Annotated in this window: 53 protein-coding genes (1 of these 53 running past the window's edge); 32 read left to right on the forward strand and 21 right to left on the reverse strand. The window is 64.5% G+C overall.

All coding sequences use genetic code 11. From position 1 onward, the window contains the following. Positions 1-123: 123 nt before the first annotated feature. The 3 genes from NCR35_RS08505 to NCR35_RS08515 all read right to left on the reverse strand — a co-directional run bounded on the left by NCR35_RS08505 (position 124) and on the right by NCR35_RS08515 (position 2007). Positions 124-714 carry a BPSL1445 family SYLF domain-containing lipoprotein gene (locus NCR35_RS08505; RefSeq protein WP_250534062.1) on the reverse strand — a complete coding sequence of 197 codons (591 nt, stop codon included), beginning with the start codon at positions 712-714 and terminating at the stop codon, positions 124-126. Between the two features lie 296 nt (positions 715-1010). Continuing rightward, entirely contained in the window at positions 1011-1481 is a 471-nt protein-coding gene (locus tag NCR35_RS08510; protein WP_250534024.1) for a hypothetical protein, read from the reverse strand. 220 nt (positions 1482-1701) lie between these two features. Further along, positions 1702-2007, reverse strand: a complete 306-nt coding sequence (locus NCR35_RS08515) for a PsiF family protein (protein WP_250534025.1) — start codon at positions 2005-2007, stop codon at positions 1702-1704. 227 nt (positions 2008-2234) lie between these two features. Between NCR35_RS08515 and NCR35_RS08520 the strand changes: the two genes are divergently transcribed. The 11 genes from NCR35_RS08520 (at position 2235) to NCR35_RS08570 (ending at position 16827) form a co-directional block, all read left to right on the forward strand. Then, the gene (locus NCR35_RS08520; protein WP_244848647.1) at positions 2235-2516 is read left to right on the forward strand and encodes a hypothetical protein; all 282 of its coding nucleotides are present in this window, start codon (positions 2235-2237) and stop codon (positions 2514-2516) included. A 196-nt stretch (positions 2517-2712) separates the two neighbouring features. Continuing rightward, positions 2713-3675 carry a sugar ABC transporter substrate-binding protein gene (locus tag NCR35_RS08525; protein WP_250534026.1) on the forward strand — a complete coding sequence of 321 codons (963 nt, stop codon included), beginning with the start codon at positions 2713-2715 and terminating at the stop codon, positions 3673-3675. Positions 3676-3846: 171 nt separating this feature from the next. Further along, complete coding sequence (locus tag NCR35_RS08530) at positions 3847-5454, forward strand: sugar ABC transporter ATP-binding protein (RefSeq protein WP_502801661.1); 1608 nt, start codon at positions 3847-3849, stop codon at positions 5452-5454. Then, positions 5455-6462, forward strand: coding sequence for an ABC transporter permease (locus tag NCR35_RS08535; RefSeq protein ID WP_175940316.1), 1008 nt, complete (start codon positions 5455-5457; stop codon positions 6460-6462). A gap of 231 nt (positions 6463-6693) precedes the next feature. Next, on the forward strand, positions 6694-7743 hold the full coding sequence (locus tag NCR35_RS08540) for a LacI family DNA-binding transcriptional regulator (RefSeq protein ID WP_250534027.1): 1050 nt from the start codon (positions 6694-6696) through the stop codon (positions 7741-7743). 34 nt (positions 7744-7777) lie between these two features. Then, a complete protein-coding gene (rbsK, locus tag NCR35_RS08545; RefSeq protein ID WP_250534028.1) occupies positions 7778-8722 on the forward strand; it encodes a ribokinase in 945 nt (314 codons plus the stop codon). 188 nt (positions 8723-8910) lie between these two features. Then, a complete protein-coding gene (locus NCR35_RS08550; protein WP_250534029.1) occupies positions 8911-10602 on the forward strand; it encodes a methyl-accepting chemotaxis protein in 1692 nt (563 codons plus the stop codon). Positions 10603-10732: 130 nt separating this feature from the next. Continuing rightward, positions 10733-11494, forward strand: a complete 762-nt coding sequence (locus NCR35_RS08555; protein WP_244848653.1) for a 2-keto-4-pentenoate hydratase — start codon at positions 10733-10735, stop codon at positions 11492-11494. A 325-nt stretch (positions 11495-11819) separates the two neighbouring features. Then, positions 11820-13742 (forward strand): PrkA family serine protein kinase, encoded by a 1923-nt coding sequence (locus NCR35_RS08560; protein WP_159836168.1) that lies wholly within the window; start codon positions 11820-11822, stop codon positions 13740-13742. A 170-nt stretch (positions 13743-13912) separates the two neighbouring features. Next, the gene (locus NCR35_RS08565) at positions 13913-15178 is read left to right on the forward strand and encodes a YeaH/YhbH family protein (RefSeq protein ID WP_175940321.1); all 1266 of its coding nucleotides are present in this window, start codon (positions 13913-13915) and stop codon (positions 15176-15178) included. After that, on the forward strand, positions 15175-16827 hold the full coding sequence (locus NCR35_RS08570) for a SpoVR family protein (RefSeq protein ID WP_244848654.1): 1653 nt from the start codon (positions 15175-15177) through the stop codon (positions 16825-16827). Before NCR35_RS08565 ends, NCR35_RS08570 begins: the two co-directional genes overlap by 4 nt. 53 nt (positions 16828-16880) lie before the next feature. Here NCR35_RS08570 and NCR35_RS08575 read toward each other — a convergent pair whose 3' ends face one another. Beyond that, on the reverse strand, positions 16881-17936 hold the full coding sequence (locus NCR35_RS08575) for an AI-2E family transporter (RefSeq protein WP_250534030.1): 1056 nt from the start codon (positions 17934-17936) through the stop codon (positions 16881-16883). 225 nt (positions 17937-18161) lie between these two features. Between NCR35_RS08575 and rarD the strand changes: the two genes are divergently transcribed. Further along, the gene (rarD, locus tag NCR35_RS08580; protein ID WP_244848656.1) at positions 18162-19040 is read left to right on the forward strand and encodes an EamA family transporter RarD; all 879 of its coding nucleotides are present in this window, start codon (positions 18162-18164) and stop codon (positions 19038-19040) included. Between the two features lie 15 nt (positions 19041-19055). Here rarD and NCR35_RS08585 read toward each other — a convergent pair whose 3' ends face one another. Together NCR35_RS08585 and NCR35_RS08590 are read right to left on the reverse strand one after the other, a co-directional pair. Continuing rightward, the gene (locus tag NCR35_RS08585) at positions 19056-20051 is read right to left on the reverse strand and encodes an aldo/keto reductase (RefSeq protein ID WP_250534031.1); all 996 of its coding nucleotides are present in this window, start codon (positions 20049-20051) and stop codon (positions 19056-19058) included. Positions 20052-20119: 68 nt separating this feature from the next. Further along, positions 20120-21505, reverse strand: a complete 1386-nt coding sequence (locus NCR35_RS08590; protein ID WP_250534032.1) for a DHA2 family efflux MFS transporter permease subunit — start codon at positions 21503-21505, stop codon at positions 20120-20122. A 130-nt stretch (positions 21506-21635) separates the two neighbouring features. Here NCR35_RS08590 and NCR35_RS08595 point away from each other — a divergent pair, with 130 nt between their 5' ends. Together NCR35_RS08595 and NCR35_RS08600 are read left to right on the forward strand one after the other, a co-directional pair. Continuing rightward, on the forward strand, positions 21636-22496 hold the full coding sequence (locus NCR35_RS08595; protein WP_250534033.1) for a LysR family transcriptional regulator: 861 nt from the start codon (positions 21636-21638) through the stop codon (positions 22494-22496). A 207-nt stretch (positions 22497-22703) separates the two neighbouring features. After that, on the forward strand, positions 22704-24290 hold the full coding sequence (locus tag NCR35_RS08600) for a tannase/feruloyl esterase family alpha/beta hydrolase (protein ID WP_502801663.1): 1587 nt from the start codon (positions 22704-22706) through the stop codon (positions 24288-24290). Positions 24291-24302: 12 nt separating this feature from the next. Here NCR35_RS08600 and NCR35_RS08605 read toward each other — a convergent pair whose 3' ends face one another. Then, entirely contained in the window at positions 24303-24680 is a 378-nt protein-coding gene (locus tag NCR35_RS08605) for a DUF2917 domain-containing protein (protein WP_250534034.1), read from the reverse strand. A 272-nt stretch (positions 24681-24952) separates the two neighbouring features. Then, positions 24953-26869 (reverse strand): hypothetical protein, encoded by a 1917-nt coding sequence (locus NCR35_RS08610; protein WP_250534035.1) that lies wholly within the window; start codon positions 26867-26869, stop codon positions 24953-24955. 12 nt (positions 26870-26881) lie between these two features. Between NCR35_RS08610 and NCR35_RS08615 the strand changes: the two genes are divergently transcribed. The 4 genes from NCR35_RS08615 to NCR35_RS08630 all read left to right on the forward strand — a co-directional run bounded on the left by NCR35_RS08615 (position 26882) and on the right by NCR35_RS08630 (position 29398). Continuing rightward, positions 26882-27061, forward strand: a complete 180-nt coding sequence (locus tag NCR35_RS08615; RefSeq protein ID WP_250534036.1) for a hypothetical protein — start codon at positions 26882-26884, stop codon at positions 27059-27061. 230 nt (positions 27062-27291) lie between these two features. Then, the gene (locus NCR35_RS08620) at positions 27292-27645 is read left to right on the forward strand and encodes a YciI family protein (protein WP_250534037.1); all 354 of its coding nucleotides are present in this window, start codon (positions 27292-27294) and stop codon (positions 27643-27645) included. 68 nt (positions 27646-27713) lie between these two features. Further along, positions 27714-28112 (forward strand): VOC family protein, encoded by a 399-nt coding sequence (locus NCR35_RS08625; RefSeq protein WP_250534065.1) that lies wholly within the window; start codon positions 27714-27716, stop codon positions 28110-28112. Then, positions 28109-29398: an RNA polymerase sigma factor gene (locus NCR35_RS08630; RefSeq protein ID WP_250534038.1), complete on the forward strand. Its 1290-nt coding sequence runs from the start codon at positions 28109-28111 to the stop codon at positions 29396-29398. The genes NCR35_RS08625 and NCR35_RS08630 overlap by 4 nt, the downstream gene beginning before the upstream one ends. Positions 29399-29499: 101 nt before the next feature. Here the strand turns inward: NCR35_RS08630 and NCR35_RS08635 are convergent, their stop codons facing one another. Continuing rightward, positions 29500-29655 carry a hypothetical protein gene (locus tag NCR35_RS08635; RefSeq protein WP_250534039.1) on the reverse strand — a complete coding sequence of 52 codons (156 nt, stop codon included), beginning with the start codon at positions 29653-29655 and terminating at the stop codon, positions 29500-29502. 106 nt (positions 29656-29761) lie between these two features. Here NCR35_RS08635 and NCR35_RS08640 point away from each other — a divergent pair, with 106 nt between their 5' ends. The 3 genes from NCR35_RS08640 (at position 29762) to NCR35_RS08650 (ending at position 32050) form a co-directional block, all read left to right on the forward strand. Continuing rightward, entirely contained in the window at positions 29762-29935 is a 174-nt protein-coding gene (locus NCR35_RS08640; protein ID WP_250534040.1) for a hypothetical protein, read from the forward strand. Between the two features lie 232 nt (positions 29936-30167). Next, positions 30168-30458, forward strand: coding sequence for a hypothetical protein (locus NCR35_RS08645; protein WP_250534041.1), 291 nt, complete (start codon positions 30168-30170; stop codon positions 30456-30458). A gap of 212 nt (positions 30459-30670) precedes the next feature. Continuing rightward, a complete protein-coding gene (locus tag NCR35_RS08650; RefSeq protein ID WP_250534042.1) occupies positions 30671-32050 on the forward strand; it encodes a glycosyltransferase family 9 protein in 1380 nt (459 codons plus the stop codon). 6 nt (positions 32051-32056) lie between these two features. On the opposite strand, the gene NCR35_RS08655 is transcribed toward NCR35_RS08650, so the two are convergent. From NCR35_RS08655 to NCR35_RS08665, 3 genes are all read right to left on the reverse strand, one after another. Further along, positions 32057-34426 (reverse strand): GNVR domain-containing protein, encoded by a 2370-nt coding sequence (locus NCR35_RS08655; protein ID WP_250534043.1) that lies wholly within the window; start codon positions 34424-34426, stop codon positions 32057-32059. Positions 34427-34522: 96 nt separating this feature from the next. Further along, positions 34523-35833, reverse strand: coding sequence for a cellulase family glycosylhydrolase (locus tag NCR35_RS08660; RefSeq protein WP_502801662.1), 1311 nt, complete (start codon positions 35831-35833; stop codon positions 34523-34525). A gap of 1 nt (position 35834) precedes the next feature. Next, positions 35835-37172, reverse strand: coding sequence for an O-antigen ligase family protein (locus tag NCR35_RS08665; protein WP_250534044.1), 1338 nt, complete (start codon positions 37170-37172; stop codon positions 35835-35837). 665 nt (positions 37173-37837) lie between these two features. Here NCR35_RS08665 and NCR35_RS08670 point away from each other — a divergent pair. Continuing rightward, positions 37838-38614, forward strand: a complete 777-nt coding sequence (locus NCR35_RS08670) for a hypothetical protein (protein ID WP_250534045.1) — start codon at positions 37838-37840, stop codon at positions 38612-38614. Positions 38615-38619: 5 nt separating this feature from the next. On the opposite strand, the gene NCR35_RS08675 is transcribed toward NCR35_RS08670, so the two are convergent. Further along, on the reverse strand, positions 38620-41217 hold the full coding sequence (locus NCR35_RS08675; protein WP_250534046.1) for a tetratricopeptide repeat protein: 2598 nt from the start codon (positions 41215-41217) through the stop codon (positions 38620-38622). Between NCR35_RS08675 and NCR35_RS08680 the strand changes: the two genes are divergently transcribed. Both NCR35_RS08680 and NCR35_RS08685 read left to right on the forward strand, forming a co-directional pair. Then, positions 41216-41422, forward strand: a complete 207-nt coding sequence (locus NCR35_RS08680; RefSeq protein WP_250534047.1) for a hypothetical protein — start codon at positions 41216-41218, stop codon at positions 41420-41422. The genes NCR35_RS08675 and NCR35_RS08680 overlap by 2 nt on opposite strands. A 31-nt stretch (positions 41423-41453) precedes the next feature. Next, positions 41454-42155, forward strand: coding sequence for a carbonic anhydrase (locus NCR35_RS08685; protein ID WP_250534048.1), 702 nt, complete (start codon positions 41454-41456; stop codon positions 42153-42155). 70 nt (positions 42156-42225) lie between these two features. On the opposite strand, the gene NCR35_RS08690 is transcribed toward NCR35_RS08685, so the two are convergent. Beyond that, positions 42226-42771, reverse strand: a complete 546-nt coding sequence (locus NCR35_RS08690; protein WP_250534049.1) for a DUF4142 domain-containing protein — start codon at positions 42769-42771, stop codon at positions 42226-42228. Between the two features lie 151 nt (positions 42772-42922). Between NCR35_RS08690 and NCR35_RS08695 the strand changes: the two genes are divergently transcribed. Beyond that, positions 42923-43147 (forward strand): FmdB family zinc ribbon protein, encoded by a 225-nt coding sequence (locus NCR35_RS08695; RefSeq protein ID WP_244848700.1) that lies wholly within the window; start codon positions 42923-42925, stop codon positions 43145-43147. Positions 43148-43368: 221 nt separating this feature from the next. Beyond that, entirely contained in the window at positions 43369-43638 is a 270-nt protein-coding gene (locus NCR35_RS08700) for a DUF1488 family protein (RefSeq protein WP_175940343.1), read from the forward strand. 541 nt (positions 43639-44179) lie between these two features. On the opposite strand, the gene NCR35_RS08705 is transcribed toward NCR35_RS08700, so the two are convergent. Further along, the gene (locus NCR35_RS08705) at positions 44180-44665 is read right to left on the reverse strand and encodes an ElaB/YgaM/YqjD family protein (RefSeq protein WP_250534050.1); all 486 of its coding nucleotides are present in this window, start codon (positions 44663-44665) and stop codon (positions 44180-44182) included. A 328-nt stretch (positions 44666-44993) separates the two neighbouring features. Between NCR35_RS08705 and NCR35_RS08710 the strand changes: the two genes are divergently transcribed. After that, positions 44994-45935 (forward strand): DMT family transporter, encoded by a 942-nt coding sequence (locus NCR35_RS08710; RefSeq protein WP_250534051.1) that lies wholly within the window; start codon positions 44994-44996, stop codon positions 45933-45935. Positions 45936-45956: 21 nt separating this feature from the next. On the opposite strand, the gene NCR35_RS08715 is transcribed toward NCR35_RS08710, so the two are convergent. The 3 genes from NCR35_RS08715 to NCR35_RS08725 form a co-directional block, all read right to left on the reverse strand. Next, positions 45957-46490: a cupin domain-containing protein gene (locus tag NCR35_RS08715; protein ID WP_250534052.1), complete on the reverse strand. Its 534-nt coding sequence runs from the start codon at positions 46488-46490 to the stop codon at positions 45957-45959. 174 nt (positions 46491-46664) lie between these two features. Beyond that, positions 46665-46907, reverse strand: coding sequence for a hypothetical protein (locus NCR35_RS08720; protein WP_250534053.1), 243 nt, complete (start codon positions 46905-46907; stop codon positions 46665-46667). 26 nt (positions 46908-46933) lie between these two features. Further along, positions 46934-47311: a PXPV repeat protein gene (locus NCR35_RS08725; RefSeq protein WP_250534054.1), complete on the reverse strand. Its 378-nt coding sequence runs from the start codon at positions 47309-47311 to the stop codon at positions 46934-46936. A 217-nt stretch (positions 47312-47528) separates the two neighbouring features. Between NCR35_RS08725 and NCR35_RS08730 the strand changes: the two genes are divergently transcribed. Continuing rightward, positions 47529-48446 (forward strand): LysR family transcriptional regulator, encoded by a 918-nt coding sequence (locus NCR35_RS08730; RefSeq protein WP_250534055.1) that lies wholly within the window; start codon positions 47529-47531, stop codon positions 48444-48446. Between the two features lie 1584 nt (positions 48447-50030). Here NCR35_RS08730 and tehA read toward each other — a convergent pair. After that, a complete protein-coding gene (gene tehA, locus NCR35_RS08735; protein WP_250534056.1) occupies positions 50031-51029 on the reverse strand; it encodes a dicarboxylate transporter/tellurite-resistance protein TehA in 999 nt (332 codons plus the stop codon). Positions 51030-51222: 193 nt separating this feature from the next. On the opposite strand from tehA, the gene NCR35_RS08740 reads away from it, so the two are divergent. Next, positions 51223-51543 (forward strand): hypothetical protein, encoded by a 321-nt coding sequence (locus NCR35_RS08740; protein ID WP_250534057.1) that lies wholly within the window; start codon positions 51223-51225, stop codon positions 51541-51543. Positions 51544-51792: 249 nt separating this feature from the next. Here the strand turns inward: NCR35_RS08740 and NCR35_RS08745 are convergent, their stop codons facing one another. Beyond that, a complete protein-coding gene (locus NCR35_RS08745; protein WP_250534058.1) occupies positions 51793-53271 on the reverse strand; it encodes an NCS1 family nucleobase:cation symporter-1 in 1479 nt (492 codons plus the stop codon). A gap of 199 nt (positions 53272-53470) precedes the next feature. Between NCR35_RS08745 and NCR35_RS08750 the strand changes: the two genes are divergently transcribed. The 3 genes from NCR35_RS08750 to NCR35_RS08760 all read left to right on the forward strand — a co-directional run bounded on the left by NCR35_RS08750 (position 53471) and on the right by NCR35_RS08760 (position 55661). Beyond that, complete coding sequence (locus NCR35_RS08750) at positions 53471-53674, forward strand: hypothetical protein (protein WP_175940354.1); 204 nt, start codon at positions 53471-53473, stop codon at positions 53672-53674. A gap of 104 nt (positions 53675-53778) precedes the next feature. Further along, positions 53779-54690, forward strand: a complete 912-nt coding sequence (locus tag NCR35_RS08755; protein ID WP_250534059.1) for a YihY/virulence factor BrkB family protein — start codon at positions 53779-53781, stop codon at positions 54688-54690. A 104-nt stretch (positions 54691-54794) separates the two neighbouring features. After that, positions 54795-55661, forward strand: a complete 867-nt coding sequence (locus NCR35_RS08760) for a DMT family transporter (RefSeq protein ID WP_250534060.1) — start codon at positions 54795-54797, stop codon at positions 55659-55661. Here the strand turns inward: NCR35_RS08760 and NCR35_RS08765 are convergent. Beyond that, positions 55658-55922, reverse strand: partial view of a hypothetical protein gene (locus tag NCR35_RS08765; protein ID WP_250534061.1) — the 3' portion only. Its footprint extends 80 nt past the window's final position; only the last 265 of its 345 coding nucleotides appear in the window; its start codon lies beyond the right edge, outside the window — the gene reads right to left on this strand; its stop codon occupies positions 55658-55660. The two genes, NCR35_RS08760 and NCR35_RS08765, sit on opposite strands and share 4 nt — an antisense overlap.

Raw genomic sequence — 55922 nt, forward strand, 5'->3', positions numbered from 1 at the left:
CCCCCCCCCCCCCCCCCCCCCCCCCCCCCCCCCCCCCCCCCCCCCCCCCCCCCCCCCCCCCCCCCCCCCCCCCCCACGGCGGTCATGCTTTCCGCCGGGACCGTGAAGACGGCGCGCGCCGCCTTACATCTTCAGGCGCGTCACCTTCGTGCCCTGGAGCGACACGTCGGCCATCAGGCCCGCGTTCGTCAGCACGAACGCTTCGACCGGGCTGGTGGCGGTGGTCGTGTCGACCGCGCCGTTGGCGCCCATCTTGACGAGCGCCACGGATGCATCGGCGCCTGCCGACCAGCCGTCCGAGTTGCGGAATTTGTCGAGCGCGTCCTGCGTCATGAAGAGGAAGATGATCGACTTCGACTGCGCGCCCGCCTGCAGGCCGAACGAGCCGGAGGTCGTGCTGTAGTAGCCGACCGTGCCGCCGCCCACGCGCAGCGCGCCCTTGCCGTATTGCGCGCCGACGATGAAGCCTGCCTGAATCACGGACGGGAACACGAGCACGCCGCGCGACTTCGCGACCAGTTCGCGCGAGCCGGGAACCGTCGCATAGAGCCGCTGGATGGTGCTGTCGACGTCCGCGTCGATGCTGCGGCGATCGTCGGCGCTGCCGGCGGCCTTCTCAGCGCCGGTATTCGAATTCGTCGTGCAACCGGCAAGCGCGAGGCCTCCCAGCGCCAACACGGCCGTCGTCTTGAGCATGAAGTTTCGTCTTTGCATCATTGTTCTCCATCGTGGAATTTAGGAAACCCCATAGTGCGGGAGGGTGAGGCACGCCAAGTTATAGCACAGCGACGCAACAACGCGACGCTCGCACCGGACACAGATACCGCGTTCCGCGCGTGCCGCGCAAGCCCTGCGTCGCATCCGCGCGTCGTCCACTGGACGACGGCGAATGGCCGGCTATTTCGCCCGCCCCGCTGCCTGAAGCCCTGCATTAATTTCACCGCACCGGTCTCGGTGACGGCGGCAACGCCGCGTAGCAAGTAGCAACGACCGTACCCGAAGCGCCTGCGTCACTGGGTCGTCGTTTTTACTTTGGTCGGAGGAACGGGGGCCGGCGCGCGCGACGGCCGCCGCAAGGCGCGCTTGATGCCGCCGATCACGATGCCGACGGCAAGCAGAAACGCCGCCGGCACGACCCAATAGCCGATGAAGGCGTGCCACAGATAGTCGGCGAGCGTCGCCTTGCGATGCGCGTATTCGTCGAGCGCTTCCTGATGACGGCGGGCGTTGGCTTGCAGAACGTCGGCGGGGCAGCCGGATGCGCGCGCTTCGTCCGGCGCGCCGTGACAACGCGCGGCGGCACCGGCGGACCGCTGCGCATCGGTGAGTTCCCAGGTCGAGAGCGCCTTCTGAAGATCGACCGTGTTATAGGCCATTTCCTCGCGCACCTCGTTGACCGCGACGATCATCACGGGCACGGCCCAGAAGGTGATCGTCACGAGCCACCGGCGGAACCAGCGGTTCTTGTATCTCCATGCCATCCGATGCCTCCATGCGAGGCTTGTCGCCACGCTAGACGAGCGGCGGCCGATGGCGTGTTTCTTGTATTCGTGAGGGGCCGCCTTCGCGCCATCTTATGAGAAAAAGACGGCGGTGCGAAACACTTGCTTGGGTGCAGTGCAATATGTACGAAGAGGGCAGACAGCCCGCGCCGCATGCAACCGACGCGGCGCGAATCAGACGATGCGGCCCGCGCCGCGATCAGCCCTTGCTGCTGAGACAACTCTTCATGAACGCCTTGCGGTCGTCGCCCTTCTTGCCGGATGCCTGGCTGTTGCACGCAGTCATGCGCTGCTGCTGGGTCATCGGCGCGGACGCGGCGGAGGCGGCGGCGGGCGTGGCGGACAGGCAACTCTTCATGAACGCCTTGCGGTCGTCGCCTTTCTTGTCGCCTGCCTGCTTGTTGCAGTCGCTCATCTTCGACTGCTGACTATTGGCCGCGAAAGCCGTATGCGCGCCCAGCGTAAGACTCAAAACAGCGATAAGGGCAGTGGCTCGGATGGTCATGTGACGCTCCCTGAGTAATTGACGATTCTTCTTGAATGAGCGAGTTTCGACGTCTCGCCCGCGCATTATGGCAAAGCAGGTTTCAACTGAGTGTGCGATAAGGTTAAATCTTCGAGTTGATCCATTGACCGCCGCGCCGCCGCCTTGCAACGCGCTTTCGCCGGCGAGCGGACGCAGTGTTCGTCATCCGGTTGCTTCGATCCTTCATCCACGACAGGAGCCGCTTCATGTCCACACCGCTCGCCGATCACTACAAGGGCTTCGCCATCCACGTGCAGGCCATGCGCCGCGCGAAAGAGCGCGACGAGCCGGACGACGGCCCGCGCCACTTCGACATCTTCGTGACCATTTCGCGCGACGCGGCAGGCGAGAGCGGCCGCTCCGCCATGTTCGGCGTGCCCGAGCAGGCGCCGTTCGAGAGCCCGATCGATGCGACGCGCGCCGGCATTGACTATGGCCGCAAGATCATCGACAACGAGATCGAGGGCCAGTCCGTCGCCGATCTTTGAGCGCCAGCGGCTGGCTTCGAACGCGCGCAAGACCACATTGCGCGTGCGTCCGAAGCGCCCAGTGCACGTTAGCCCGATTGACCGCGCGCCTCCCACGAACGAGAATCGACGGCGGCAAACGTTGAACCGCCCACGTTTCGCGTGACATGCAAGACCCACTGCACACAAATCAATCAAAACACTGGAGGAGAACCGCATGAAGTCAGCCATTCGCCGTCGCGTCCTGTCAGCCGCCGTCGCGCTCGTTGCGTGCAGCGCGCTGCCTTTTGCCGCATCGCCCGCCTTTGCGCAGAGCGCCGGCAAGCCCAAGGTCGCGCTCGTGATGAAGTCGCTCGCCAACGAGTTCTTCCTCACGATGGAAAACGGCGCGAAAGACTATCAGCAGCACAACGCCGACAAGTTCGACCTCATCACCAACGGCATCAAGGACGAAACCGATACGGCCGCGCAGATCCGCATCGTCGAGCAGATGATCGTCTCGAAGGTGAATGCGCTCGTCATCGCGCCGGCGGATTCGAAGGCGCTCGTGCCGGTCATCAAGAAGGCGGCGGACGCGGGCATCGTCGTCGTGAATATCGACAACCGGCTCGATCAGGACGTGCTCAAGTCGAAGGACCTGAACGTGCCGTTCGTCGGCCCCGACAACCGCAAGGGCGCGCGCCAGGTCGGCGACTATCTCGCCAAGCGCCTGAAGAAGGGCGACGAAGTCGGCATCATCGAGGGCGTTTCCACGACGACCAACGCGCAGCAGCGTACCGCCGGCTTCAAGGACGCCATGGACGCGGCCGGCATGAAGGTCGTCGCGCTCCAGTCGGGCGACTGGGAAATCGACAAGGGCAACGCCGTCGCGTCGCAGATTCTCAACGCGAACCCGAACGTCAAGGCGCTCTTGTGCGGCAACGACAACATGGCGATCGGCGCGGTGTCGGCGGTGCGCGCGGCGGGCAAGGCCGGCAAGGTGCAGGTGGTCGGCTACGACAACATCAACGCCATCAAGCCGATGCTGAAGGACGGCCGCGTGCTCGCCACCGCGGATCAATACGCGGCGAAGCAGGCCGTGTTCGGCATCGACGTGGCGCTCAAGGCCATTGCCGGGCACAAGAAGCAGTCGGAGCTCTCGACCGTGGTGGAAACGCCCGTCGATCTCGTGACGAAGTAAAGCGCAGCGAGCGTTGCGCCGCGAACCGTTCGTCCTCAAGTTCGCGGCCATCATGCCGTTAAGAGGCACGAGCGCGGTTGATGGACGGCGGAGCGTACCGGCCGCCGTCCCGCCGCAACGCATGCACAACTTTGCCGAGGATGCACCGACCGCCTTGAGCGACCTTACGCCATGATGAAAGACGCGCACGACGCGAGCGTGCTGACCGTCACGGGAATCGGCAAGACCTACGTCGAGCCGGTGCTGGCCGACGTATCGCTCGGACTCTCGCCGGGCGAAGTGCTCGCGTTGACCGGCGAGAACGGCGCGGGCAAGAGCACGCTGTCGAAGATCATCGGCGGTCTCACGAATCCGACCACGGGCACGATGACGCTCGCGGGCCAGCCGTACGCCCCGCAAAGCCGCACCGAAGCGGAAGCGCTCGGCGTGCGCATGGTGATGCAGGAGCTGAACCTGCTGCCGACGCTCTCGGTCGCGGAAAACCTCTTCCTCAACCGCCTGCCGCAGAAAGGGCGCCTGAAAATCGGCTGGATCGACCGCAAGCGGCTCGCCGAGGACGCGCGGCACGCGATGGCGCAAGTCGGGCTCGATGCGATCGACCCGGACACGCTCGTCGGCGATCTCGGCATCGGGCATCAGCAGATGGTCGAGATCGCGCGCAATCTGATCGGCGATTGCCGCGTGCTGATTCTCGACGAACCCACCGCGATGCTCACCGCACGCGAAGTCGATCTCCTCTTCGAGCAGATCGCGCGGCTCAAGGCGCGAGGCGTGGCGCTCGTCTATATCTCGCATCGGCTGGAAGAACTGAGGCGCATCGCGGAGCGCGCGGCCGTGCTGCGCGACGGCCGGCTCGTGCACGTCGGGCCGATGAGCGCGCTGACGAGCGACCAGCTCGTCACGCTGATGGTGGGCCGTGAACTGGGCGAACGCATCGATCTCGGCGAGCGCAAGCTCGGCGGCATCTCGCTGAAAGTGGACGGCATGACGCGCGCCCCGGCCGTGCGCGACGTGTCCTTCGAAGTGCGCGCGGGCGAAATTTTCGGCATCAGCGGGCTGATCGGCGCGGGGCGCACGGAACTCATGCGCCTGATCTACGGCGCGGATCGCGCGGACGGCGGCACGGTGGCCGTTTCGCGCGGCGGCGAGGCGCTGCGCCCGGTGAACATCCAGTCGCCGTCGGATGCGGTGAAAAACGGCATCGCGCTCATCACGGAGGACCGCAAGGGCGAGGGCCTGCTGCTCGGCCTGCCCATCGCCGCGAACGTTTCACTCGGCAACGTGGGCGCGGTGGCGCGTCACGGCGTGATCGACACGCGCCGCGAAGCCGCGCTCGCCGAACGCCAGATCGACGCCATGCGCATCCGCACGTCGGGGCCGGCGCAGGCGGTGTCGGAACTATCGGGCGGCAATCAGCAGAAGGTGGTGATCGGCCGCTGGCTCGCCCGCGACTGCACCGTGCTGCTTTTCGACGAACCGACGCGCGGCATCGACGTCGGCGCGAAGTTCGATATTTACGGGCTCATGGGCGCGCTCGCCCGCGAAGGCCGCGCGCTCGTGGTCGTGTCGAGCGATCTGCGCGAACTGATGCTGATCTGCGACCGGATCGGCGTGATGTCGGCGGGGCGCATGACCGGTGTGTTCGAGCGCGCGAACTGGACGCAGGATGCGCTGCTCGCGGCGGCTTTCGCCGGCTATGCGAAGCGCGAGGCCATTCTGCACGAGCCGCTCGCGCCCGACGCGAAGCCGCCCGAACAAGACAATTTGCTGGAGCATTGAATGACCGGACAGACCGAAGCGAATCTGCCAGCCGATGCGCCGAAAAGCGGCAAGAACGCGAAGGGCGCGGGCACGCGCCTGGGCTTTTCCAATTATCTGGGACTGGCCGGCGCGCTCGCCGCGATGATCGCGCTTTTCTCCGTGCTGAGTTCCCACTTTCTGACGTACGACACGTTCAGCACGATCGCGAATCAGATACCGGATCTCGTCGTGATGTCGGTCGGCATGACGTTCGTGCTGATCATCGCGGGCATCGACTTGTCGGTGGGCTCGGTCCTTGCGCTCGGCGCCTCGGTGGTGAGCGTGGCCGCGCTGAAGTGGCATTGGCCCGCACTTCCGGCAGCGCTCATCGGACTGGCCGCCGCCGCGCTGACGGGCACGGTCACGGGACTCGTCACGGTGGCATGGCGCATTCCGTCGTTCATCGTGTCGCTCGGCGTGCTGGAAGCGGCACGCGGGCTCGCGTATCAAATGACGAACTCGCGCACCGCGTATATCGGCGACGCGTTCGATTTTCTGTCGAATCCGATCGCGTTCGGCATCTCGCCGGCGTTCCTGATTGCGGTCGCGGTGATGATTCTTGCGCATTGGGTCTTGACCCGGACGATTTTCGGCCGTTATCTGGTAGGCATCGGCACGAACGAGGAAGCAGTGCGCCTCGCGGGTGTCGATCCGCGGCCGTACAAGGTCATCGTGTTCGCGCTGATGGGCGCGCTGTCGGGGCTGGCCGCGCTGTTCCAGATTTCCCGTCTCGAAGCCGCGGATCCGAACGCGGGCGCGGGCGTGGAGCTTCAGGTGATCGCGGCGGTGGTGATCGGCGGAACGAGTCTGATGGGCGGGCGCGGCTCGGTCATCAGCACGTTCTTCGGCGTTCTCATCATCTCGGTGCTGGCGGCGGGGCTCGCGCAGATCGGCGCGAACGAGCCGACCAAGCGCATCATCACCGGCGCGGTGATCGTGGTCGCGGTGGTGCTGGATACCTACCGGAGCCGGCGCAGGCGCGGTTGACAGAGCAGAGGGCAGCAGGCAGCAGGCAGCACGTCGGTGCCTCGCAACGGGGTGGGCGGCGACGTTAAACATGAGCGCAGGCAAATAGAGATGACCGGGCAGTGCCTTCGCCGTCTAGACAACGTCAAGCGCGGCGAGCGGAAGGAAAGCGGCCGGGCGCGTGAGGGCCGCGCGAGAGGACGTTTCCGGTCAATAAAAGAAGTTGGACCAAAGCAAAGCGAAGGACGATGTATGGCGACGATCAAGGACGTGGCAGCCATTGCTGGGGTGTCGTTTACGACGGTGTCCCACGTAGTGAACAATTCAAGGCCGGTGTCGGCCGACGTGCGGGCGAAGGTCGAGCGCGCGATCCGCGAGCTGGACTACGTGCCGTCGGCAGTGGCGCGCTCGCTCAAGGCGAAGTCCACGGCGACCATCGGGCTGCTCGTGCCGAACGCGACGAATCCGTACTTCGCCGAACTGGCGCGCGGCGTCGAGGACGGCTGCGCGAAAAACGGCTACTGCGTCTTCTTCTGCAACTCGGACGACGATCCGGCCAAGCAGCGCAACTATTTGCGCGTCTTGCAGGAGAAGCGCATCGACGGCCTCGTGATCGCATCGGCGGGCGAGGACGCGGTGCTCGCGCAGTGTCTGGCGGGCGCGCGCGAGCCGCTCGTGATCGTGGACCGCAACATCGAGGGCGTCTCGGCGGACCTCGTGCAGATCGACCACGAGAAAGGTGCGTACATTGCGACGAAGCATCTGCTGGAGACGGGGCATTCGGAGATCGGCTGCATCACCGGGCCGGTGGCGACAGCGGTGAGCGCCATGCGCCTGCACGGCTTTATCCGCGCGATGGCCGAGCGCGGCGTCGAGATCGAGCCGAACGCGATCGTCCAGAGCGACTTTTCCGCGACGGGCGGTTATGCTGCGGCCTCGCAGCTTTTCGACGCGATGAAGCCGACCGCGATTTTCGCGTGCAACGACATGATGGGCATCGGCGCGCTGCGGGCGGCGGCCGAGCGCAAGATTCGCGTGCCGGACGATTGCTCGATCATCGGCTTCGACGATGTGGAGTTGTCGCGCTACACGTATCCTGCGCTCTCGACGGTCGGCCATTCCGTGCGCGCGCTCGGCGAGATGGCCGCGCAGACGCTGATCGAGCGCATCGTCGGCAAGCTCGGCGGCACGACGCGCCGCCGCGTGGTACCGCCGCGTCTCGTGCTGCGCGAATCGACGGCGGTCGTGCCCGAGTCGCGCTGCGCCGAAAGCGGCGCAGTGGCAGACGCCAGAGCAAACTAACGCGGACGAACAACCACAGCAGGATTTCATCGCGATGAGCGACAACGCAACGAGTGAAGCAGGCACGCGCGGGCGCGTGGTGGTGGTCGGCAGTCTCAACATGGACCTCGTCGCGCGCGCGCCGCGCCTGCCGAAGCCCGGCGAAACGCTCGCCGGCTCCGCTTTCGTGCAGGCGCCGGGCGGCAAGGGCGCGAATCAGGCGGTGGCGGCCGCGCGCCTAGGCGCGCAAGTCGCGATGGTCGGCTGCGTCGGCGGCGACGCGAACGGCGCGACGCTGCGCGCGGGCCTCGAAGCGGAAGGCATCGACTGCGCCGCGCTCGCGACGAGCGCGGACGCGCCGACGGGCGTCGCGCTTATCATCGTCGACGACGTGAGCCAGAATGCGATCGTGATCGTCGCGGGCAGCAACGCGCAGGTCACGCCTGCGGTCATCGACGAGCAGGAGGCGCTGCTCGCACGCGCCGATGTCATCGTCTGCCAGTTGGAAACGCCGCCGCAGACCGTGCGCGCGGCGCTGGCCGCTGGCCGCCGGCTCGGCCGCACGACGATTCTCAATCCCGCGCCTGCGGCGAGCACGCTGCCCGCCGACTGGTTCGCGCTCATCGACTATCTGATTCCGAACGAACTGGAAGCCGCGACGCTTTCGGGTATCGCCATCGCGACGCCCGACGATGCGCGCCGCGCCGCCCGCGTGCTCAAGGAGAAGGGCGCGCGCAACGTGATCGTCACGCTCGGCGCGCAGGGCGTGTTCGCGCTGCTCGGCGACGACAGCGACGGCCAGCATCTGCCGTCGCCGAAGGTCGACGCCGTCGATACGACCGCCGCGGGCGATACGTTCATCGGCGGGTTCGCGGCGGAACTGGCGCGCGGCAGCGCCGTCGCCGACGCGATCGCCTTCGGTCAGCGCGCAGCCGCGCTCGCCGTCACGCGCGAGGGCGCGCAGCCGTCCATTCCGCGACGCGGCGAAATCGCAGCATAAGTTTTCAACATGTGCTGAATAACGGCGCGTACAACGCGTCGTTTTCCCTATCAGGGAAAGAACCTTCTCAAGTCCCGGTGCCTCTTGCCGTTTATATCGTAAGCGGCTGCGCGAGTGCGCGTCCGCCCATCGCGGCTTTACGCGTCACCACGCCCGCGCACATTCGAATCGGCATCAGGGACACATCCATGAAAAAGGCTTTGACGATCAAGGCACGCATCGGCATCTCGATGGCGTTTCTCGGCGCGCTCCTCGTCAGCATCGGCGCACTGGGACTCGCGGGCATGGGCCGCACGAACGAGGCTTTTCTCGACACGTATTCGGTGCAGATGCCGGGCGCCATCGCCGTCGGCAACAGTGAAATGTATGCGGCGCGCGAACGGCTTGTGTTCGACCGCGCGGCGCTGCTCGCCGGCACGTCCGAGGTGGCCGCGACCATCGAGCGTTCGCGCATGATGCGCCAGCGCGCCGACGCGTTCTGGAAGAACTACATGTCGCTGCCGCAGACGCCCGACGAGCGTCGTCTTGCCGACGCGTCGCAGGACAAGCGGCTCGCGCTTCAACGCGCCGTCGACAAGGGACTGGCGGCCGTCACGGCGGACGACCGCGCGGGCATGATCGCAGCGGCCAAGGCGATGCAGGCCGCTTACAACGAACTCGCCAACGCGAACGACGCGCTGCGCTCGTTTCTCACCGACGCCTCGAAGAAGAGCTACGAAGACGCGCAGAGCCGCTATACGTGGTTCCGCGCGCTGAGTCTTTCGGCCATCGCGCTCGGCCTCGGGGCGGCGGCCTTCGCGTGGGTCGCGTTGCGGCGCGCCATCGGGCGGCCGCTCGAAGCCGCGCTCGCGCACTTCGAAGCCATCGCCGCCGGCGATCTGCGACGCGACGTGGTCGTGACCTCGCGCGACGAAATGGGCCTGCTGCTCGAAGGCCTCGCGAAGATGCGCGCGAGCCTGCTCACAACGGTTCGCACGGTGCGCTCGGGCAGCGAATCGATCGCGTCGGCCACGCAGCAGATCGCGGCGGGCAATACCGATCTTTCGTCGCGCACGGAGGAACAGGCGTCCGCGTTGCAGGAAACGGCATCGAGCATGGAGGAACTGACGAGCACGGTGCGCCAGAACGCGGATAACGCGCGTCAGGCCAGCACGCTTGCCGCCAACGCGTCGGAGATTGCGGGCAAGGGCAGCGCCGTCGTCACGCAAGTGGTCGATACGATGGGCGAGATCAGCCGCAGCTCGGCCAAGATCGCGGACATCATCGCGATCATCGAAGGCATCGCGTTTCAGACCAACATCCTCGCGCTCAACGCGGCCGTCGAAGCGGCGCGCGCGGGCGAAGAAGGGCGCGGCTTCGCGGTCGTGGCAGGCGAAGTGCGCAATCTCGCGCAGCGTTCCTCGACGGCGGCCAAGGAAATCAAGGAGTTGATCGACACTTCGGTCGCGCGCGTGCAGTCGGGCACCACGCTCGTCGACGAAGCGGGCCGCACGATGAACGAGATCATCGGCGCGGTGCGACGCGTGACCGACATCATGGGCGAGATCGCGGCGGCGTCGGCGGAGCAGTCGACCGGCATCGAGCAGGTATCGCGCGCCGTCACGCAGATGGACGAAGTCACGCAGCAGAACGCGGCGCTCGTGGAAGAAGCGGCGGCGGCGGCGCAGTCGCTCGAAGATCAGGCCGCGCGCCTGCGTCAGGCGGTCGCAGTGTTTCAGGTGACCGAAGGCGCGGGGCTTGCTGCTGCTTCTGTGCACGTGCCGGCGCCCGTATCGTCGAAGCCGAAGCGCGTCGCGCAGCCTGCGCCGACTGCAAAGCCCGTAGCGACCGCGAAGCCCGCCGCATTGTCGACGGCGGGCGGCGACTGGGAGACATTCTGACGCTTTGATGCCGCTGCCCGCATCGCGCGTTCGATCGAAAGCGCATCACGCGGGCAACGTAAAGCACCTCCGGTCCGGTAACCCGTACACTGACGACACTGCGCGTCACCATTCACACGAGGGGATCGACATGACCGGATCGACACTTGCCGCCAAGCTCGTCGCGGCCCGGCGTCAGCATCGACTGATCGAAACGCTGGAGCCGCGCGATCTCCCCGCCGACGCACCCACCGCTTACGCCATCCAGCACGAAGTCCTGCGCGACAGCCACGCGCGCATCGGCGCATGGAAGATCGGCGCGCGCGCGCCCGATGCGCTCGCGGCGGGCGCGCCCATCGATGCCGAATGTGTCTATGTTTCGCCCGCGCGCCTTCCTTTCGAAGGCTTCTTTCGCGTGCTGGTGGAACTGGAGATTGCGTTTCGCTTCGCGTATGCGCTGCCCCCGAAGAACGATCCTTACACGCGCGCCGAAGTGCTCGCGGCGATCGGCGGCATTGCAGTCGCGCTCGAAGTGGTCGACAGCCGTTTCGCGCAGTGGCCCAATCTCGATCCGCTCGCGCAGCTTGCGGACTCGCAGAACAACGGCGCGCTCATCACAAGCGGCATGGAACCTTACGAGGTCGTCGCGCCGGGCTTTGATTTTCTTGCGCCGCGCCTTGAACTCACGCTCGATGGCGTGGGGATTGCTCCGGCTACCCTCGGCAATCCGGCGGGCGATCCTCGCGAATTGCTGCCCTGGCTCGTCAACCATTGTTCGCGCATGGGTTTGACCGTCGAGCCTTTCTGGACCATCACGACGGGCTCTTACACGGGCGCGTATCGCGTGGAAGGACCGGCCATGGTGCATGGCTCGATTGACCGCATCGGAGAACTGGAGTTGGTACTGACGTGACGACATGCGCTCGCGAACATGCTTTGGCGGAAGGTCGCGGTGCAGCGATGAAGCAAGCGCGGCGCAGCGAACATGCCGAAGCGCACGCAGAGCGCACGCTGCATGACATGCGAGCGCAAGAACGAACCGCATCTTGGGACTGAGGATTGTAGGTGAACGAAAATAACCTACCAAGCTAGTGATTGTTCCGAGCAGCTTCTAAGCAAATCAACCAAGCAAGTGCGTGAAAAAAAATTCGAAAGGGTTTAGGATGAATTCAAGCGATGTCGTTTCGATAACGCGCGTTGAGACGACCAAGGCTTTCTGACTTCGGCGAGGAGGTAGCATGGATATCTACAGCAGTTTCGCGACCCGCTTCGAAAAAACGCGCGAGGAGGAATTCTCGCTCGAAGAGTATCTCGCGCTCTGCAAGGAAGATCCTGCCACATATGCAACAGCGGGCGAACGCATGCTGACGGCCATCGGGGAACCCGAAATGGTCGACACTCGCCTCGATCCGCGTTTATCGCGTGTGTTTGCAAACAAGGTCATCAAGGTGTATCCGGCGTTCCGCGAGTTCTACGGAATGGAGGAAGTGATCGAGAACGTCGTGTCGTATTTCAGGCACGCCGCGCAGGGTTTAGAGGAGAAAAAGCAGATCCTGTATCTGCTCGGTCCGGTGGGCGGCGGCAAGTCGTCCATTGCAGAACGGCTCAAGCAACTCATGGAGCGCGTACCGTTCTACTCGCTCAAGGGTTCGCCCGTGAACGAATCGCCGCTCGGTCTTTTCGATTACGACGAAGACGGTCCGGTGCTCGAGGAACAGTACGGCATTCCGCGCCGTTACCTGAAGAGCATTCTTTCGCCGTGGGCCGTCAAGCGCCTGCACGAATACAACGGCGATATCCGCAAGTTCCGCGTGGTGCGCCGCTATCCGTCGATACTTCGGCAAATCGGCATCGCGAAGACGGAGCCGGGCGACGAGAACAATCAGGACATCTCCTCGCTCGTCGGCAAGGTGGACATTCGCAAGCTCGAAACCTACTCGCAGGACGACGCCGATGCTTACAGCTATTCCGGCGGCCTATGCCTCGCGAATCAGGGCTTGCTCGAATTCGTCGAAATGTTCAAGGCGCCGATCAAGGTGCTGCATCCGCTTCTGACGGCCACGCAGGAAGGCAACTTCAAGGGCACGGAAGGCTTCGGCGCCATTCCGTTCGACGGCGTGATTCTCGCGCACTCGAACGAATCGGAATGGAAGGCTTTCCGCAACAACAAGAACAACGAGGCGCTGCTCGATCGTATCTTCGTGGTGAAGGTGCCGTACTGCCTGCGCTATAGCGAAGAGGTGAAGATCTACGAGAAGCTCTTGCGCAATTCTTCGCTCGCGGAAGCGGTGTGCGCGCCGGGCACGCTCAAGATGATGGCGCAGATGGCCGTGCTCACGCGTTTGCACGAGCCTGAGAATTCGAGCCTCTTTTCGAAGATGCAGGTCTACGACGGCGAGAACCTGAAGGACACCGATCCCAAAGCGAAGTCGTATCAGGAGTATCGCGATTTCGCGGGCGTCGACGAAGGCATGACGGGCGTGTCCACGCGTTTCGCGTTCAAGATTCTGTCGCGCGTGTTCAACTTCGATTCCACCGAGGTCGCGGCCAACCCGGTGCATCTCATGTACGTGCTCGAACAGCAGATCGAGCGCGAGCAGTTCCCGCCGGAAACGGAGCAGAAGTATCTGTCGTTCATCAAGGACGTACTGGCTTCGCGCTACGCCGAGTTCATCGGGAAGGAGATTCAGACGGCTTATCTGGAGTCGTATTCGGAGTATGGACAAAACATCTTCGATCGCTATGTGACGTATGCGGACTTCTGGATTCAGGACCAGGAGTTCCGCGATCACGACACCGGCGAGAGCTTCGACCGCGCCGCGCTCAACGCGGAGCTGGAGAAGATCGAGAAGCCTGCGGGCATCAGCAACCCGAAGGACTTCCGCAACGAGATCGTGAATTTTGTGCTGCGTGCGCGCGCGAACAACGGCGGCAAGAATCCCGCGTGGATCAGCTACGAGAAGCTGCGCGTCGTGATCGAGAAGAAGATGTTCTCGAACACGGAGGAACTCTTGCCGGTCATCTCCTTCAATGCGAAGGGATCGGCCGAAGAGCAACGCAAGCACGAGGATTTCGTGAACCGCATGGTCGCGAAGGGCTATACGCCGAAGCAGGTGCGTTTGTTGTGTGACTGGTATCTGCGCGTGCGCAAGTCGTCTTAAGCGGCGCGGTGTCACGAAGGAAGTTGCAGTAGAGCAGTGCAGGTCCGCGCCGTCCGGGTTCGATGCTTGCATCCGGATGGCCAAGCGGGCAGATTGCGAGCGAGAGGCGCCCACGCGCGGCGCAAACATGCGGCGCCTCGCACACTCGCCATTTTTGCGGGAGACTGGATGTGCTGCACCAAATCATCGACCGCAGGTTAGCCGGCAAGAACAAGAGCATCGCGAACCGCGAACGCTTCCTGCGACGCGTCAAGAACTACATTCGCCGCGCCGTTTCCGACGCGGTGCGCGATCGCAGCATCAAAGACATTCAAAGCACGCAGAGCATCACGATTCCGAAGAAGGACATCGCGGAGCCGTCGTTCCGGCATGGTCCGGGCGGCAAGCGTGAATACGTGCATCCGGGCAACGCCGACTACGTGCGCGGCGACAAGATCCCGCGTCCGCAAGGCGGCTCGGGCGGCGGCGGCAAGAGCGCGAGCAATGAGGGCGAAGGCCAGGACGATTTCGTCTTCGAGCTGTCGCGCGAAGAATTCATGCAGTACTTCTTCGACGATCTCGAACTGCCGCGCCTCGTCAAGACACAACTGCTCGCCGTGCCGACGTGGAAGAACGTGCGCGCGGGCTGGGCGGCGGAAGGCACGCCGAACAACATCGACGTGGTGCGCTCGCTGCGCAGCGCGCTCGGCCGGCGCATCGCGCTCGGCTGGCCGCTTTCGGCGCAATTGCGCGAGATGGAACGCCAGCTCGAACAACTGAAGGAAGAAGACGGCAATCCGGACGACATCGCGCGGCTGGAAGCGGATATCGTCATCATGCAGGGGCGGATCACGCGCATTCCGTTCATCGATCCGTTCGATCTGCGCTACATCAACCGTGTGAAGCAGCCCACGCCTTCGAGCAAGGCGGTGATGTTCTGCCTGATGGACGTCTCCGGTTCCATGGACGAGCAGCGCAAGGATCTCTCGAAGCGTTTCTTCATCCTGCTGTATCTCTTCCTGCAGCGGAACTACGAGAAGATCGAAGTCGTGTTCATCCGTCACCATACGCGCGCCGAAGAAGTCGATGAAGACACGTTCTTTCATTCGACGGAAAGCGGCGGCACGGTGGTGTCGAGCGCGCTCGAACTCATGAAGAAGATCATGGACGAGCGCTACTCGCCGACTGAATGGAACATTTACGGCGCACAGGCTTCGGACGGCGACAACTGGACCGACGATTCCCCGAAGTGCCGCAAGCTGCTCGCAGAGGACATCCTGCCTAAGGTGCGGTATTTTGCGTATATTCAAGTCGCGCCAGAAGAGCAGAACCTGTGGTTGGAGTATGCTCAACTTGCGGCCGGCGCGCCTGAACTGGCGATGAAGAAGGTCGATTCGGCCTCGGACATTTATCCGGTGTTCCGCGAACTCTTCGAAAAACAACAGGCGGCCGCATGACGACGAGGCACGTGAACAACGAAGCGCGTGGATATCATCTCGACGGCACGGACGATCGTGCGCCGTCGAAACTCGGACCGGAAGCGGGGCAACGCAATGCGTCTGCCACGACGCACGAGGTAAGCATGAACGTTGCAGAAAAACGGCGGCCGCTGCCATGCCCATCGGACTGGAGCGTCGAGCTGATCGAGGAGTACGACGCCGAAATCTCGCGCGTCGCGAATCGCTACGGGCTCGACGTCTATCCGATCCAACTCGAAATCATCAGCGCCGAGCAGATGATGGATGCGTACGCGTCCGTCGGCATGCCGGTGAACTATCGGCACTGGTCGTTCGGCAAGCACTTTCTCTCGACGGAGAAAAGCTACCGGCGCGGGCAGATGGGCCTCGCGTATGAGATCGTCATCAACTCGAACCCGTGCATCGCGTATCTGATGGAAGAGAACACGATGACGATGCAGGCGCTCGTCATCGCGCATGCCGCTTACGGGCATAACTCCTTCTTCAAGGGCAACTATCTGTTCCGGCTGTGGACGGACGCCCACGCGATCATCGATTACCTCGTGTACGCGAAGAATTACATCGCGGAATGCGAGGAGCGTCACGGGCTGGATCGCGTCGAGGAACTGCTCGACTCGTGCCACGCGCTGATGAACTACGGCGTGGACCGCTACAAGCGCCCGCAGAAGCTGTCGCTCGCGAAGGAAGCGGCGATGCGCCGCGAGCGCGAGGCGTATCTGCAATCGCAGGTAAACGAATTGTGGCGCACGCTGCCGAACAAGAAGGCGCCGTCCGCCGAGGAAATCGAAAGCCGCTATCCGCCAGAGCCGCAGGAGAATCTACTGTACTTCGCGGAGAAGAATGCGCCGCTTCTCGAACCTTGGGAGCGCGAAGTCATTCGCATCGTGCGCAAGGTCGGACAGTATTTCTATCCGCAGCGGCAGACGCAGGTGATGAACGAAGGCTGGGCCACGTTCTGGCACTACACGCTGCTGAATACGCTCTACAACGAAGGCCGGCTCGAAGACGGCTTCATGATGGAGTTCCTGCATTCGCATTCGAATGTGGTCTATCAACCGCCGGTGACGAAGCCGTATTACAGCGGCATCAACCCGTATGCGCTGGGCTTTTCGATGATGAGCGACATTCGCCGCATCTGCGAGAACCCGACCGACGAAGACCGCGAGTGGTTCCCCGATCTCGCGGGCAGCGACTGGCTGGAATCGCTGCACTACGCGATGCGTAACTTCAAGGACGAGAGCTTTATCGCGCAGTATCTGTCGCCGCATTTGATCCGGGAGATGCGCCTTTTCTCGATTCTCGACGACGACATGCGCGACGCGCTCGAAGTCTCGGCCATTCACGATGAAAGCGGCTATCGATATGTGCGACAGGCGCTGTCGCGGCAGTACGACATTCATCATCGCGAGCCGAACATTCAGGTGTATTCGGTGAACACGCGCGGCGACCGCAGTCTCACGCTGCGTCACTTCATGACCGACAATCGCCATCTGTCGAACGACAGCGACGAAGTGCTCAAGCACATGGCGCGCTTGTGGCAGTTCGATGTGTATCTGGAAAGCGTCGATGAAAATGGAACGGTGAGAAAGCGCTTCGATTGCCGATATACCGCGCCGAATTCGCGTTGATCGAAATGCGGGTTCAATGAGAAATGGCTCCTTTGTGGAGCCATTTTTCTTTGCTATTGCGGGTCCTCATCCTGCGAAAAGATATCCCAGCTCGCCATGAAGAGCGCCGCCACGAGCGGCCCGATCACGAAGCCATTGATACCGAACAACGCCATGCCGCCGAGCGTCGAGATCAGCACGACCCAGTCCGGCATCTTCGTGTCCTTGCCGACGAGAATCGGACGCAGCACGTTATCCACGAGTCCGATCACGACGACGCAGAACGCCACCAGCACGAGCCCGCGCCAGATTTCGCCGGTCATGAAGAAGTAGAGCGCGGCCGGTGCCCAGACGAGCGCCGCGCCCACCGCCGGCAACAGCGAGAGAAACCCCATCAGCACGCCCCATAGCAAGGAGCCGTTGATGCCGAGAATCCAGAAGATCAGCCCACCGAGAAAGCCTTGCACGGCGGCCACCGCGATATTGCCCTTGACCGTCGCGCGCACGACGGTCGTGAACTTCGCGATCAGATGCTGCTTCGGCGCCGGGTCGAGCGGAAGCGCGCGGCGGATGCGTCGCCCGATCTCGACGCCATCGCGCAGCAGGAAAAACACGAGATACAGCATCACGCCGAAGCTCACGATGAACTGGAACGTGTTCTGACCGATGAGCAGCGCCTGCGCCGCCGCGAACTGGCTGATGCGCGAGGCGCCTTCCATCAGCTTGCTCTGCACGCCTGGAATGTCGTCGAGGCCGTAACGCCCGAGCAGTTGCTGCACCGACGCCGGCAGCGCATGAAGCACATGCTGAAAGTACATGCCGAAGTTCAGATCGCCGCTCTTGATGCGCGTATAGACGAGCGCCACTTCCTGCACGAGCGTCACCGCCACCACCGACACCGGAATGATGACGATGAGAATGGCGGCGGCGAGCGTCGTGAGCGCGGCGACGTTGCGGCGCTTGCCGAAGCGCACCGTGAGCCAGCGCTGCATCGGCTGAAACAGCAGCGCGAGTATCGCGCCCCAGAAGATCGCGCCGAAGAAGGGCAACAGCACCCAGGCGAGCGCGACGGTCACGACGAACAGCAGGATATGGAAGAAGCTCTGGTGAACGGACTGGTGGTTGTTCATTAGCGGCGACGGGAAAAGGCAAAAAGGGGCAGGGCGAGGATTAGCGGGCCATGCTAGCACGCGCTGTCGGCGCGCTTGCACGCACGCCTCGGAGCACGAAGCTCGCCTGACGTTCGCGAGATGCGCGTTTTCGGTCGTCCGCATCGACTAAAATCCGGCTTCCATTCCTTGCAGACGGCTTCCGGCCGCGTCCGGCCGGCTTACATCTGCGCCACGCATCGAACCATGAATCCAGGCGTCGTCTACGCATTCGCGGCTTTTGCCATCTGGGGTCTTTTCCCGATCTACTTCAAGGCGCTGCATTCGATCGGCGCGATAGAAATGCTCGCGCACCGCATGGCGTGGTCGATGCTCTTTCTGCTGATCGTGCTGACCGCGCGCCGTCAATGGCAATGGCTCGTGCCCGTGCTGCGCGACAAGCGGCTCCTCGCGCGCTTCGCGGCGAGCGCGGTGCTGCTCTCCGCGAACTGGGGCATCTATATCTGGGCGGTGAACGCGGGGCGCATCGTCGAGGCGAGTCTCGGCTACTTCATCAATCCGCTCGTCAACGTGCTGTTCGGCATGGCGTTCCTGCACGAACGCCTGCGGCCGGTGCAGTGGATGGCTGTGATCGTCGCCGCGCTGGGCGTCGCGTGGCTCACCTGGGTGAACGGCGCGCCGCCCTGGATCAGCTTCGCGCTGGCGCTCACGTTCGGCGGCTATGGTCTGCTGCGCAAGACGGCTTCGCTCGGCGCGCTCGAAGGCTTGACGCTCGAAACCATGCTGCTGTGTCCGGTCGCGCTGCTGTATCTCTTCGTGCTCGGCTCGCACGGAGCAAGCGGCTTCGCGCACGCGACGATCGGCGTGAAGCTGCTGCTCGCGGCGGCCGGACCGGTGACGGCCGTGCCGCTGCTGCTGTTTGCCGCCGGCGCGCGGCGCATTCCGCTGTCCATGCTCGGGCTCATTCAATACATCACGCCGTCGCTGCAACTGCTGATCGGCGTGGCGATCTATCAGGAGGCGTTCGGGCACGATCAGCTGATCGGCTACGGCGCCATCTGGACCGCGCTCGCGCTGTATTCGCTCGAAGGCGTCTATTCGGCGCGGCGGGCGCGGGCAGCCTGAACCGACCAGTGCGCTTTACCGCGATGCATCGCCCCAGCGGTATTCGACGGTCGCGTCGTCGAGCTTCGCCTTGATGTCCGGATCGAGCGGCTGATCGACGGCGGCGAGCGTATCGTCGAGCTGCTCAGGGCGGCTTGCGCCGATGATCGCCGATGTCACCGCGGGATTTTCCAGCACCCACGCGAGCGACGTGCTCGCAAGAGAACGCCCGGTCGGCGCGACGATTTCCTTCAGCTTCTCGATGGTCTGGAACTCGCGCTCGTGCCAGTAACGCTCCTGATACATCTCGCCCGCCTTGCCGACGGTCGCGGTGAAGCGTCCCTCGGAAGGCGCCGCGCCGTGCTTGTGCTTGCCGGTCAGCAGGCCGCCCGCGAGCGGGTTGTACGGAATCACGGCGAGCCCTTCTTCTGTCGCGAGCGGCAGCAACTCGCGCTCGATCTGCCGGAAGAGCAGGTTGTAGCGCGGCTGCAGCGAGACGAAGCGCGCGGTACGCAGCACGTCCGCGCGGCCCAGCGCCCGCGCGAGCCGGTACGCGAGGAAATTCGACACACCGATATAACGCGCCTTGCCGTGCCGCACGATCACGTCGAGCGCCTCCAGCGTTTCGTCGAGCGGCGTGTCGCGGTCGTCCATATGCAGCTGATACAGATCGACGTAATCGGTGTTCAGGCGCCTGAGCGACGCGTCGATGGCATCGAGCAGGTGCTTGCGCGACGCGCCCTTGTTCCAGTCGAGCGGTCCCATCACGCCGACGGCTTTCGTCGCGAGGATGAACTGATCGCGCTTGCCCGCAAGCCATCGCCCGACGATCTCCTCCGTGCGGCCGACGATATCGTGCGTGCCGCCGAGCGGATAGACATCGGCGGTATCGATGAAATTGACGCCTGCCTCGCTCGCGCGGTCCATGATGCTGCGCGATACGTTCTCGTCGGTCTGCAGACCAAAGGTCATCGTGCCCAGCGTGAGACGCGATACGGTGAGTCCGGTGCTGCCGAATTTGCGGTATTGCACGGTTGCGCTCCAGAAGAAGGGAAGAAGGTGCGGCAACGGGCAGGATAGCCCGTACCGTGCGCGCCTGCTTATCGTGCAGCGGGCGTCGGCGCGGACGGTTGCGGCGCGGAATCGAGCCGGCGGAACACCGCGGCCGACAGCAGCGTGACCACGCCCATGCACGCGAAGCTCAGCTTGAAGCCGAGCGACGCCGACCCGAAGTGTCCCTCGAAGACCTGCACCAGCGAGCCGCCGATCGATACGCCGAGGCCGATGGCGAGCATCTGCACCATCGAGAACAGGCTGTTGCCGCTGCCCGCGTCCTGCTTTGACAAGCCCTTGAGCGTGACGCTGTTCATCGCGGCGAACTGCATCGAGTTGCACGCGCCGAAGATCGCGAGAATCGCGATTTCGGCGGCGAGCGGCAGTGACGGCGAGAAAGCCGCGAACGCGACGATCGACGCGCCGACGAGCGCCGTGTTCACCAGGAGAAACGTGTCGTAGCCGTACCGCTTGACGAGGCGCGCGATCCAGCGTTTCGAGACGGTGCCGGCAATCGCAATGGGCAGCATCATGAGCCCGGAATGCAGCGGGCTGTAGCCGAGGTCCAGCTGCATCATGAGCGGCAGCAGAAACGGCACCGCGCTCGAACCGATGCGGCACAGCAGATTGCCGATCAGGCCGACACTGAAATTGGGCTCGCGAAAGAGCGCGAGCTTGAAGAGCGGATTGCGCCGATGACGCGCATACGGAATGTAGGCGAAGGCGGACGCCGCCGCGACCGCGAAAAGCGCCGCCGACACCGCGCCGCGATGCGTTTGCACCGGACTATCGAGCGCGAGCGAAAACGCGACCATGCACAGCGAGAGCAAGCCGCAGCCGATGAAGTCGAACGGCGGCGCGTCGTGCAGCGTATCGTGGGGCAGGAAACGCTGCACCGCATAGAGGCCGGCCGCGCCGATTGGCACGTTGATCAGAAAGATCCAGTGCCATGTGAACGACTGGACGAACCATCCGCCGAGCGTCGGGCCGAGAATCGGGCCGACTTGTCCGGCGACGGAAATCATCGCGAGCGCGGAGACATAGGCTTCGCCGCTGACCGCGCGCAAAACCGCGAGGCGGCCGATCGGCAGCAGCATCGAGCCGCCGATGCCTTGCAGCACCCGCGCGAAGACGAGCTGATTGAGCGAATGTGCGCCCGCGCAGGCGAGCGATCCGACGACGAACAAGCTGATCGACACGAAGTACACGCGCCGCGTGCCGAAGCGGTCGGCGAGCCAGCCGGAGGCGGGCGTAAGCAGCGCCATCGTGAGCGTGTAGGCGACGACGATCGACTGCATCGCGAGCGGCGCGGCGTGCAGGTCACGCGCGATGGAAGGCAGCGCCGTGTTGACGATCGTCGTATCGAGCGCCTGCATGAAAAAGCCCACGGCGACGATCCACAAAAGCGCCGTGTGCGAAGACTGTCTGGTCATGAGGGAGAGAGCGGGGCGTCGCGCTGGAACCGTTTTCAGCGCACATGTGAAATATTAGTGACTGTGGGCGTTATCGGGAACCCCGCTAACCGCATTGACTGTTATCGGCTCTACCGATCACAATGCACGGATGCTCAATCCGCTCTGGCTCAACACTTTCGCGACGGTGGCCGCGTCGCACAGTTTCACCGAAGCCGGGCGGCAACTCGGCTTGCGTCAATCCAGCGTGTCGGAGCATATCCGGCGGCTGGAAGAGAGCGTCGGCCGGCGGCTTTTCCTGCGCGACACGCACTCGCTCGCGCTCACCGCCGACGGCGAAGCCATGCTCGTCCACGCCCGCGTGATTCTCGAAGCGATGGCGCACGCCGAATCGCAGTTCCGCTCGCCTCGACTGCGCGGACGCGTGCGGCTCGGCTCGTCGGACGATCTCGCGCTCGGACCGCTTCCGAGCGTGCTCGCCGCGTTTCGCGACACGCATCCGGACGTGGAACTGGAAATCACCATCGGCATGACCGGGCGGCTCTATCAATTGGTCGACGCGGGCGAACTGGATCTCGCCGTCGGCAAGCGGCGCCTGGGCGATGCGCGCGGCACGCGGCTTTTCAGCGGGCGGCTGGAATGGCTCGCGAAGCCGGGAACCGTCGTCGATACGGCGCTGCCGCTGCCGTTGATTCTCGTCGCCGAGCCGAGCGTCACGCGCGCCGTGGTGCTCGATGCGCTCGCGATGACCGGCGCGCGCTGGCAAATGGTCTGCACGAGCAGCAGCCACGCGGGCTGCATCGCGGCGGCGCGCGGCGGGCTCGGGCTCACGGTGCGCTCGCACTTTCTGGCGGGCCGCGGGCTCGCGCCGCCGGTCAATCGCGCGGAGTTGCCGGAGCTGCCCGAGGTGGAGTTCATCGCGTTCGGCGCGAAGCATCTGAGCCGGCCGGCGGAGACGCTGCTCCAGCTTCTGGAGACGAGCGATTTGCGCGGGGAGTGGGACGGGGAGTAGGGAATGCGGCGTGCTTTGGGCGGATCAATCACGTCGTGCCGCCGCAACGCCGGGCGGCGGCCCCGAATGGCTAACCAGAAACGCTTCTTATATATTGAGCGGCCATTGAAGTATCCACTCCAGCCCGTGCTTTCTCTCCGCCGTCTTTTCCTCGCCGATGCCTCGCGCCGCGCGTGCCGGGCATTGCTCGCCGCCGCGCTCGCGCTCATGGCGCTCTCGCGCGCGCACGCCGCCGCGTACGTGACCAAGCACTGCGATGACCTCGCCGGCAAGACGGTGCCCGCGTCGATCATCGGCTTGCCGACGCGCGGCGCGCTGATCGTCACGGCGTCGGCGGTCAAGGCGGCCGCGCCCGGCAATCGCAACGGCGAGTATTGCCGCGTGACGGGCATCATCCGCGCGATCCAGGAGACGACGCCCGACATCCGCTTCGAAGTGAACTTGCCGAGCCGCTGGAACGGTCGCGCGCTGCAAATGGGCGGCGGCGGCTACAACGGCGTGCTGGTTTCCGGCACCGAGCCGATGCCCTTCGCGCCCGATTCGACGCCGCTCGCGCGCGGCTACGCGACCTTCGGCTCCGACTCGGGGCACGTCGGCAATTCGGGGCGCGCGGATTTCGCGGTCAACGACGAAGCCATCGTCAATTTCGGCTTCGCGCACCTGAAGAAAACGCGCGATGTCGCGCTCGCGCTGATCGAAATGGGCTACGGGCGCTTGCCCGACAAGATCTACTTCGCGGGCGGCTCGACGGGCGGACGCGAAGGCTTCACCGTCATCGAACGGTTTCCGAACGACTACGACGGCGTGATCGCCAACGCGCCCGCCATCAACTTTTCGGGCGTGCGGCTGCTCGGCGTGAAAGTAGGGCAGGCGTCCTACGCGAAGCCGGGCGGCTTCGTCGGGCTCGCGCAGCAACGGCGCGTGTACGAGACGGTGGTCCACGAATGCGACCGGCTCGACGGTGTCGCGGACGGCATCGTCGGCAATGTCGAAGCGTGCCGGCAACTGGAACCGCAGATCATCGCGTCGTTGCGCTGCGCGAACGGCCAGCGTCCGTCGCTGCGCGACAGCTGCCTCTCCGATGCGCAACTCGACACGCTGGAACTGCTGCGCGACGGACTTTCGATGCGCTATCCGCTCGCCTATGGCGTCGCCTCGTATCCCGGCTACAACGTGTTTCAGGGCGTGGACTTCTCCGGCATGCTCGGCCTCGGCGATTCGCCCACGCTCCTCAACCCGCCGACGTTCGCCGCGAACGGCTATCTCTTCGCGCAGGGCGACGCGTATGTCCGCCATTTCGTCACGCGCGACGCAGCGGTGAGCGGACTCTCGTTCGACATCGACAATCCCGGCCGCTACCGGCAGCGGCTCGTCACGCTCGCCTATACGGTCGGCGCGATGAACCCGGATTTCTCGGCGTTCATCGCGCACGGCGGCAAGCTCGTCGCCATGCACGGCCTCGCCGACGAAGTCATCAGCCCGAACCAGACGATCGCGTTCTATCGCGGACTCGTCGAGCGATATGGTCAGGAGACCGTCGATTCGTTCATGCGGCTCTACATGGTGCCGGGCTTTCAGCACGGCAACGGCGTGTTCATTCCCGCATGGGACGAACTCGGCGCGCTCGACGAGTGGGTGACGAACGGCGTCGCGCCGGAGACGCTCATCGGCACGGACATCGCGCCGGCGACCAACGGACGCACGCGTCCCATCTGCCGATACCCCGGCTATCCGCGCTATCTCGGCAAGGGACGAGTGAACCTGGCCGCGAGCTTCCGCTGCACCGCGCCGTGACCGTGGCGCACCTCAAAGCGCGTTCACCGCACGCGGCACGAACCGAGCGATGAAGCGCGACCACGCGGGCCTGACCTGCTGCGCGCGATACGAAGTCAGCGACACCTCGACCGCGCGCTCCGACTCCGATGACAGCCACACGCGTTCGCCGCGCGCAAGCCGCACGACATCGCCGGGCTTGAGCCAGTAATCGTAGGGGTCCTGATGACGCGTGAGCCATATCGAGGCATCCGCGCGCAGTTCGGCATCCCGCGCGAGCCGCCACGAGACCATCTGATGCGGCAGCACCTCGACATACACGACCACGCGCGCGCCCGACGCATGCAGCTTGCCCGAGGCGACGCCGTGGCGCGCGCCACGCCCTTCCAGCACTTGCGACAGCTCTTCCATCTTGCTCTCCTTGACTAGCCGAAGACGGAAGGCCAGGCACGCATCAAACAAAAAGGCCCCGTCTTGCGGCGGGGCCTTCGGAATCGACTTGCTTGCCTGTCTCGCTAGCGCACGCGTTCTCCCGATGACCCGCCGATGATGGCGTTCACTGGGTTTTTAATCGCGGCGATGGCGAGGGAAAGGATTGCGTGCATGAAACGCAGTATCGATGCGAACGCGCGGCGCTGTCAATATCGAGATAGCGGGCGCGTTCGCATTTCTTCAGCCGTAGGTCACATGCCCGTGTAGCCCTGCGGCTTCGTCGCGTTCTTCTTCGCGATATCCGCGTTGGTCGAAACGACGTACTGCGGCGACTCGGTGAGCGTGAGCGTCACCACGCCGTTCGTGTACGGCGCGCTCGACACGTTGCCCATCGCGTCGATCAGCTTGACCGTGCCGCTCGTGCCGGCTGCATCGACATTGAGCTTGTAGGCCGTGCTGTAAGTCGTGCTGAATGCGCCGTTCGAAGCCGGCCACACCGCGTTGTTGTGCGTCCAGAGCGCGGTAATGACCTTGCCGTTGCCGAGCTGCTGGAACGCGTAGGCGTACACGCCGGAGGGCAGGTTGTTCACGGGACCGAGCGTGGTGGTGCCGTCGAGCACGCGGGTCATCGCGGCGACTTCCATCGCGGCCGGCTTCGGGCTGATGTTCGTCGTGCCGAACGCGGCCTGCGGATGATCCAGATCGAAGAACGTGCCGTAGCCCGGCTCGCCGGGGAAGTCCGGCCCGAAGAACACGTAGGTCTGGTCCGCGCCTTCGCCGAGCAGGATGATGTGCGCGCGCGCGACGACCGCCCCGTGCGCGAACAGGATGTTCGGCGTCGGATAGTTCGGACCGTAGTTCGCGCCGATGTCATAGCTGATGCCCGTCTCGGTCACGAAGAGCTTCATGTTCGGCTTGTAGTCCTTCGCCATTTCCGCGCGCAGGTTGCGCATCTCGTTGAGCAGCGAGTTCGCGGCATCGGCGGCGTTCGCGTCCGTGTGATGACGCTCCGGCGGATGCGACGGCGACGTGCCCGCATCGTAGTAACCGTGCGTCGCGATGCCGTCGAGATACTGCGCGAGGCCGAGCGGCGCAAGGCGCTTCAGGCGCTCGGTGGTGAGCGACGGGAACGGCTCGGCCGGACCCATCACGACCGCGTGCGGGTCCTTCGAATGCAGACCCTGATACGCCGCCTTGTACAGCGCGACGAAGTTCACGTCCGTGTCCTTCCACAGGATGTACGGCTCCCACGTCACCTGATAGTAGTTCGCCGACATGGTCGGGTAGTAACGCGCGCGGATCGCCTCGGTCTCCTGTCCGACGCGGCCCATGTAGTTCGCGTAGTAGGTCAGGTCGTTCGGAATGTAGCTGTAGTCGGGGCTCAGGCCGTGCATGCTCGCGCCGCCCGGAATGCCGTCCAGACGGACGAGGCGCATGATCTTGCCGGACGTATAGAACGGGTCGAGGTTGTTGGCGTTCGGATTGAACGCGAAGCGGCCGTTCGGCTCCATCACGGACATCTGGCGGTCGTCAATCGTCGACGAGATGCCGAGGGCCGCGAGCATCGTGCCGTTGCCGTTGAAGCCCTGCATGCCGAAGCGATGCTGTTCCTGCTTCGCGTACGTGACGGCGGGGATCACGCCGCCGAGGTCCGGAATGACGCCGAAGGTGGCGATGCCGTTCGGGCGCGTGCCGGCCGTCTGCACCTGTCCGCCGTGATTGGCGAGCGTCGCGGAGACCGCGAAATAACCGGCGAGCGTCGAGGAGCACGTGAGCGTGGTCTTGGTGGCCGCCGCGGGCGCGGGGAAGCTGCCGCTCGCGACCGTCTTGCCGAGCGCATCGGCGATGGTCCACTTGAGCGTGTCAGCGGAGCCGGGGCGCGTCGTGATCGCCACCTGGAACTTGGTGCCGGCGGGGAACATGCGCGAACCGTCGCTGCTCGGCGTGTCCGCCGTGATCTGCCCGCTGCCGCCCGAGGCCGCCGCTGCCGTGGGCGTGCCGCAAGTCATCGACTGCGCGCTCGCCGCCTTGGAGACCGCAGTCGGGTCGGCCGCCGTGGAGCCGTCGGCTGCGTTCATGACAGAGGCGGGCGAGGAGGCGTCGTCGCTGCCGCCACAACCGGCGAGAGCGAGAACGAGCGTCGAAAGCAGGAAAGTATTCTTCTTCATGGATTCATATGCATGGACCGGACGCGCGCAGGCGACCGGCGACGCCTTCGGCATCGGGTTCGGGACGGGCAGGGAACCGACGTATTCGCCTCTCCCGGCTTCGGGCCGGATCTCGAAGAAGCGAACGAATGCGCCGTCGTGATGGACGAGCGGACGTACGACGGTGGCCACCGCCGCGCGACGCTCTACTGAGGGCAAGCGACATCGGGCGGTATTAATTGCTTCTGCCGCAATCGTCTTACCGGCCGACGGAGGCAAATACTACGGGATAATTCAGACAATGGCACGTAACAGCTCGTAACGTCTTGTAACGTACGACAATTACCCCTATTCATCAGATCAATGCGCTGACGTTCGAGGTTGCCGTCCGCGCGATGCCGGTTTAACTTTGTCGGCACATAACTTCACGACAGGAGACCGCCGTGGCTTTTCTGTTGCTCATCGTTGAACCCGTCGAGCAGCGCGCGCAGCGCACGGCCGTGGAAGGGCGGGAAGCGTACCGGCAAATGATCGAGTTCGCCGGCACACTGAAGGCGCGCGGCGTCTTGCGCGCTTGCGAATCGCTGACGTCGCTGGCGGACGCGTCGCGCGTTTCCACGGTGAAAGGCGACGCGCGCGTCATCGACGGGCCGTTCGCGGAAGCGAAGGAAATGATCGGCGGCTTCTTCCTGCTCGATTGCGAGACGCACGCCGAAGCGGTGGCGATTGCCGCCGAGTGCCCGGCGGCGGCATGGTGCACAGTCGAGGTCCGCAAGCTCGGGCCGTGCTATCTGTGACGCGTGTCGATTTCCGCGTGCTTCGATCGTCGTTTGAACGACATCCCATGAAAACGGAGCTTCACGCCATGCACAAGCAGATCTTCGTGAACCTGGCGGTTCGCGACCTCAAGCGATCGATGACGTTTTTCAAGGCGCTCGGCCTTCACTTCAACCCCGCATTCACGAACGACGCCGCCGCGTGCCTCGTCATCGGCGAGAACATCTACGCGATGCTGCTGACCGAGGCGTTCTTCAAGACGTTCACCGACAAGACGCTCGTCGATGCGCATGAGAGCGTCGAGGCGCTCGTGTGCCTGTCATGCGAGAGCAGGGCGGAAGTGGACGAACTCGTGGCCAAGGCCGTGGCTGCAGGCGGGCGGACGCCGCGCGCCCCGCAGGATAACGGGTCCATGTACGGCCACGCGTTCGAGGACCTCGACGGCCACACCTGGGAACTGGTGCATATGGACCCGGAAGCGGCGTGAGCGCGTCGTCGGACGAACGCGAAGCAGCGACGCGGCGGACCATCGAGGCGGTGTGGCGCATCGAATCGGCGAAAGTGATCGCGAGCGTGGCGCGCGTCGTGCATGACGTCGCGCTCGCGGAAGAGCTGGCGCAGGACGCGTTCGTCGCGGCGCTCGAGCACTGGAGCCGCGAAGGCGTGCCGGAGAAACCGGGAGCGTGGCTCATGACGACAGCGAAGAACCGGGCGCTCGACCGTCTGCGTCAGTACGCGCTGCACGCGCGCAAGCACGAGGAACTCGGCCGCGATCTGGACGCGCAGGAGCGACACATCACGCCCGATTTCGTCGATTCCCTCGACGCCGCCCGCGACGACGACATCGGCGACGATCTGCTGCGGCTCGTCTTCACGGCCTGCCATCCGGTGCTGTCGCTGGATGCGCGCGTCGCGCTGACGCTGCGGCTCCTGGGCGGCCTCACGACGGACGAAATCGCGCGGGCGTTTCTCGCGCCGGAGCCGACCATCGCGCAGCGCATCGTGCGGGCCAAGCGCACGCTGTCGGCGGCGCGCGTGCCGTTCGAGGTGCCGAAGGCCGGCGAGCGCGCGGCGCGGCTCGCATCGGTGCTCGAAGTCATCTATCTCATTTTCAACGAAGGTTACTCGGCCACGGCCGGCGACGACTGGATGCGGCCCGCGCTGTGCGACGACGCGCTGCGGCTCGGCCGCATTCTCGCCGAACTGATGCCGCACGAGAGCGAGGTACACGGCCTCGTCGCGCTGATGGAGATTCAGGCATCGCGGACGAAGGCGCGGGTGGACCGCGACGGCCGCCCGGTGCTGTTGCCGGATCAGGATCGCAGCCGCTGGGACCCGTTGCTGATTCAGCGCGGCTTCGCGGCGCTGCGGCGCGCGGCGGCGTTGGGCGGCGCGCGCGGCGTGTATGCGTTGCAGGCGGAGCTGGCGGCATGCCACGCGCGCGCGCCGAGCGCCGCTGAGACCGACTGGCCGATGATCGTCGCGCTTTACGATGCGCTGATGGAGGTGGCGCCGACGCCGGTGGTCGAGCTCAATCGCGCGGTCGCGGTGAGCATGGCGTCGGGGCCGGAGGCGGCGCTCGCGATCGTCGACCGGTTGCGGGATGCTCCCGCGTTGAAGAATTATCACTGGCTACCCGGCGTGCGCGCGGATTTGCTGGCGCGGCTCGGTCGCGTGGATGAAGCGCGCGACGAGTTTGCGCGGGCGGCGGGGCTGGCGAAGAATGCGCGGGAGCGGGAGTTTTTGTTGGAGCGGAGTCGGACGCTTCGTTGAGTCGTCGCCGCGTCTATCCAGTTTGACATAAGATAAATTAGCGCAATTTTATTAGCCACTTAAGGAACGGTCGGCGGCTCACCGCCGACCCAAAAGCGTGCCTATTCCTGCGCCGGCGTACTCGGCGTGCGCGTATTGCCGTCATCCGCCTCGGTCAGCGGCATATCGGCCGGCGGATTATCTGACTTCGGCGCGGGCTGATTCGCCTTGTCCGTATCGACGACATCGGTGCCCGGTTCGTTCTGCGGAATGCTCATGATCGTCTCCTTTGTTGGGGTTGCTGCGGACATCCAGCATCGACAATGCCTGATCGCGGAATGCGCGTTGCTTTCGCGTCAATGTATTCGACAACAGGAGCCAACCATGTCCGCATCGACCAACTCAACGAATAAACCACCTGAAAATCCGATCGACTCCGAAGGACTGACCGATCTCGGGCCGGCGCAACCGGAAGACCCGCCGCATCCGCCGCAAGCGGACGCCGATTTGCGCGATCCCCCGAGTCCGGCAGGCGTTCCGCGTCCGGACGATCGCTGATACCGCTTTGCGATACCCGTGAATGGCGCGCGTCGATAATCGGCGCGGCCAAATTCGTCTCAGCGTTTGCTCAACGTCCGGGAGCGTTTCCCGAAGGCATCAGTATTTAATCAAAGAATCTTCAGCAATAGACATTCGCGGAAACTCGCATAAAAACAATTCGTGGAGCCGAACGTTCCGCGTTATCCTCGTTCTGGGGTCGCACACCTTCCAGTCGATTTGAGGATTAAGGATGAAACGAGGAAAGACTTTACCGATCTCGGCAATATCGATCCGCATACTGCTTTCATTAATCGGCATTCGCGCATTTCCATTCTCCTTGTATACCGCGGTGACTGATCCGCAGATTCTCGAGAAAATCACGCATCTGAACCGACCGAGCGTCGCCAATAAAGCCGACGAGTTACAGACCGTCAGCCGCTTGCTGAGAGAAGAAGTCAACCTGTTGTCGCCGAGAACGCACCGCATTTTGTATCAAGCGCGCAAGGCGAACGAACGACTACCGGAGCTTTACGCCTTCTAGCGCGAAGAACAGGCGCTTCACCAATACGCTTTGCGCCCTGCTCGCCCAGGCAAAAACCACGACCTATACTGAAAGCATGCGCGCTGAATCGTCAAATTTTTTCGACGATTCGTTCACTCAGCGAAACGTTCCCCGGCATCGTGCCATAGTCGCGTAACACGCTTGCGTCCAGGCTCAAGCCCACTTTCGCGCACCCTCCACGATACGACAGCATGCTCGAACATTACGACGACCTTTATCCGAAACTCTACGCGGGCGATGTCGAAGCATGCTCGCGCTTTCTCGACGAACGGCGCGCGGCGGATGGCAACACGGCCGAATACTGGCATTGGCGCGCAATCGTGCATCTGCGCGCCGGACAATTTCTACAGGCGCTCGATGTTTGTTTCATGCTCACGCGTCTGTCGGATTCTTTCGCTTTTCACGTCCATTGCATGTGTGACGTCGCCGGGCATCTCGGCCTGAAAGAAGTCGCGCTCGCGGGAATCGAATCGTTCGCGCAAAAAGCATCGACGCCGGAAATCGCCGCTTTTCTGTGGCGCGTGTACGGATGGCATTACCTCGGCGAAGACAACCGCGTACTGGAACTGAGACCGGACGGCATCGACGAGCATTCCGCCTTCGTGCTCGGTCATCACCAGGCGCGCAGCCGCATGCGGCTTCACGGCATCGAACATGGCGTCGAAGCGATGCATCAGTTCTGGTCGTCCGACGACGCGCGGCGCGTGCTTTTCCCGCATGTGAACCGCCAAGGCTACTGGACCGGTCAGCGCGCCCTGCCCGCGCGCATGTCCGTGCAGCTCATCGCATCGGGCTTCGGCGATCTCGTGAACTGGGCGCGCTATATCGGCGCGTTGCAGGCAATGGGCGTCGCCGTGGACTACGACACCGAGCTCTTTCGCGTGGCCACGCCGGAAACCTACCGCGTCGACTACGTCCGGGCAATGCAAGCCGCCGGCTTCACGAGGCCAGCGGGCGACGCGGCGATGTGGACGGACCCGTTCACGCTTTTCACCGCCCTCTTCCCGGTGCTCGGCCACGCGACGTCGCACCGGTACATCGAACCGGCGGACCCGGCGAGCGTCGATGCCGTCATCGACCGCATCTGGCATCGCGCGCGCGGCCGGCGCTGCGTGGGCGTGTTCTGGTCATCGTGCGAATCGGCGAACAACTTCGCGAGCCGCAGCCTCACCCTGCCCGACCTCGACCCGCTGTTCGATACGCAGAGCGACGTCTACTGGGTCGTCATGCAGCGCGGCTTCGAACGCCGCCGCTGGCTGAACGACCCGCGCTCGAACGATCTGGACCGCTTCACCACGCTCGATCTCGACTTGACGCTCGGTCAGTCGGCGGCGCTCATCGATCGGCTGGATGCGTTCATCGGCAATGACGGCGGGCTCACGCATTTCGCCGGCGCGCTCGGCAAGCGCACCTATCTCTTTCTGAACCACGTGGCCGAATGGCGTTACGAGCGCGCAGGCCCCACGACGGCCTGGTACCCGAACATGCGGCTCGTCCGGGCGCGCGAACTGGGCGCATGGGGGGATGTGGTCGGCACGTTGCAGCGGCTGCTCAGTGCCGACGCACGCTAGCCGAGCTCAACGCGCGACCGCCCTGAAGCCGTACTCCTCGCGCGCGCCGTAGCGGCCGGGCGCGAATCCGTTGAACACGTGGCCGCCCACTTTCGCGCCCACGTTCTCAAGGCGGCGCAAGGTCTCTTCCAGTTGCCGCGCGCCCGTCCGGTCCGCCCGCGACACGAGCAGCACGAGATCGCAATTGTGCATGGCGATGGACAGCGCGTCGCTGACCGGAAGCACCGGCGGCGAATCGATGACGACATAATCGTAGATGTCGCGCAGCATCGACAGCGTCTCCTGGAACGCCGGACGTCCGAGCAGTTCCGCCGGATTCTCGGGATAGAACGCGCCCGCGTCCATCATCGAAAGACCGCCGCCGAGCGAGACGATCGCTTCATCCACGTGCGCGGAGCCTTCCAGTACTTCAGCGAGACCGGGCCCTGTGCGGCCATCGACGAGATGACGGAGACGCCCCTGCCGCATATCCGCGTCGATCAGCAACACGGACGCACGCGTTTCGGCCAGCAGATACGCGAAGTTCGACGAAACGAAGCTCTTGCCAACGCCCTGCGTGGGGCCGGTAAAGAGGATCACATTGCCGTGACGATCGTCGGCGCTTGCGACGTAGCGCGGATTCATCATGGTCGTGGTGGTGCCGAAGGGCATCGCGTTCATCGGGTTCAGCGAGTTGAGTCCGCCGCCGATTCCCGCATGAACCATCGGCACGGGCGCGTCGCTCAGCATCGCGCGGACGCTGTTGCGCAACGAGCGCAACGCCTCGATGCTCGGGTCGGTCGGACTCGTCATCGCGAGCAGTTTCGCGGGCGCGGCGTTGTGCGTCAGCGCGCGCACGTCTTGGCGGAGCTGCGCCGTCGAACGTGCGATCACCGCAAGACGCGGCAACTGCGAGAACTGGTCGATTTCTTCCGGACTCCGAAGTTCTCGTCTATTCAATGCGATCAGATAGATCGAAACGGTGCTGATAAAGAGGCCGCCGAAGACAGAGCCCAGCAGCACGATCCACGCGCGCGGCCACGACTGCTTCTCGGGCGCGACGGCCCAATCCACCACCGCGACACCGGGCGGCGTGCTGGCGGCCGCCACTTCCAGTTGTTGCGCATTCGTGAGCACGCTCGTGTAAAGCTGCGTCGTGACGGCGACATCGCGCGCGAGCTCGACGTATTGCCGCTGCACGGTCGGCAGATTCGCCGCGATCTTCGACGTATCGGCAATCTCGCGCTTCACCTGATTTAACTGCGTGAGCGCGCTCTGATAGTTCTCGTTGTCGGGCTTGTAGCGATGCTGCGCGGCATCGAGCGCGAGTTGCAGCGTCGTCTGCTGCTCTTCCAGCCGGCTCATGCGTGTGATGAGCGCGGTGTTCTGCTGCGCCATGTCGACGGTGCCCGTTTGCGTGCGGAATGCATTGAGGCGCCGCTCGGCCGCTTCGAGATCCTGCTTCAGCGCGGGCAGGCGCTGCTTCAGAAAGTCGAGGCTCGTCTGCGCCTGCGCGGCACGGCGTTCGACGTCGCGCTGCTGATACGTCTTGATGATCGCGTTGACCATGGCCTGCGCGAGCAGCGGCGATTCCGCCTGATAGCTCAGGTGGATCAGCGACGGGTCGCGCAACGACGATTCGCGCGGCGGGATCGATGTGCGCAGCCGCGAAATCACGTTGTCGAACGTCATCTGCTGCGAGTACTTGCGCAGTTCGAAGCTGATGCCCGGGCGCGCGCGCAGCGTGTCGATGCGCACTTCGCCGGGCGCCTGTCCTTCCGGCGTGCTTACCTGAAACGGCACCGTTTCGCCGACGCGCCCTTGCGCGAGTTGCCTGTCGTCCTTGTCGTAGAGCGTCCATCGTCCAGCTTGTCCCGCGACCACGCGAAACTTCGCCTTGTAAGCGGATTCAGGAACCGTGAACACGCCGGGCTTCAGACGCTCGCCGCCCCAAGCATATTGATCGAGACCGAAGAACGATGGCGCGAGTTCGTTGTCGCTCGCGTGGCGCGACGCCAGATAGCTGCCGATCAACGGAAAGTGGCTCTTGGTTTCGACGACGGTCTCCGCCCCCGTCTGCGCGATAGCCGCGCTCACGACCGAGCGCGAGGTGAGCACGTCGCTTTCGTCGTTTGCGGAGGCATCGGCGGCCATCGAGCCGGAGACGTCCGATAGCGCGCTGATCGACGTGCCCGCCTTGCTTTGCACGCGCAACAGCGCTTCGGCGCGATATTGCGGCGTGGCGAGCAACACGTACAGCACACCGGCCGCGCAGCATGTGCCGGTGACTGCGCCCAACAAGGTCTTGTGGCGCACCACGCTGCGCCACAGATCGACGAGACCGTCGCCGCGTTGCGGAACTGGCGTCATGGCCGGGCGCATATTATATGAAAGCATGTTATATCCCTACGAAAAGTAAAAGACCCAGGACGTCAGTGCTTTTCCACACAGGCGCATTTCCTCGCATGCGCCTGTGATTCGTACCACGAACCGCTATGAAGACACGGTCACGAAGACCGGTCCTTGTGCTTCCGTCACGGCGAGCACCTTCTGCCCGCCTCGCGCGACACCATACAAATCCGTGATTCGCGCGCCCGCAGGCAGACGCGACACATCCAAGTTCACGACGTTGCCGGCGCCGTAGCACCAGACCACGTATTTCGTTGCGTGCGCATCGTCGAGCTTGAGCATGATGTACTGCGCCTTCTCGTCGATGAAATACCGCGCGTTCTTCGCATCCGCCGTGAACGCGAACAAATGCTTCACGGCTCGATACGCCGGCAGCTTTCCGTTGTGCGCATCAAGCAAGCCGAAGTTATGTTCCATCTCCTTCGGATCGTTGCCGTCGTTGCGCATGTCGTAGTAGGACGTCAGTCCCACTTGCGCGATCCAGTTCATCAACAGCAATCGCACTGCGTAATTGGCCTGTCTCGCGCGCGCTTCGCTGGAATGACCATTGCCGATATCGGCTACATAGTGATAGCCGACGCTCGGGTATGACCATTCGGTCGCCCACACTTGCGGACGCCTTGCATACGTCGAGAGGTCCTCGCGCAACGCACGATAGTCGCCGAGCACGGTCTCCGGTTCTTGCTGCCGGTACGGATGGACGCTCACGGCGTCCGGTCCCGTTTGCGTCGCGGTGATATCGCCCACCGCGCGTATGAAGTCGCGATCGACCTGCTGCACGCCACCGGTCGCAATGACGACGCTGGGATTGGCGGCCCGTGCTGCTTTCACCGCCGTCTGAAGCAATGCGCGATAGGCAGTCGCTGACGGCGTAGCTAACCAGTAGTCCTTATGATCTTCCTCATTCCACACTTCGAAGCGTACCGGCGCACTGCGATAACGGTATGCCGCCTGATACGTATAGGTCTGAAACGCGGCAAGTTGCGGCGCGGAGGTCGGCGGCTGGTCCGGGCTATACGCGTAATGCTTGTAGCCGAGAATGAACAGCGCGCCGAGACCGCGCGCCTTCAGGTTGTTCACGAGGCCGTCGAATTCGCCGAAATGCCAGCCGTCCGGCGCCTGCACCGCTTCCCAGAAAAGGTCGGTGCGCACGAACGAGAAGCCGACGTCCTTCACGGCGTCGAGCAGTTGCGTATCGCCGATCTGATGGATCGCGACGCCGGTATTCGCCCGTGCCGCGGCGAACGACGGCAACGCGACATAAGCGCGCTCGAGCGACACCGGCGAGCCGTCGAGCGCCACATCGGGCGTGGCGGATGCGGGCAGCATCGTGATGCATGCGGCCACCGCGCCCGCTACCGCGATGTGCCGGGCGATGCTTTTCTTGCGGATCATGTCAGAGGCTCCGCAGTCCGTCGCGCGCCGATTCGAGCATCGGCTCGCTCTTGACGGAGGGCATCGCATGGATCGCCGGCATGCGCGTGCGCCATTGCGTCCCGGTGAACGGCACCGGCATGCGCCACACGCGCGGCTCCATCGCGAGCCCGCTCTCACGCAGATAAGCGAGCGTGATGCCGAGGAACAACAGGCAGCCGATCGATTCACAGACATCGGTCGTCGCGCAGGCGAACAGCAGATAAAGCAGCATCGCCCAGGACGGTCTGTCCTCGGGCTGCGCCCTCAGCACTACGCGCACGAATAAGCCGATTAGCGCCACTGCGCCGAACATGCCGAAGCTCGCGAGCGCATATAGCACGGTGTTGTCCGCATAGGCCACATTGAAGCCGAACGCGTTCTCATAATAGGTGGATGCCGAGCCGAAGCCGCCCGGTCCGAGCCCGAGCCATATCCGGTTATTCTTCAGGAGTCCTTCTATCAGAATCGGCCATGTATTGAACATGCGGTCCTGGAAGGATGCGAGCGTCATATAGCCGGTGCCTGAAAGATTGAATGCCGAGGCCGCGATGAACGACGCGAGCGGAAAGCCGATGGCGAAGGCAGTCGCCCACAGGCAGGCGCGCTTCATCGTCATCGTCGAGAAAAGGCAGTGCGCACCGACGACAAGCGCGAGCGCCACGGGCGCCGTCTTGTTGGTGGTGGCGTGAATGGCCGCGCCCGCTGCCGCGAGCAACGCGCACTGCAACCAGCGATTGTCGGTCCGCATGAGAAGCCACGTAGTGAGCAGACCGGCCATGAGTCCCGTCGATGCGCTGTCGCGGCCGAAGCCCGAGAGCCGCGATGCGATCCCGACATACGAGGACACCGCGACGCGCACGTTATGACCGCCCACCGATACGCTTGCGCCGACCCACGGCAGCGTCATGAACGTATTCGCGAGAATGCCGATGCCGCAAAGCGCGGCGAGTACGGCAAAGCCCGTTGTCGCGTTGCGCGCGTTGAGCAGCGCCAGCGCGCCGCGCGGCGCCGTGAGCGCGAAGAGCATCGGCGTCACGGTCCATACCCAGAACGCGACAGCTTGCGGCACGACGCCATGCGAAAGCGATACGCACGACTGCGCGAGCATGTAGAGCGCAATCAGCGCGTGGCTCGCCTTCGGGCGCTTGATGAGCGTGAACAGCACCCACGCGACCATGACGACTTTGGGAAGATACGCGGCCTGCGGCACGCCGGCCATCGACGTGTAGTAGCGCACGACGCCCGAGAGCACGTCGCTTCCCACGGCAGCGAGAAACGTCGCGACCCACAGTTTGTCTTCGAGCGATGCCCTTTCCATTATTCCACCGTCGCATGTCGCCGGGGATCGCGGGTCGTCCATGTCGCCCATCTCGCCCACGTCGCCGCCGATCGCCTCTTGTTGTATGCGCTGTGCTTCCAGCGCGACGGACCCGGCCAGGCCCGCCCCCGTTGCCGAAAACTTACCGTCGCGGTCGAGTCCCCTCCGTGCGCCTACGCACGCTCGATGCGGTCGATGGTCCACGCTCACGTTTGCTATGTCGGCTTGCGCTCATAAGCTGCGACATGCAGGCGCCGATGTCGGCACCCGAGCGTTCTTTGCGATGGTTACCGAACATAAGCCGGCTTATTGTGTTACCGCTACGGGTTTGTCCTCGTGGTCGTCATGTGTCGCAAACGCCCGTGACGTCGTACATTAGAGCCATATCGGCATAAATGGCGACGTGTAGGACTACGTACCAACCAAGCCGGAAAAGAATGCGCACCGGAAGGCGGTCGGGGCCGGACGCGCGGGGTCGCGGTATCGAACGAATCGAATAACTTAAAGAGGCTCGCCATGAGTCAGACCAGCACGCACGCCTGCCGTGCCGCATACGTGAACGGCAACGCCATGCTCTCAGCCTCGGGGCCCGTGCCGCCCGGCCCTCGATGAAGTTGCGCCCGCAACGAATCGCCGTCTTTTACACGTCATCTCCGAGAGCGCATATGAACGCACAAGACCGTGCCGCGTTGACGCAGGCATCGAAGGGCAGCATTGCGGTATTCGAATCCGTCGTGCCGCAGGCTACGCTTTCCGCGATCAACCGCATGCTGGACGCGGCCTATGAAGCCACGCAAGACCACGAGCAGTTTTTCGGCAGCGCGAAGGACGTCGTGCATACCTTGCGCGACATCCCCGCCTTCAGGGCGCTGGAGAACGAGGCCGTGCGCACCGCATCCGACTGGCTCAGGTCGACGATGCAGGTCACCGCGACGGTCGGGCCGTGGTTCGGTCTTCGCATCGGAAGCAGCACGACGACCGCTGGCAGTCACTGCCGCCACTTCGACTCGCAGGTGCTCACGCTCGTGATCGTGCTGAAGACAGCGAGCGATCAGGACAAGAGCGGCGATCTCGTCGTCTATCCGAGAACACGCGAGATTCCGCGACGCCGCGACAACCTCTTGCGCAAGAGCATGCAGTGGGGCGAGCGTGGCCTGCCCTTCCCGCTTCGCGCGGCGCGCACCGAGCGGCATCTCGAACGGGGCCTGTGCTCGCGCATTCGGGGCTTCGCGGGCGACGTCTACGTCTTCAACGGATTCCTGATGCAGCACTGCAATCTCGATGTCCTCGCGGGCGAGCGCCGCAGCCTCGTCATTCACTATCTGGACCCGGGCTTGTCGCTGGGACTCTCGGCGATCAACCGCTTGCGCCGGCGTGAGCTAGCCGCGCCTGCGGACGCCGTGCTTCCCGTGGAAACCGTCACAGGCCTCGACGCGTTCTGAGCGGCTCATTCGGCGCTCGTGGCGCACCACTCGCGCCACATCGCGCGATAGGCGTCTTCCAGATTGCGCGTGAAGCGCGGGGCGTTCGTCATCGGCGAATGTTCGAGGCGAGAACGCAGCGATGCGCGCAGTCCGGCAAGACGCGCGATATCGCTGGCAAGGCGCGTGACGATGTCGACGTAAGCCGCGTCGTCATGCGCAACCAGCTCGGACAAGCCGAGGTTCATGAGCAGGCTCAGTCCCGCGCGGCTGCAAGCGGTCTCGCCCGCGCGCGACGGCACCGGCACGCCCATCCACAGCGCGTCGAGGCTGGTCGTGTGACCGTTGTACGGGAAGGTGTCCAGGCCGATGTCGATGGCATTGTAGGTGTCGAGGTACGCGCTGCGGCTTTGATAACCGACGTACGCTACGCGCGACATGTCCACGCCCAACGCGCTCAGGCGCGCGGTGAAGCGTTCGCGCGCGCCCGGCTCCGCGAGCAAAACGAAGCGCGCATTAGGCGTCGCGGCCAGCACGGCGGCCCACATGCGAAGCGTGCGCTCCGACGCCTTGCACGGATTATTTAGGCATCCGAATGTTATATAGCCGTTGCGTTCGGCGGGTAGCGGGCCGACCTCGCGCATATCGGGTGCATCGTCCATCGCGACGCGCGGATCGAAGCACCAGAACGTCTCCGGCAGCCAGAGCGAGCGCTCGCTATAGCGCTCGGCGACGCCCGGCTGATCGGGCGGATCGATCCACGGATCGGTGAGCCGGTAGCCGATCGCGCGGCTGCCCGTCGTGCCCGGATACGCGAGCCACTGAACCTGCACCGGCGCGGGCCGCCGCGCGAACAAAAGCGGACGCCCGCCCGCCATGTGCATGGTGAGGTCGACAAGCACGTCGATGCGGTCATCGCGGATGAGTTGCGCGAGCGCTTCGTCGTCGAGCGCGTGGACATCGCGCCAGACATCGGCCATGCCGCGGAGCAGATCGGTCACCGCGTCCGTTTGCGCCACGCTCGCGTAGATGAAGATCTCGAACGATGCATGGTCGTGCTGCGCGAAAACGGGCGCCGTGAACATCGACTGGCAATGCATACGGAAGTCCGGCGCGACATAGCCGATTCTGAGCCGCCGCGATGCCGACCGGTCATGCGCGTACGTCACGGCGCGTTCAAGCAACGGGGCCTCGTGTCGCGTAGAGAAGCGCAGGCATTCGTCGAGGATGGTCTTGGAGTCTTCGGCGTAATACGTCAGCGCGTAGTTGAGGTTGCGATGCACGCATTCATTGTCGGGCGCGCAGGCAACGGCGCGGCGAAACGCTTCGATGGCGTCATCCATCCGGCCCATGTCCTTCAGCACGCTCGCGAGGTTGTTATGAGCCTCGGCGGAGTGCGGCGCGATTGCGATCGATTGCCTCAGAATGGCCTCCGCCTCCGGCAGCCGGTTCATGTCCCGCACGACGCGGCCCAGATTCGTATAAGCGTCGGCGCTGTTTGGACGCAGCGCGATCGCGCGGCGGTAGGCGGCCTCCGCCTCGGGCAGGCGATGCTCGCCCGCAAGGAGCACGCCGAGGTTGTAGTGCAGGTCCGGGTTGCGAGGATGCTGCGCGATCAGCGCGCGATACGCCGCTTCCGCTTCTTTCATGCGGCCTGCTTCGTGCAGCATTTGAGCGAGGCCCGCGCGAGCGTCCCCGTGGTCCGGGTGCATCTGGAGCACTTCGCGATAGATGCGCTCCGCTTCCGCGATGCCGCCGGTCTCACGCCGCGCACGCGCGAGACCCATGAGCGCCTGTGTGCAGTCCGAGCGAACGGCGAGCGCCGCTTCGAACGCCGCCGTCGCTTCCGCCACGCGCCGGGTCGCGAAAAGCGCATCGCCGAGACTGCAGTGCGCCTCGACATATGTGGGCGTCAGTTGTGTCGCGCGCCGGTGGAAAGCCTGCGCCCGCGCGAACTGGCCCATTTGCTGAAGCACCAGCCCCAGATTCTGATGCGCGATGTCGAAGGTCGGACGAAGCGCCACCGCGCGCGTGAGCGCGGTCCGCGCCTCCTTGAGCCGGCCCTGCTCGCGCAGCAGATTGCCGAGATTGTTAAAGGCTTCGGCGTAGTCGGGACGCACCTTCACGGCGTCGCGGTAGGCGGCTTCGGCTTCCGCCACGCGTCCACCGTCTTTCAGCAGGCTTGCGAGGTTGTAATGCGCTTCGGCCAGATCCGGGCAAAGCCGCAGCGCCTCGCGAAAACAGGCTTCCGCTTCGCCGGCGCGATGGCGCGCGCGCAGCAGATTGCCGAGGTTGTAATGAGCTTGCGCGAACTCCGGGCGAAGGGCGACGGCCTTGCGGTAGACGGACTCGGCATCCGCGATCCGGCCCTGCGCCATCAACAGATTCGCGAGATTGCCGTAGCTTCCGGCATGCTCCGGATGCGCATGGATGACGCGGCGCCAGTGCGCTTCCGCATCGTCCGGACGGTTGAGTCGATAGCAGCAGATGGCCGCCAGATTCAGGACTTCCGCGTCGGCTGCCGCATCTTCAATCATGGGCTGAAGCACATGCAGCGCCGCCTCATAGTCTCCGTTCGAATAATGAGCCGCTGCCGTGTGATAGAGATTCGGATCGAAAACCATGAGCGAAAACGCGCGGAACCGCTGTTCGGGGAATTTTTGGAGCGTAAAACTAACAGAGGTCCGGCACGAATTCGTCAAGAACTATAAAGCCGCGCAAAAACCGAAATGCGGCGGATGGCGCCGCAGCGCGGCACGCATGTCGGTGCCGCTTGTGCCGCTTGCACATCATCTCAAAACCCCGCAAGCTCTCGGTTGCGGCGCGTAATGCGCGCCGGTCTGTAAAACAAAGAGGTCCCATGTCCGACAAATTGACGATGAACGAAGAGCGCAAAGGCGCCGATAACCCCGATCTGCTGTACCTGCTGCAGGGTGCCGAAGACTTCAGCCGCTTCGTCTTTCCCGACCGCGAGGCGCTTTTCAAGAGCCTCGCGCATCAGCAGGCGCCGCACACGCTTTTCATCACCTGCGCCGACTCGCGCGTGTCGCCCGAGATGATTACCCAGACGCACCCGGGCGAACTCTTCGTGTGCCGCAATATCGGCAATATCGTGCCGGCTTATGGGGAAATGCTCGGAGGCGTTTCGGCCGTGGTGGAATTCGCGGTGCTGGCGTTGAACGTGCGCCAGATCGTCATTTGCGGCCACTCGGATTGCGGCGCCATGAAGGGCCTCGCGTCCGGCGCGACCATTGCCGATGAAATGCCCACGGTCCACGCGTGGCTGCGCAATGCGGAAGCTGCGCGCAGTGTCGTGATGACGAGGAAACTCGACGAAAACCGCGTCGTGCAGGCGATGGTCGAAGAAAACATCCGCCTTCAGCTCACGCATCTGCGCACGCACCCGGCGGTGGCCGGACGGCTCGCGCTCGGCAAGCTACAAGTGCAGGGCTGGGTCTATGACATCGGACAGGGCGAGGTGTCCGTATTCGATGAGTACGCCGGCGCGTTCGAGTCGATTCCGCAAGCGCGCGAGCGGCTCCTGCACAGCGGCTCGCGCTGACAGGAGCGGAGGGACCGCAAGGAAAGGCGGCGCGGCGCTCAACGCCGCGCGGCCGTTTCGATGTTTATGCTTACTGCACGCCCTTCTTCGCGGCGAGGTCCTGCGCCATCTTCAGGTGTTGCTCGATGGTCGGCAATGCCTTCTGCGCGGCCTTCTTCAGATCCGCGTTCTGGCCGCCTTCGGCTTCCTTCCTGAACGCTTCGACCGCTTCCTGGTGGCCCTGGACGCCGACCTTCTGGATATAGGCGGTATCGAACTCCTTGCCCTTCAGCCCTTTCAGCGAGTCGAGCACGGCCGTGTCCGAATTGTCCTTCGGAACGGCGATGCCGTGCGGCGCGGCCATCTTGAGCTGCATGGTCAGCTTCGTGTGATCGACCATCATGTGATGCGCGAAGTTCTTCACGTCCTTGTCTTGCGATTGCTTGGTCGCGAGCTTGCTGGCGTCGATTTCCGTGGAACTGGACTTCGACGCGGCCTGCACGAATTCCTTGTCAGGCGACGGCAACTCGTTGGCCATCGTGGTGCTGGCCGCCTGCGTCTGCGCGAGCGTGACTGCCGGCGCGGCGGCGAATAGCGCCGATGCCAGCGCGGTGAGCAGAACTGCATTGCGTTTCATTGATGCCTCCTTTGGCGGTGATAGCTCCCCTTCGATAGCAATGGGGATGCCAAGCAGCCGATAAACGCCCGCGCAACCGGAATATGCATTGCTGCCCGTCTCTTATGCTGGCTTGCTACACTTTCTCTTCCCATTCCTTTACCGAGACGCCATGCCTGTCTACGACTACGCGTGCTCCGAATGCGGCGCATTCGAAGCAGTCCGCCGTATCTCCGAACGCGACGACCCCGCCGCCTGCCCCACGTGCGGCGCGACGGCGGTTCGCGTGACCGTCGGCGCGCCGTCCGTCGGGAGCAGCGGCGGCAGTTCGCAGCCCCAGAACGACGACGTCGGCAGTTACGGCATGCGGCATCGCGGCGGCTGCCTCTGCTGCTGAAACGGTCGTCGCCGATGCCCGCGCCGGCTTCGACGCGCGGCCAGGCATACGCGTTGCATTTCCCTGCGAACGTGCCTCGCGGCGTATGATGAATGCGGCCCCGGCATCATCCCGGCATCCGGCCACTTTGTCTGAAGCGTGACGGTCAGCGTGTATCAAGCCTTTCCACTTTCCCTTTTTTCCCAACGTTTAACTCAAACGAATAACAGGAGGTGATCAGGATGACGATAGAGTTCAGCGGGCGGCGTCATGTAGTAGCGGCAGCGCGTGTCGCATTCGAAGCGTCGGTGGACGGCCGCGAAGTCTGGTGCAGCGTGTCCCTCGACGCGCTCAACGACCACTTCGGTAACAGCGGAACCTCGTCGCACGCCATCTTGAGCGCGTTCGAAGGCGGACGTCTGCAGATCGAAGAAGCGGCGCGCCGGGCGCTGGAGCGCAATGGCGGCCAGTCGGTGGAACTTGAAACCAACGACTTCAAGAAGACGGCCTGAAGCGTTCATATATCGCCGCCGCCGTCGGATCGATTCAATCGACGGCAGCGTCGACGCTACGGCGCTGCCGTCGCTCGTCGCAATGCATCAGCGCGCGAACGGACGCGATGACATGTCCCTCAGCGTCAAATCGGCCAGGCTTGCGACTCGATCCGTACGCGTCGCGCGGGTCAGCGACTGAGTGCATGGCGAGCGCGATTGGCAGCGGTTCGTGCCGGCCGGCGCAGGATACGCGCAAGCGCCTGCGGATGCATCTGTCGACGGACGGTGGCCCGTCATTCGCGCCGATGCGCGTGTCCACGAAAGCGCCTGCGGCCGCCAGGCTGCGTCAGCGTCGCAGATTTCTTAGCCGCGCATGACAACATCAGCACAAGACGACCGCCTGCACTCGAATCTGAATGCGCTGCCAATACGCGGCGTGCTTCGGCTCTGCGATTCGGCAGGGCCGCCTTGTTAGGTTCGTCGATGCATTCATAGCGATCCGGCGCGGCAACGAGGCACCGCGCCGTTCACCGCTTCAGCGAGGACGAATCTCGCCGCGTCAGCGCGCGATCAGCAGCCCGACGATCAGCCCGCCTATCGCCGCCATCGCGATGGACTTCCACGGGTTGTCGTGCACGAAGTCGTCGGTGCCTTCCGTGACGAGCCGATAGCGCGCCACGGCGACATCCTGCGCCCCCGAGATGACGCGTTGCGCCCGGCGCCCCGCCGACAGGCGCTCGGGACGCAACGGACTGCCCTGCCCTTGGGCCGAGGCCGACGCAGGCTGACCAAGCACGGCGGGACTATCCCCGCCTTCCAGCACGCTGCCGTGCGCATGATAGGGCGCGGGATAGGGAGCATTGCGCGCGGGCTGTTGCGCCGCGCCGGGCGCGTGCGCCGCCGCGTTGCTCTCGCCGCTCTGCTCCATGCCCGGCCCGAGTGCGGCGTCCATCGCGCGCTCGACGGCCTTGCGCGACACGGCGGGTTCGCCGGTCGATGACGCAGCGTTCCCTTTAGCGTTGGCATTGGCGTTGACGTTCTCCATGGCGCTCTCCTTTCGCGTGGTTGATGGCACTGCGTGATCCGTTCGTCGTCGTGTCAGCAAGAGTCGCACCGACAGCCGACGCACGCCACTCGTCCGTATGGCATAGGCGAAACGCGCAATGCGCGCATGGCATCGCAATTTCTCTCACATACCGGTGAGAAATGCTCGTTTGCCGACGCCCGGCCGCGCGCCTACGATGCTCCTCCATCGGACGAAGCCGTCGGCTCATGCATCTTTCGGTTGCATCTTTCGTTTCACGCCGCAGCGAAGCATCGCGCGTTTGCACGCCGCTACGATGGCTTCACCTACTCTTTACGCGAAGCCCGTCATGAATCCCGTCAATCTGGCTCAATTGCTCCTTCTCGCCGCGCTGTGGGGCGGCTCCTTCCTTTTCATCCGCGTGGGCGTGACCGATCTCGGCGTCGCGCCGCTGATGGCGCTGCGCGTGGGCATCGGCGCTGCCTTTCTGCTCATCGTGTTGATGCTGCGCGGCTCGCCGCGCGAAGCGTTCGCGACCATACGCGAGCGCGCGTGGCCGCTGCTCGTCGTCGGCGTCTTCAACTCCGCCGCGCCGTTCTGTCTCTTCGCCTATGCAGAGTTGACGTTGACCGCCGGCGTCACCTCCGTGATCAACGCGACGACGCCGCTGTGGGGCGCGCTCGTCGCCTACCTGTGGCTCGGCGATCGGTTGAGCCGCCTGCGTGTCGCGGGACTGGCCATCGGTTTCGCGGGCGTGATGGCGCTCGTGTGGGATCAGATGTTCGTCCACGACGCCACGACACCCGCGATCGCGCCGATGACCACGGCGCTCGCGGCCCTCGCCGCGCTGGCCGCGACGCTCTGCTATGGCATCGCCGCCAGTTACACGAAGCGGTATCTGACAGGTGTCGATTCGCTCACCGTGGCGGCCGGCACCATGAGCGCAGCGACGCTCGTGCTGCTTCCGTTCGCGCTCGTCGCGTGGCCCGCGGGCACGGTGTCGCTGAGCGCGTGGGGCGCGGTGCTCGGCCTCGGCATCGCGTGCACGGGCGTGGCTTACATGGTGTTCTTCCACCTGATCGCGGTCGCCGGCCCGGCGCGGGCGATCACCGTCACGTTCGTGATTCCGATATTCGGGATTCTGTGGGGCGCGCTCTTTCTGGCCGAGCGCGTGTCGGCGGGCATGGCCGCGGCTTGCGCCGTCGTGCTGGCGGGCACCGCGCTCGCGACAGGCGTCGTCAAGCGCGTGCCGCTCGTGCGCGAACGCCGTGCCGCATGCGCGAAACAGTGAACGGCGCGCGCCGAGCGCGGCCTATCGCCACAAGCGCGTGAGCGGTCCATCTTCTCCGCCGACAGGATCGCTCTTCGGAAACGGCAAGGCTTCCATCGCGCGCCGCTCGTCGTCGGAGAGCGCGTCGCGGCGAATGTCCCACTGCTGGTCCGGCGGATACGCGCCGATCACCTGAAAGCGGCGTCCGCTCGTCAGCAGACAATGGCCGGTGCCGGCGGGCAGGATCAGGGCATCGCCCGCGCGCAAGGCGATCACGCGCCCTTTCGGTCCGCCGATGATCAGTTCGGCTTCGCCTGAGGCCACGCCCAGCGCCTCATGCGCCGTCGAATGGAAATGGTGATAGTCGAAGACGCTGTCGCGCCATTGCGGCGGCCAGCCGTTGCGCGCGAAAAGCGCTTCGAAGCGGCTGCCGCAGTCGCGGTCCTGAGGATCGATCGCGCCGTGCCAGACGAGGACCGGCAGGCGCGCGTTGTTCGGCACCCAGCCGTTCGCCGCGAGCATGAACGACTCGCAGCGGGCGTCGGCCGCCTGCTCGGTTTCGGTGTGCTCGGCCATATGCGTTTCTCCGTGGAATCGAGAGCAGCGCAGCAACGGGTGTTCCTGTCGTTATGCCCGGTTTTAACGCGTCGCCGGCTCGCGGAGATTAGCGGCCGTGCCAGTGTCCGTATCCGCCTAAGCCAACGCCGACGGATACTCATCGCGTTTGCACGCGTCGCCGACTCTCGGAGATCAGCGGCCGTGCCAGTGTCCGTATCCGCCGAAACCGACGCCCACCGATACCGATGGCGCGTAATACGCCGGCGCATAACCGTAGCCGTACGCGGGCGCATAGCCGTAAGCCGGCGCGGGCGCATAGGCATACGGGGGCGCGTAGACGCAGCCGCTCAATGCCGCCGCGAGCGCGAGCGTCGCGGATACGATCGCCAGACGCGGGATACGCCGAGCCGGCGTGTTGTTAATGTGCTTTTTCATGATGTAGGCTCCCCGACGTCCCGGTCTTACCAATGGCGATGCCCATAGCCGCCGTGATGCGCGTACCAGTCGCGACGGTCCCAATAGCGGGAGCCGTCCCAGTAACGATCGCCGTGCCAGCCGACGACGATGGCCGGCGCGGGCGCGACCATTACAGGCGCGGGCTGATACACGACGGGCGGGGGCGCGGGCTGCTCGACATACACGGGCGGCGGCGGCGCGTACACGGGTTGCGGCGCGACGTACACCGGCGCGGGCGCGGCATAGACCGGCGCAGGCGCAGCATAAACCGGCGCGAGCGGCACGCCCAGATTGACCCCGATGCTTACTCCCGCGAATGCCGCGTCGCAAACGAGCGCGGCGCATGCGGCGATTCCCACTCCGATAGTTGTTTTGACCTTCATGTTGTCCTCTGCCTGACGGCCGCAGCACGGCCATGACCGCATGTTAGGCGGGCGCGTCGGCGCTTGCGTTACAACGCCTGTAACAGATGTGAACGTTGAAACGAACGGTCGGTCTGCGCCGGCCCGCCGGAAGCGCATCGACGATGTCGCCCAAGCGGTTGCGCGCCTGGGCGCCCGGTGGGATAGTGCGGGCTTCGTCAAAAAAGGCTGCGAGCGTATGGACCTGTTGCGGAGCATGCGGATTTTTGCGCGCGTGGCGGAAGCGTCGAGCTTCACGGCGGCGGCGCAACAACTGGACATTACGACGGCGCAAGCATCGCGGGCCATCACCGATCTCGAGACGCACTTGCGCACGCGGCTATTGAATCGCACGACGCGGCGAGTCGCGCTGACGGATGCCGGCAACCGCTATCTCGCGCGATGCAAGGAAGTGATCGAGCTAGTCGATCTGTCCGAAGCCGAAGCCGGCGACGCCCGCGTGCTGCCGAGCGGCGTGCTGCGCATGCATGCGCCGATCACGTTCGGCCATCACTATGTGGTGCCCGCGCTCACGCGCTATCTCGAAGCGCATCCACAGGTTCGCGTGGAACTGACGCTGTCGCAGAACGTGCCCGACATGCTCGACGAAGGCTACGACGTCTTCGTCCAGGTCACGACATCGACGCTGCCGGACTCCGCGCTCGTCTCGACACGCATCTGCTCGATGCCGAGCGTGCTGTGCGCGTCGCCGCGTTATCTGGAGCGGGCGGGCGTGCCGCGCGATATCGACGATCTGTCGAAGCATGCTTGCCTGCAGCTCGTCACCACGTTTTTTCCGGTCGATCGCTGGGCGTTCGAGGGCCCGCGTGGACGCGCCGAGGTGGATCTTCCGCCGGGGCGCCTGCGGGTGAATTCCGCGGATGCGCTCGCCTTCGCGGTCGCGGATGGCTTCGGCATTGCGCCGCTGCCTGCGCTCTCGGCGTTGCCGTCCATCAGAAGCGGCGAACTCGTGCGCGTGCTTCCCGAATGGGAACTGCAAACCATGACGATCTACGCGATGTACGCGTCGCGGCAGTATCTCGATGCGAAGATCAAGACGTGGGTGGCGTTTCTGAAGGAATTCGTCGAGGGGACGCTGGCCGAGCAGATGGGGTGAGGGGGCGGGGAGTTGGGGGTGGTGGGCGGGGCTTTGTTCGTTGCGTTCGACGGACCTGGCGTTTGGCGTTTCGCCTTTTGCATTCGGCATTCTGCGTGCGTTTGCTCTCTGGCGTTCGCCGCCCGTCTTTGGTCAGTTCACTCCCGACGGAGACAGCCCGCGTCACCGCGCCACCGAGTCTATCGGCAAATGGTGCGCGAAGCCGGGCGTGCCTGCGGCGTTTAATGGTTGCCCTGAACGAGTTCGGCTCCTTGCTTTTGGCGTTTTTGCATTCTGCGTTCCGCGTGCCTTTGAAGTTCGGGTTCGCCGCCCCCTCTTCGATCAGTTCACTCGCAACGAAGACGGCCGGCATCACCCCGCCACCGAGGCTATCGGTTAAGGGTGCGCGAGGCTGGGCGTGCGTGCGGCGTTTATTGATTGCCCCGAACGAGTTTGGCTTTTCGCGTTTGGCGTTTGGCATTCTGCATTCCGCATGCTTTTGACCTTTGGCGTTCGCCGCCGCCTCCTTGATCAGCTCACGCTCAACGAAGACGGCCGGCTCGAACGGGTCACCGAGCCTGTGGGTTAAGGATGTGCGAACCTGGGCGTAGCGGGCGGAGTTCACTGGCTGCCCTGAACGAGTTTGGCTTCTCGCGTTTGGCCTTTGGCGTTTGGCACTCCGCGTTATGCATTCTGCATTCCGCGTGCCTTTGAGCTTTGCCGTTCGCCGCCGCCTCTTCGATCAATTAACTCCCAACGGAGACGGCCGGCTCCACCCGGCATCGAGCCTATCGGTCAACGATGCGCGAAGCTGGGCGTGCGCGCGGCGTTTATTAGTTGCCCAAAACGAGTTCGGCTTCTCGCGTTCGGCTTCTCGCGTTCGGCTTCTCGCGTTCGGCTTCTCGCGTTCGGCTTCTCGCGTTCGGCTTCTCGCGTTCGGCTTCTCGCGTTCGGCTTCTCGCGTTCGGCTTCTCGCGTTCGGCTTCTCGCGTTTGGGTTCTCGCCTTTCGCGTTGGCGTTGGCGTTTGGCGTTTGGCGTTTGGCGTTTGGCGTTTGGCGTTTGGCGTTTGGCGTTTGGCGTTTGGCGTTTGGCGTTTGGCATTCTGCATTCCGCATGCGTTCGACCTTTGGCCTTCGCCGCCGCCTCTTCGATCAGCTCACGCCCAACGAAGACGGCCGGCTCCACCCCGCCACCGAGCCTGTTGGTTAGGGGTGTGCGAATCCGTGGGAGCGGACGGCGTTCGCTGCTGCCCTGAACGAGTTTGGCTTCCTCGCGTTTGGCATTCCGCGTTATGCATTCTGCATTCCGCATGCGTTCTACCTTTGGCCTTCGCCGCCGCCTCTTCGATCAGCTCACTGTCAACGGAGACGGCCGGTTCCACCTCGCTACCGAGCCTGGTGGCCACGGGTGCGCGAAGCGGGGCGTAGCGGGCGGCATTCGCTAGTTCCCTAAACGGGTCTGGCTTTCTCGCGTTAGCCGTTCTGCATTCAGCATTCGGTGTCTGCCTTCGACGTTTTTCGTTCGCCGCTACCTGCCTCGACCTACGTCGCCCACCCTCTCCGATCCGCTCACTCCCAGCGCAGACGACCGCCTCCCCACCCGCGTCACGCCTGCGTCGCCTGCACCGGCACTACCGGAACCACCGGCACCAGCCGCCCTTGCAAAGCCGCCCGAACCGTTCCAGCAATCAGCCCCGCGATCACCACATTCGCCGCGATGAAGGAACCCACCGCGATCCATTCCACCGGACCCTGCGCGCCGCGCTCGAGCATGCGGATCGCCATCGTCGGCAACGCGGCCGCGCCGAAGCTGAACGCCCAGTACGAAGGCGAGAATGCGCGCTGACGAATCCAAGGCACGAGGCGCGTCAAAATCATCGCCTGATAGAGGCCGTAGCCGAGGAGCATGTACGCGAAGACATCCGGCACGCCGTGCGTGATCGCGAGATACGACACGCCTCCCACCACCGGCGGCGCGAGCTGGATGCCGAGCGTCGGGCGCAGCGCATCGGCGAGCGGCTCGTGCACGGCGGCGCGATGAAGCAGAATCGATTCGATCGCGAGCCACGAGAACACGCCAGCGCCGAAGAACAACGCGCCGAGTTGCGTCCAGCCGAAGGCGGCGGCCGCCGTGCCGGCGACGAAGCTCGGCGCGACAGTCGGCAGATACATCGCCGGGGTCGTCAGTTCGGGCTTGCGGCCGCCTTGCCAGAAGCGCCCGTGCAAGAACGCCCCGAGCGCGAGCTGGCTCGCGACGCCCACGACGAAGAGCCCGACCGCGAGTTCGCGCGAAACGGCCTGAACCGCTTGCGCGGCGAGCATCGTCGATACGGGAACGAGCGCCGCAAACGACGACTGCACCGGATGCCGCATCTCCGCGATAGCCTCGTCGCGCTGACCCAGCCACTTTCGGCCATAAGCCACCAGAAGCGCTATCCATACGACGAGCGCGCCCGCCGTCAGCAGGTCCGGCACGCCGTGCGGAACATGCCACACGCGAGCAGCCGCGCGCCATGCGCCCGCCATCGCCAGCGCGCCGACTGCGATGCCGAAGAACGCCACCGGCATCGGGCCGCGACGAGTAGCCGGTTGAATCTTGTCCATTGCATTCTCCTTGTCGGATGACGGAAGCGCGCGGTTGCGTGCTTCGTCGTTGGAGAAAGCTTAGTGGCGAGCGCCAGCGGCGCGAATGTCGCAACGTCTCGTTCGGCTGCTCGATCGTCTCAGACTCGCGATGCTCCGCGGTCCCGAAGTGCGCGTAACATCCACCGCATCAATCACGGGAGGAAACGACACGATGGCATATTGCATCCCACGCACGCTCGTCACCCTGGTTCCGCTCGCGCTTGCCGCCTGCACCGGCCCGGTCGAATTCTCGGCAAACGCGAATCCGCCGCCTGCCAGCGAATCCGTCAACGCCGACTTCAGCGGCATGGACCGCGCGATGGACGCCTGCAAAGTCTCGTCGCGCAAGGCGGGCCCGGGCCGATGCGCACAGGTTCGCGCATATGAGGCGTGCATGAAGACGCACGGCTACATCACCGTGCTAGGTCCGGAGAATCCGCCGAATTGCGGACAGCCCGACTGGGAACAGGATGTCCGCCGCTGGCTGAAGTGAATCCGCGCGAAAGCGACGACAGCGACGACGGCCATATGCCGAGGGCTCGGCCTCAGCGATGCCCGCCGAGGCCTGCGACAAGCCTCGCCTTCGGAAGGCGAGCGCGCGAGATAGCCGCGAATGCGCATCGCGTGCTGGTACGCCGGCAGCAGACCGTGCGGCTGCACGCATACGGCATCACGCAAGCACTCGGCGTCTCGGCGGCTCGCAGCGCGTTGGCCGTGTCATCGCGTGAACCCGCCGTTCGCTTCAAGTACGCCGCGCAACACGCATGAAGACGATATAAAGCAACGCCCCCGCCACCGCGCCGATCAGCCAGCCGAGATTGTTCGGCGGCAGCACCTTGAGCAGTTGCGTCGACAGTTCCCAGCCGACCGAGATCACGCCGGAGACGATCAGCGCCGCGAGCCCGACCTTGTTCCAGCCGCCGTCGTAATAGAAGCGCGAGCCGGGCTGCATCGTGTACAGCTCGGCGGCGTTCACGTGCTGACGCTTCACGAGGTAATAGTCGGCGATCATCACGCCATAGAGCGGCGCGAGCACCGCGCCGAACACCGACACGAAGATCGTGATCGCCTTCGGGCTATCGACGAAGATCCACGGACACACGACCACCGCGAGCACCGACGCGATCAGCCCGCCCTTCTTGAAGTCCACATGCTTCGGGAACAGATTGGCGATGTCGTAGGCCGGCGAGACGAAGTTCGCGACGATATTGATGCCCATCGTCGCGATCACGAACGTAATGCTGCCGACCGCCACCGCGAGCTTGTTGTCGATGCGCGAGACGATCTCGACCGGGTCCATGATCATCGCGCCGAATACTTTCTCGCTGCCCGCCGTGACGATCACCGTGATGATGGCGAACGCGATGAAGTTGAACGGCAGGCCGAGAAAATTGCCGACTTTCATCTGCCGCTCGCTCTTCGCAAAGCGCGAGAAGTCGCCGAAGTTCAGCAGCAGCGCGGCGAAATAGCTCACGACGAGCAGAATGGCGTTGACCATCGCGTGCAGTTGCTCGTCGCCAGGCAGCACCTTTCCGGACAGCGTTAGGTTAAGGCTCCCGAGCCCCGCGCGATACAGAATCCATCCCATCAGAAAGAACATCACGACGTACACCGCCGGCCCGCAAAAGTCGATGAACTTGCGGATGATCTCCATGCCACGCTGGAAGATCACGAGTTGCAGCAGCCACATGAAGAGAAAGCTGACCCAGCCGAGCATGTCGAGCCGCAGAAAGCTCGAATCGCGCAACGCCACCGCCGACGGCACGAAGAGCAGGAGCAGCGTGCCCACCGCCTTCGACGCGAAGTACGTCTGCACGCCATACCAGACGATCCCCACGACGCCGCGAATCAGCGCGGCGAGGTTCGCGCCCATCACGCCCATCGAGACGCGCGCCATCACGGGGAAGGGAATGCCATGCACGAGGCTCGGCTTGCCGACCCAGTTCATGAGCACATAGACCACCAGGATGCCGATGGTCATCGCAAGCAGGACCTGCCATCCCGAGAGCCCGAGCAGAAAAAGGCTCGCCGCGAACGTGTAGCCGCCGACGCTGTGGACGTCCGACATCCACATCGCGAAGATGCTGTAGCCGGTCCATGTGCGCCGCGCTCGCGGCACGGGCGCAAGGTCGTGGTTGTAGAGACGCTCGTCGGCGTCGGCGACGTCGACATCGGCGCCCGGGCCGAGAGCGGAGCTATTGGCGACGTGCGAAGCTGGCATGATCGTCCCCTCTGTTCAAAGCGTCGGGCCCGGGTAAAGCAGCGTTGCCTGCAACGCAAACGGCCGACAAATGAAACCGCGATGGAGATGCGAATCGCCAGATCCGAGGGAAAGAGCGCGCGGGCCCGGCCGCGTCGGGCGCGCGCCCGCCGTTACAGAGAGATTAAAGTAAAACCGCGCGCTTGCCGATATGCGAGGCATGAGAAAAAAACGCCTTCCCGCCCGCGATGTGAATCTCGCCTTCGCCGCTGCCGCCGAAGCCCTCGCGCTCATCTGCCGGTTGCGCCGCATCGACGCGGCCGATCTTCCGGCGCAGGACGTCGATGCGCTGCTCGACATCGCGTTCGAAGAAGCCGCGCAGCAAGCCGCCGCACGCCGCACCAAGGCGCATCGCGCGGGATAGACGCAGCTTCGGGCGTGCAAGTTGCTTCGCGGCTTGTCGTCCCGTCGCCCTGAACATGGGGCTGGCCATCGTGCGAGGGGCCGCACACGCGCCGCGGAGGTTCCATGTCGAAGATTCTCGGCCCCGTGCTCGGGCCACAGGTCAAAAGCGTCGCGCGCCATCCGCTCGGGTTTCTCACGCGGACCGTGAAGGCATTCCGCGCCAATCAGGGCATGCTGCTCGCCGGTGCGGTGGCGTATTACGCGCTGCTTTCCATCGTGCCGCTCCTGATTCTCATCGTGATCGTGCTGTCGAAGTTCGTCGGTCAGCAGGAGTTGCTGGACACGCTCGCGCATCTGCTGGAATGGCTGGTGCCAGGACAGGCGCGCGCCATCGTGCGCGAGCTCGCCAATTTTCTGACGCATCGCGCGGTGATCGGCTGGCTGCTCCTCGTCACGATGATCTTCTTCAGCTCGCTCGCCTTCACCGTGCTCGAAAACGCGATGTCGGTCATCTTCGTGCACCGCGTCGCCATTCGGCGGCGCCATTTTCTCTGGTCCGCGCTGCTGCCCTACTGCTACATCCTGTTTCTCGGCGTGGGCATGCTGATCGTCACGCTGGTGTCGAACGGGCTTCAGGCGATGGGCGATAACAGCGTCACCCTGCTCGGCTTCGAAGTGTCGCTCAAGGGCGCGTCGCGGCTGCTGCTCTATCTGCTCGGCGTGGCGGGCGAAGTATTCGTGCTGACGTCCATCTATCTCGTGATGCCGGTGGGGCGGCCGTCGTTCAGGCTCGCGCTGCTCGGCAGCATCACCGCCGCCCTGCTCTGGGAGATCACGCGCCACGTGCTCGTCTGGTACTTCGCGACGCTATCGCAGGTGAGCGTCGTGTACGGGTCGCTGACGACGTCGATCGTCGTGCTCTTCAGCCTCGAAGCGCTCGCTACGCTGCTGCTCTTCGGCGCGCAGGTCATCTCGGAGTTCGAGCGTTTCGGCCTGCCGCAGCCGGACAAGCCGCCCGCCTTCCGCACCGACTGACACACCGACTGACACACCGACTGACACGCCGACTGACACACCGCGCGATGCCCGCGCGGCACGGTTGGGATACATTGGGCGCGTTGCCATCGCCGGGACTTTCGATGGACGAGCCCTATCCCGATGCGTCGTCGCCGGCGCGCACCGCCACGCTCGCCGCGCTCGCGATGCTCGCGTTCGCCGGCAATTCTCTGCTGTGCCGCCTGGCGCTGAAGGGCACGAGCATCGATGCCGCGACGTTCACGTTCGTGCGCATCGCGTCGGCGGCGCTGGTGCTGTGGCTGATACTCGCGGCGCGCGGCGGCGATGCCCGGCGCGCCGGAAGCTGGGCCTCGGCCGCGATGCTCACGCTCTACGCCGTCGCCTTCTCCTATGCCTACGTCGCGCTGCCGGCCGGCGCGGGCGCGCTGCTGCTCTTCGGCGCGGTGCAGGCGACGATGATCGGCTACGGTCTCTTTCGCGGCGAACGCCTCACCGCGCGTCAATGGCTAGGTCTCACGCTGGCGCTCGCCGGCCTTGTGTGGCTCGTGCTGCCGGGACTGGCCGCGCCGCAGCCGTTGTCATCGGCGCTGATGCTCGTGGCGGGCATCGGCTGGGGCGTGTATTCGTTGAGAGGCCGCGGCCTCGCCGATCCTACCGCCGCGACGGCCGGCAATTTTCTGCGCGCCTTCCCTATCGCGACGGTGGTCTTCGCGCTCGCTTACCGGCACGCGACATTCGACGCAGCCGGCTTCGGCTATGCGCTTGCTTCGGGCGCGCTTACGTCGGGGCTCGGATACGTCCTCTGGTACGCGGCGCTGAAACGGCTCGATCCCGCGACCGCCGCGACCGTGCAACTGAGCGTGTCGGTGCTTGCGGCGGCGGGCGGCGTCGCGCTGCTCGGCGAAGCGCTCAGTGTCCGGCTCGTCGTCAGTTCAGTGGCGATTCTCGGCGGTATCGCGCTCGTCATCGTAAATCGCCGAAAACGCTAGAATGTGCGGCCACGCATGAACGCACCGCTTCCGTCTGTGCGCGAGACAACGAAACGCGGTGTCGCTGATCTGAGGAATGGTAATTGCGGTCGGCTGGCCTGCACGATGCTACGGTAGTATTCGGTATTCACACGGTCACGTGCCGTAGCCTCGCGCGCGGTGCCGCCTGTCGCCGGCAGCGCGCGACGCGCATCACCGTGGCTGCTCGCAGTTGGCAGATTTTGCCGGCCTGCGGCAAGCGTTACATCGTTGCAGGCCGAA

This window comes from Caballeronia sp. AZ10_KS36, assembly GCF_023631105.1.
In the GTDB taxonomy this organism is placed as follows: Bacteria; Pseudomonadota; Gammaproteobacteria; order Burkholderiales; family Burkholderiaceae; genus Caballeronia.

What these genes read in the sequence shown, in the direction of transcription:
- NCR35_RS08505 (WP_250534062.1), bottom strand. Translation starts at nt 714, where the DNA reads ATGCAAAGACGAAACTTCATGCTCAAGACGACGGCCGTGTTGGCGCTG.
- NCR35_RS08510 (WP_250534024.1), bottom strand. Translation starts at nt 1,481, where the DNA reads ATGGCATGGAGATACAAGAACCGCTGGTTCCGCCGGTGGCTCGTGACG.
- NCR35_RS08515 (WP_250534025.1), bottom strand. Translation starts at nt 2,007, where the DNA reads ATGACCATCCGAGCCACTGCCCTTATCGCTGTTTTGAGTCTTACGCTG.
- NCR35_RS08520 (WP_244848647.1), top strand. Translation starts at nt 2,235, where the DNA reads ATGTCCACACCGCTCGCCGATCACTACAAGGGCTTCGCCATCCACGTG.
- NCR35_RS08525 (WP_250534026.1), top strand. Translation starts at nt 2,713, where the DNA reads ATGAAGTCAGCCATTCGCCGTCGCGTCCTGTCAGCCGCCGTCGCGCTC.
- NCR35_RS08530 (WP_502801661.1), top strand. Translation starts at nt 3,847, where the DNA reads ATGATGAAAGACGCGCACGACGCGAGCGTGCTGACCGTCACGGGAATC.
- NCR35_RS08535 (WP_175940316.1), top strand. Translation starts at nt 5,455, where the DNA reads ATGACCGGACAGACCGAAGCGAATCTGCCAGCCGATGCGCCGAAAAGC.
- NCR35_RS08540 (WP_250534027.1), top strand. Translation starts at nt 6,694, where the DNA reads ATGGCGACGATCAAGGACGTGGCAGCCATTGCTGGGGTGTCGTTTACG.
- rbsK (WP_250534028.1), top strand. Translation starts at nt 7,778, where the DNA reads ATGAGCGACAACGCAACGAGTGAAGCAGGCACGCGCGGGCGCGTGGTG.
- NCR35_RS08550 (WP_250534029.1), top strand. Translation starts at nt 8,911, where the DNA reads ATGAAAAAGGCTTTGACGATCAAGGCACGCATCGGCATCTCGATGGCG.
- NCR35_RS08555 (WP_244848653.1), top strand. Translation starts at nt 10,733, where the DNA reads ATGACCGGATCGACACTTGCCGCCAAGCTCGTCGCGGCCCGGCGTCAG.
- NCR35_RS08560 (WP_159836168.1), top strand. Translation starts at nt 11,820, where the DNA reads ATGGATATCTACAGCAGTTTCGCGACCCGCTTCGAAAAAACGCGCGAG.
- NCR35_RS08570 (WP_244848654.1), top strand. Translation starts at nt 15,175, where the DNA reads ATGACGACGAGGCACGTGAACAACGAAGCGCGTGGATATCATCTCGAC.
- NCR35_RS08575 (WP_250534030.1), bottom strand. Translation starts at nt 17,936, where the DNA reads ATGAACAACCACCAGTCCGTTCACCAGAGCTTCTTCCATATCCTGCTG.
- rarD (WP_244848656.1), top strand. Translation starts at nt 18,162, where the DNA reads ATGAATCCAGGCGTCGTCTACGCATTCGCGGCTTTTGCCATCTGGGGT.
- NCR35_RS08590 (WP_250534032.1), bottom strand. Translation starts at nt 21,505, where the DNA reads ATGACCAGACAGTCTTCGCACACGGCGCTTTTGTGGATCGTCGCCGTG.
- NCR35_RS08595 (WP_250534033.1), top strand. Translation starts at nt 21,636, where the DNA reads ATGCTCAATCCGCTCTGGCTCAACACTTTCGCGACGGTGGCCGCGTCG.
- NCR35_RS08600 (WP_502801663.1), top strand. Translation starts at nt 22,704, where the DNA reads ATGGCGCTCTCGCGCGCGCACGCCGCCGCGTACGTGACCAAGCACTGC.
- NCR35_RS08605 (WP_250534034.1), bottom strand. Translation starts at nt 24,680, where the DNA reads ATGGAAGAGCTGTCGCAAGTGCTGGAAGGGCGTGGCGCGCGCCACGGC.
- NCR35_RS08610 (WP_250534035.1), bottom strand. Translation starts at nt 26,869, where the DNA reads ATGAAGAAGAATACTTTCCTGCTTTCGACGCTCGTTCTCGCTCTCGCC.
- NCR35_RS08615 (WP_250534036.1), top strand. Translation starts at nt 26,882, where the DNA reads ATGGACCGGACGCGCGCAGGCGACCGGCGACGCCTTCGGCATCGGGTT.
- NCR35_RS08625 (WP_250534065.1), top strand. Translation starts at nt 27,714, where the DNA reads ATGCACAAGCAGATCTTCGTGAACCTGGCGGTTCGCGACCTCAAGCGA.
- NCR35_RS08635 (WP_250534039.1), bottom strand. Translation starts at nt 29,655, where the DNA reads ATGAGCATTCCGCAGAACGAACCGGGCACCGATGTCGTCGATACGGAC.
- NCR35_RS08640 (WP_250534040.1), top strand. Translation starts at nt 29,762, where the DNA reads ATGTCCGCATCGACCAACTCAACGAATAAACCACCTGAAAATCCGATC.
- NCR35_RS08645 (WP_250534041.1), top strand. Translation starts at nt 30,168, where the DNA reads ATGAAACGAGGAAAGACTTTACCGATCTCGGCAATATCGATCCGCATA.
- NCR35_RS08650 (WP_250534042.1), top strand. Translation starts at nt 30,671, where the DNA reads ATGCTCGAACATTACGACGACCTTTATCCGAAACTCTACGCGGGCGAT.
- NCR35_RS08655 (WP_250534043.1), bottom strand. Translation starts at nt 34,426, where the DNA reads ATGCTTTCATATAATATGCGCCCGGCCATGACGCCAGTTCCGCAACGC.
- NCR35_RS08660 (WP_502801662.1), bottom strand. Translation starts at nt 35,833, where the DNA reads ATGATCCGCAAGAAAAGCATCGCCCGGCACATCGCGGTAGCGGGCGCG.
- NCR35_RS08665 (WP_250534044.1), bottom strand. Translation starts at nt 37,172, where the DNA reads ATGGAAAGGGCATCGCTCGAAGACAAACTGTGGGTCGCGACGTTTCTC.
- NCR35_RS08670 (WP_250534045.1), top strand. Translation starts at nt 37,838, where the DNA reads ATGAACGCACAAGACCGTGCCGCGTTGACGCAGGCATCGAAGGGCAGC.
- NCR35_RS08680 (WP_250534047.1), top strand. Translation starts at nt 41,216, where the DNA reads ATGAGCGAAAACGCGCGGAACCGCTGTTCGGGGAATTTTTGGAGCGTA.
- NCR35_RS08675 (WP_250534046.1), bottom strand. Translation starts at nt 41,217, where the DNA reads ATGGTTTTCGATCCGAATCTCTATCACACGGCAGCGGCTCATTATTCG.
- NCR35_RS08685 (WP_250534048.1), top strand. Translation starts at nt 41,454, where the DNA reads ATGTCCGACAAATTGACGATGAACGAAGAGCGCAAAGGCGCCGATAAC.
- NCR35_RS08690 (WP_250534049.1), bottom strand. Translation starts at nt 42,771, where the DNA reads ATGAAACGCAATGCAGTTCTGCTCACCGCGCTGGCATCGGCGCTATTC.
- NCR35_RS08695 (WP_244848700.1), top strand. Translation starts at nt 42,923, where the DNA reads ATGCCTGTCTACGACTACGCGTGCTCCGAATGCGGCGCATTCGAAGCA.
- NCR35_RS08700 (WP_175940343.1), top strand. Translation starts at nt 43,369, where the DNA reads ATGACGATAGAGTTCAGCGGGCGGCGTCATGTAGTAGCGGCAGCGCGT.
- NCR35_RS08705 (WP_250534050.1), bottom strand. Translation starts at nt 44,665, where the DNA reads ATGGAGAACGTCAACGCCAATGCCAACGCTAAAGGGAACGCTGCGTCA.
- NCR35_RS08710 (WP_250534051.1), top strand. Translation starts at nt 44,994, where the DNA reads ATGAATCCCGTCAATCTGGCTCAATTGCTCCTTCTCGCCGCGCTGTGG.
- NCR35_RS08715 (WP_250534052.1), bottom strand. Translation starts at nt 46,490, where the DNA reads ATGGCCGAGCACACCGAAACCGAGCAGGCGGCCGACGCCCGCTGCGAG.
- NCR35_RS08720 (WP_250534053.1), bottom strand. Translation starts at nt 46,907, where the DNA reads ATGAAAAAGCACATTAACAACACGCCGGCTCGGCGTATCCCGCGTCTG.
- NCR35_RS08725 (WP_250534054.1), bottom strand. Translation starts at nt 47,311, where the DNA reads ATGAAGGTCAAAACAACTATCGGAGTGGGAATCGCCGCATGCGCCGCG.
- NCR35_RS08730 (WP_250534055.1), top strand. Translation starts at nt 47,529, where the DNA reads ATGGACCTGTTGCGGAGCATGCGGATTTTTGCGCGCGTGGCGGAAGCG.
- tehA (WP_250534056.1), bottom strand. Translation starts at nt 51,029, where the DNA reads ATGGACAAGATTCAACCGGCTACTCGTCGCGGCCCGATGCCGGTGGCG.
- NCR35_RS08740 (WP_250534057.1), top strand. Translation starts at nt 51,223, where the DNA reads ATGGCATATTGCATCCCACGCACGCTCGTCACCCTGGTTCCGCTCGCG.
- NCR35_RS08745 (WP_250534058.1), bottom strand. Translation starts at nt 53,271, where the DNA reads ATGCCAGCTTCGCACGTCGCCAATAGCTCCGCTCTCGGCCCGGGCGCC.
- NCR35_RS08750 (WP_175940354.1), top strand. Translation starts at nt 53,471, where the DNA reads ATGAGAAAAAAACGCCTTCCCGCCCGCGATGTGAATCTCGCCTTCGCC.
- NCR35_RS08755 (WP_250534059.1), top strand. Translation starts at nt 53,779, where the DNA reads ATGTCGAAGATTCTCGGCCCCGTGCTCGGGCCACAGGTCAAAAGCGTC.
- NCR35_RS08760 (WP_250534060.1), top strand. Translation starts at nt 54,795, where the DNA reads ATGGACGAGCCCTATCCCGATGCGTCGTCGCCGGCGCGCACCGCCACG.